Genomic DNA, 55,961 nt, shown 5'->3' on the forward strand with positions numbered 1-55,961 from the left:
GCGCCAGGCGCTCCGCGAGAAGCAGGACAACCGCGAGGCGCAGCGCGCCATGCGGCAGCGCGAGCTGCGCTGACGCCGCGCGGGGCGTCCCGCACGCGGTCCCGTGCCCGACGTCGGCCCCACCCGCTGGTGATGCCGTCGCCCTCGACGTACGGTCGAGGGCGAGACGACGACCGCGAACCAGGAGGCCCCATGGTCAAGCTCCGCCAGTACATCCCGCGCCTCGCGGCGGGGGCGTACATCCTCAACTCCGGCCTGAGCAAGCGCGGTGCCGACGAGGAGACCGCGCAGGGACTGCACGGGATGGCCGCCGGCACGTACTCGTTCCTCGGGGACGTCGAGCCGAAGCAGTTCACCAAGACCCTGTCGACCGCCGAGATCGCGCTCGGCGCGGCCCTCGTGGCGCCCTTCGTCCCGACCGGTCTCGTCGCCGTCGGGCTCGGCGTCTTCTCGGCCGGCCTCGTCGGCATGTACCTCAAGACGCCGGGCATGACGCGCGAGGACGGGGTGCGACCCACCGAGCAGGGGACCGGGCTCGCGAAGGACGTGTTCCTCCTCGGGATCGCCGGCGGGCTGCTCGTCGACTCGCTGAGCCGGAAGAAGTAGCCGCGACGCGGGTACCGGCGGCGCACGACCGCCGGTACCCGGCCGCGCGGAAATATCCGTGCGGGGCACGGCGTTGATCGCGTAGGCTGGACCTGCTGCACGAGGTCCGGGTCCGCCCGGGCGCCGCGCAGTGCTTGACAACTGCACAGGGGGTGATCGGTTTCGACGGTGGTCGTGCTTCGAGGAGAAGCGGGCCGAGGATGCAGGCTTATCTCGTAAACGATGTCTGCAAAACACAGGTGCCGATAACAAGCGCACCGACTTCGCCCTCGCCGCCTGAGCGAGCCCCGAAGTCCGTCAGCCCGAGCTAGCTCTCGACTCGGATCCTGGCGTCATCTAGAGAGCCACTGCTCGCAGTCCTCGTCACCGGGGCTGCGGGGACTTTCAGGTGACTGAGCCCGTCCGCATCTTGTCTGCGTGAGTGCGGGGGCCGAGAAAAACGACAGCAGACTGCGCCCGGAGAAGTCCTCGATCGGCGTCACCGGACCGGGGTTCGATTCCCCGCACCTCCACCCCTGCGGCGACGGCCCGCACCCCTCTCGGGGTGCGGGCCGTCGCCGTATCGGCGCTCTGTGCGGTCACCAGCCGTGGCGCTCCCAGGCTGCCGCCGCCTCGTCGCCGTCGAGCCACTCGAGGCGCAGCCGCCGCCCCCGCACCTCGAGCCGGTCGTCGTCGTCACGGGGGAGCGGGGGCGCGCCGGGGTCGTCGCTGTACAGGTCCTCGTCGTCGCCCGCGCCGTCGAGGTGGGCCCGCCACTGCACGCGCGGCTCCGGGTTGACGTGCCGGGGGAACGTCTGCGGCCCGACCGTGTCCCAGTGCGTGCACACGCGCGTCACGAGGTGACCGGCGAGCCGGGCCGTGCCCTCGTCGTCGGCCCACAGGCGCGCGACGCGACCGGTGCCCTCGGGGGTGACGGGCTCAGTCACGGGCGGACGCCCCGACGAGCGGAGCCCGTCCCGACGACGGCGCCTGCGGGTCGTCGTCCGGCCCCGTGCCGCCGTCGTCGGCCGGGGGAGCACCGCCGTCCTGCGCGCGACGGCGCACCCGGCGCAGCACCCAGCGCACGACGAGCAGGACGAGGCCGACCACGACGAGCCACGGGAGCAGCGCGCCGAGGACGACGACCAGGCCGTTGAGCGTGGTCAGCAGAGCGTTCCAGCCGTTCTGCAGCCCGCCGAGGAAGCCGCCGGGGGCGAGCTGCTCGGCCGGCACCACCTGCACGACCGTGACGTGCAGCGTCGACATCGAGACCTGGTCCGTGAGCGCGGCGCGCTGAGACTGGAGCGACTCGAGCTCCGCCTGGCGCGTCGTGAGCTCCTGCTCGGCGGCGAGCAGGTCCGCGGTCGTCGCGGCGTCGCCCATGAGCGTCCGCAGGCGCTCGACCGACGTGGTGAGCGCCGCGACGCGGGCGTCGAGGTCGCGCGCGGTGCCGGTCACGTCGACCGCCTCGATCGCGAGGTCGCGCACCTCGCCGACCTGACCGAGCGCGTCCACGGTCGCGGTCGTCTGGGCCGCCGGCACGCGCACCGTCAGCTCGGCCGTGGGCCGCGCGTCGCCCTCGGGCTCGGACTGCCGCCGGCTCTCGACCCGCCCGCCCGCGCTCTCCGCGAGCTCGGCGACCTGCTCGGCGGCAGCCGACGGGTCCTTCGCGACGACGGTCACCGAGCCGGTCGTGACGATCTCGCGGTCCGCCTCGACCACGGCGTCCTCGTCGCCGGTCGTGATCCCGGCCGGGGCGCCGGACGAGGTGTCGGTGCCGTCGACCACCGCCGCCTCGGACCCCGCGCCGGAGTCGAGGGCGGCGTCGCCGGCGCCCGGCGTCGCGGAGCAGCCGGCCAGGAGCGCGCCGCCGAGCACCAGCGCGGCGACGACGGCGAGAGGGCGAGTGGTCCGCATGCTGCGAGGGTAGGGGGCCAACCGCGCGAACCGGACAGCCGCACCCACATCGTGACCGTCTTGTGAACTGTCCGTGATCCGACCGTCGCCCGGCGCGCTGCGGACGTGCCGGTCCGCGCGCGAGGATGGGCGCGTGCTCGTGTGCTGCGGACTCGTGACCCTCGACGTCGTCCAGGTCGTCGACGCCCTGCCCGGACCCGACGAGAAGGTCGTCGCGCGGTCCCTCGCCGCGACGTTCGGCGGCCCGGCCGCGAACGCCGCGGCCACCGCCGTCGCGCTCGGCGTCCCGCCGACCCTCGTGACCGCCGTGGGCCACGGGCCCCTCGCCGCGGTCGTGCGGTCCGAGCTCGAGTCCTCCGGCGTCGCGCTCGTCGACGCGGCGGACGGCGTCGCCGGGGCGGTGCAGCCCGCGGTCTCGACGGTGCTGGTCACGCGTGCGACCGGCGAGCGCGCGGTCGTGAGCACCAACGCCTCCGGCTTCGGCGACCTCACCGATGCGCGTCTCGCGGCGCCGGGTCGCACGGCGGACCTGCTGGACGAGCTCGGCCCCGGGGACGTGCTGCTGCTCGACGGTCACCACCCGGGGCTCGCGCTCCGGGTCGCGCGCCGCGCGCGGGAGCGCGGGTGCGCCGTCGTGCTGGACGGGGGCTCCTGGAAGCGCGACGCGCCCGCGATGATCGGGCTGTGCGACGCCGTCGTCGTGTCGGCGGACTTCCGGCCGCCCGGCGTCGCGACGGGCGACGTGCTCGACGCCGTCGCCGCGCTCGGACCGCGGTTCGTCGCGCGGACCCGCGGTCCGCGGCCCGTCGAGGTGCTCGACAAGGGGGAGAGGTACGAGGTCGCGGTCCCGCGGCCGGGCCGCGTGGTCGACACCCTGGGTGCGGGCGACGTGGTCCACGGCGCGTTCGCCGCGGCGGCGGCGCGTGGGTCGTCGTGGCGCGCGGCGCTGGCGGACGCCGTGGTGGTCGCGTCCCGCTCGGTCGAGCACGCCGGAGCGCGGGGCTGGATCGCCGCGACGTCGTGACGTGCGGGTCCGTGGGACCAAGGTCCCGGGTCGCGGCCTCCTCGGCTACATTTCGGTCACGAAGCCGGGAGAGAGTTGACAGTCACTTAGTAAAGGCAGTCTACTAACAAACATGACAACGGCAGTCACCGGCACCGGCGCACCGAGGAGGCGACTGAGCACAGGGCTCAGGCCGACCTCGAAGGTGCTCCCCGAGCACGCTCGGGCCCACAACCGGTCGCTCGTGCTGCAGCACCTGTTCCACGAGGGGCCCACGTCGCGCGCCGACCTCGCGCGCGCCACGTCCCTCACCCGCGTGACCATCTCCGACCTCGTCTCCGTGCTCATCGCCGAGGGCTTGGTCGAGGAGCTCGGCGTCCGCCCGGGCCAGCGCGTGGGCAAGCCCGCGATCCTCGTCGGCATGCGCACGAGCGCGTACCAGATCGTCTCCGTCGACCTCACCGACGACGAGGTCCTGCGCGGCGCCGTCGTCACGCTCACGGGCGACTTCGTCGTCCGGCAGAGCCTCGCGGTGGACGGCCGCACCGGCACCGAGCTCGTCGACCTCCTCATGCGCTTCTGCCGCGGCCTCATCGCGTCCGCGACCCAGCCGGTCATCGGCGTGGGGATCGGGTCGCCCGGCGTCGTCGACGCCGAGGGCCGCGTCATCGAGGCGCCGAACCGCCGCTGGTACGACGTCCCGCTCGCCGCCCAGCTCACGGAGCGGCTCGGGCTCGCGGTCCACGTCGCCAACGACGCCAACATCGCCGCGCTCGGGGAGTTCACGTTCGGGGGAGCGGCCGGGGACGGCCTGCTCGTCCTCACGGTGGGCGAGGGCGTGGGCGCCGGCATCATGGTCGACGGTGCGCGCGTGCACGGGCACGCCGACGCCGCCGGCGAGCTCGGCCACGTGACCGTGGTCGAGGACGGCGAGCCGTGCGCCTGCGGGCGCCGCGGCTGCCTCGAGACTGTCCTGTCCGTGCCGGCGCTGCGCCGCGCGGTGGACGGGCTCGACACCGAGGCTTCCGACGCCGTGCTGGCGTCGGTGGGCAGGACGCTGGGCATCGCCCTGGCCCCTGTCGTCAGTGCGCTCAACCTCGCGGAGGTGCTCGTGAGCGGTCCTGCGGACCTGCTCGACGGCCCCCTGCGCGAGTCGGCGTTCGAGACCATCCGCTCCCGCACCATGCCGGTCATCGGCAGCGGGCTGCAGGTGCGGATGGCCACGCTCGACGAAGACGTCGTCCTCGCTGGGGCCGCCGTCCTCGTCCTCTCCGGACAGCTGGGGGTCTCGTGAGCCGACGACGCTCCGCCTGACCCGCTCTGCCCGACCGGGGCGCGGGCCACGACCCGCCCCTCACGACCTCCTGGGACCCCCAGTGCAGCACCCCCCAGGAACGCAGTAACACAGCAGCACCCCTGCACACGCTCGATTACGCAGGACTCCTGCCACACCTCCGGTGGGGGCATCGCCGCCACCACCAAGAATCACCGAGAGGAAGCACCCAGTGAAGAGGAACCGTCTCGTCGCCGCCTCCGTGGCGTCGACGATCACCCTGGCGCTCGCGCTGACCGCCTGCAGCACCGGCGGGAACGAGAACAACGGCTCCGGCGACGGCGAGGCCGCCTCCGGCGACATCCGCGTCTGGCTCGTGGGCTCCGACACCCCCGACGCGGCCCGCGACTACCTCAAGACGACGTTCGAGGAGGAGAACCCGGGCAGCACTCTCACGATCGAGGAGCAGTCCTGGACGGGCCTCGTCGACAAGCTGACGACCTCGCTCTCGGGCTCTGACAGCCCTGACGTCGTCGAGGTCGGCAACACGCAGTCCGCCGCGTTCACCTCCGCGGGCTACTTCCGCGAGATCACCGCCGACGAGTTCGAGTCCTACGGTGGCGACGACCTCCTGCCCGCCTTCGTCGAGGCCGGCACGTGGGAGGACAAGCACTACGCGCTGCCGTACTACGCGGGCTCCCGCGTGGTGTTCTACTCGCCCCAGGTCACGGGCGGCGCCGCGGTGCCGACCACGCTCGACGAGTACGTCGCGAGCGCCAAGGCCCTCACGACCCCGGACGTGTCCGGCCTCTACTGGCCTGGCCAGGACTGGTACAACGCTCTCCCCTTCATCTGGGAGAACGGCGGCTTCATCGCCGAGCAGGGCGAGGACGGTACCTGGGAGGCGGGCTTCTCCTCGGAGGGTGGCCTCAAGGGCATGGAGCAGGTCGCCGACCTGATGGCCAACGCCTCGCACGCCCCGAAGGACGGCCAGGAGACCGACCTCCAGGTGCCGTTCTGCGAGGGCAAGGTCGCGTACCTCTCGGCCCCGACGTGGATCCAGTGGTCCATCAAGGCTCCGGAGGACGCGGAGACGCCGGGCTGCGAGTCGACCTACGGCTCCGACCTCACCGCGCTCCCGCTGCCCGGCAAGGACGGCGGCACCGCGACGGTCTTCGGCGGTGGCTCGAACCTCGCGGTCGCGTCGAAGTCGAACAACCCCGAGCTCGCCGTCAAGGCCTACGCCATCATGATGAGCGACGAGTACCAGACGATCCTCGCCGAGAACGGCCTGATCCCGGCCAAGACCTCGCTCGCCGAGAAGGTGCCGACGGACAACCCGATCGCCCAGGCCGGTGTGGATGCCGCGATGAACACGCAGGTCACGCCGGTGTCGCCGAAGTGGGCTGACGTCGAGGCGCAGAACGTCCTCCAGACGGCCTTCACGCGCATCGCCAACGGCGACGACGTGAAGACCGTCGCCGAGGAGCTCGACGCGAAGATCGAGCAGATCCTCAACAGCTGAGCCGGCCCGGTGCCGCCCCGGGTCCGCCCGGGACGGCACCGGACGCTCGTCAGGGGTGGGGATCTCTCCGGGGTCCCCACCCTTCGCACGACGCGTCCCGCACGTCATCACTGCGCACCACCGCGCACCATCCGACGGAGTGAGGAAATGAGCTCTACCACTCTCGAGCCCCGGACAGCGCCCCCGCGCGCGTCCGTGCGGCCCCCCAAGAAGCGGCGTCCACCGGTCCTGCCGTGGTCGCTGCTGGTCCCCACGCTCATCCTGCTGGGCATCATGGTCGGCTACCCGCTGGTCCAGCTGTTCGTCATGTCCTTCCAGGAGTACGAGCGCGCCCAGCTCATGGGCGTGCCGGCCGAGTGGGTGGGCTTCGACAACTACGTACAGGTCCTCACCGACGTCGACGGGTTCTGGACGGTCCTGCTCCGCAGCTTCGTCCTGATGGTCGTCTGGGTCGCGCTGACGATGCTGTTCGGCACGCTCGTGGCGCTGCTCATGATGCGTCTCAACAAGGGCTTCCGCCTCCTCGTGTCCATCGGGCTGCTGCTCGCGTGGGCGATGCCGCCCCTCGCCGGCACCATCGTCTGGGGCTGGCTCTTCGACACCGAGTACGGCGTCGTCAACAACTTCCTCACGAAGATCACCGGGGACAACTGGATGGGCCACTCGTGGCTCCTCGACCCGATGCAGTTCTTCCTCATCCTGACGCTCATCATCGTGTGGGGCGCGATCCCGTTCGTGGCGTTCACGCTCTACGCGGGCCTGACGCAGGTGCCGGGCGAGGTCCTCGAGGCCGCGCAGCTCGACGGCGCGACGCCGTTCCAGCGGTTCCGGCTCATCATGGTCCCCTACGTGCGGAGCATCTACACGGTGCTGATCGTGCTGTCGATCATCTGGGACCTGCGCGTCTTCACGCAGGTCTACGCCCTGCAGGGCATCGGCGGCGACCGTGAGAAGACGAACACGATCGGCGTGTACATCTACCAGATGGGCATGGCCCAGGGGCACTACGGTGTCGCCGGCGCGATCGCCGTCATCTTCGTCTTCATCATGCTCGGCATCTCGTTCTACTACGTGCGCCGGACCGTCCGGGAGGAAGAACTGTGAGCACCATCTCCACCCCGACGATCCCCGTCTCCCGCGCCGCGGTCCCCGACCGCGGTGGCCGGAAGACGCGGCGCGAGGGACAGAGCAAGAAGCGCGCGGCGAACGTCGTCTACTCGATCATCGCGATCGTCGTCTTCGTCGCGTCGGCGTTCCCCGTCTACTGGATGATCAACACGTCGTTCCTGCCGACGAACCTCATCCGTGGGACGGACCTGCACTTCTTCCCGACCCCCGACGTCTTCACGCTGAACAACTACGTGAACGTGTGGACCGACGACCGTCGTGCGCCGCTGCCGCCCGCGATGGTCAACTCGATCACCGTCACGCTCATCACGCTGGTCGTCTCGATGATCCTGGGCTTCCTCGCCTCGCTCGCGATCACGCGCTTCTCGTTCAAGGGCCGCAAGTCGTTCATCGTCGCGCTCCTCGTGATCCAGATGATCCCGGGCGAGGCCATGATGATCTCGATCTTCCGGATCATCGACGGCTGGCAGATGCTCAACACGATCACCGGGCTGGCGTTCGTCTACATCTCCGCGGTGCTGCCGTTCACGATCTGGACCCTGCGAGGCTTCGTCCAAGGCGTGCCCGCGGAGCTGGAGGAAGCGGCCATGATCGACGGGTGCTCGCGACCGAAGGCGTTCTGGAAGGTGACGTTCCCGCTGCTCGCGCCCGGCCTCGTCGCCACCGGTGTCTTCGCGTTCATCCAGGCGTGGAACGAGTTCCTCATGGCGCTGATCATCATGTCCCGGCCGGAGTCCATGACGCTGCCGGTCTGGTTGCGCACGTTCCAGCAGGCGACGATGGCGACGAACTGGGGAGCGCTGATGGCCGGCTCGGTCATCGTGGCGATCCCGGTGGTCATCTTCTTCGTCATCGTCCAGGGCAGGATGACCGGTGGCCTCGTCTCGGGTGCGGTGAAGGGCTGACGTGAGCGACCTGAGCACGGCTGCCTCGCTCGACGGCGAGGCGGCCGCAGCCCTGGCCGGACGCCCCGGCCCCGGGACCGCGTCACGACGCGGTCCCGGGGGCCCGGGCAGCGCGGTGGGCCTCGACATCGGCGGCACCAAGGTGCTCGCGGCCTTCCTCGGCTCCGACGGGGTCGCGCGCGAGACCCTGCGCCTGCCGACGGTGCGCGGACCGGAGGGCGTCGTGTCCAGCGCGGCGCGCGCGGTCCGCGAGGTGGTCCGGCGCGCCTGCGGTGACCTCGCGGACGTCGACGGCGTCGGCGTCGGGGTCCCCGGGCTGGTGGACCCCGCCGACGGTTCCGTCGTGCACGCGGTGAACCTCGGCATCGAGGGCGGACGCTTCGCCCTCGCCGAGGCGCTGTCCGCGGAGCTCGGCGGCGTCCCGGTCCAGGTCGACAACGACCTCAACGTGGCCGCCCTCGGTGCCTCGCACCTGCGGGGCGCGGAGGGGGAGGACCTCGCGTTCCTCGCGCTCGGCACCGGGCTCGCGGCCGGCATCGTGCTCGGCGGCGAGCTCCGCCGGGGCGTGAGCGGCGCGGCGGGGGAGATCGGGCACATCCCGATCGACCCGCGCGGGCCCGAGTGCGCGTGCGGGCAGCGCGGGTGCGTGGAGGTCTACGCGTCGGGCTCCGCCGTGTCGGCGCGCTGGCCGTCGCGCCACGGTCGGCCGGCCCCTGCCGAGCTCTTCGAGGCCGCGGCCGCGGGCGACCCGGACGCGATCCGGATCAAGGACGAGTTCGCGTCCGCCGTCGCCTCCGCCGTGCGGATCCTCGAGCTGACGGTGGACGTGCGCCACGTGGTGCTCGGCGGCGGCGTGTCCGCGCTGGGCCAGCCGCTGCTGGACGCGGTCCGCGACGCGCTCGACGCGCAGTCGAGCACGTCCCCCTTCCTGTCCTCGTTGCGTCTGTCGGAGCGGGTCTCCCTCGCGCCGCCGGACGTCCCGGTCGCCGCCGTGGGCGCTGCTCTCGTCGGCCGTCGAAAGGTGTTGTGATGGAGGTCGTGATCGCTCCGGCGGAGCGGTTGGCGGTGCTGGCTGCGGATGCCGTGGAGGCGGTGGTGCGGTCGGGGCCGGGGGCGGTGCTGGGGTTGGCGACGGGGTCGTCGCCGTTGAAGGTGTACGACGAGCTGGTGCGGCGTCATGTGCAGGAGGGGTTGTCGTTCGCGGGGGTGCGGGCGTTCATGCTGGACGAGTACGTGGGGTTGCCGGTCGATCATCCGGAGCGGTACCGCAACGTGATCGAGACGGAGATCGCGTCGCGGGTGGACTTCGCTCCGGGTGCGGTGCAGGGTCCGGACGGCAACGCGGAGGACCTGGTGGCGGCGTGCGCGGCGTACGAGGAGTCGATCGTGGGGGCGGGGGGTGTGGACCTGCAGATCCTGGGGATCGGGACGGACGGGCACATCGCGTTCAACGAGCCGGGGTCGAGCCTGGCGTCGCGGACGCGGATCAAGACGTTGACGGCGCAGACGCGCGAGGACAACGCGCGGTTCTTCGGTGACGACGTGGAGCGGGTGCCTCGGCACTGTCTGACGCAGGGTCTGGCGACGATCATGTCGGCGCGGCACCTGGTGCTGCTGGCCACGGGCAAGGGCAAGGCGGAGGCGGTGCACCAGCTGGTGGAGGGCCCGGTGAGCGCGATGTGGCCCGCGACGATCATGCAGATGCACCCGCACGCCACGGTCCTGGTCGACGACGCGGCGGCCTCGCGCCTGCAGCTGGGCGACTACTACCGCCAGACGTACGCGTCCAAGCCCGACTGGCAGGGCCTCTGACCCGACGGGTCGACGACACCTCGCGGGAGCTCCCGCGACACCGAGCCGCCCGTCGGCGCGCGGTCCACGCCCCTGGACCGTGTGTCGGCGGGCTTCGTCGTCTCCCGTCCCCGCGGCCCGTGGTCCGCGCGGCGGGTGTCGCACGGCGCGCGGACCTGCCGCGGCGACGGCCGCCCGACGTGTGGGCGTCGCGACGTAGACTTCACTCCATGATCGAACTCCGCGCGAGCACGCCACCCGGGGGTCCCGAGGACCCGTTCCGGACTCCTGCGACCGAGCCGACGACCGGCACGTCGACCGGGGTGCTCGAGCGCGAGGAGACGCGCGAGCAGACCGAGCCCGGCGACCACGAACGCTTCGCGCACTACGTGCGCAAGGAGAAGATCATGCAGTCGGCGCTCTCCGGCAAGCCGGTGATCGCGCTGTGCGGCAAGGTCTGGGTGCCCGGCCGCGACCCGAACAAGTTCCCCGTGTGCCCCACGTGCAAGGAGATCTACGAGGGACTGCGAGACCCGCAGGACGGCGAGGGTGACTCCGGCAAGTGAGCGCGGAGCACCACACGACGTCCACCGGTCACTCCGCCCCCGACTCCCGTAGCAGGACCTCGCCGCCGGCACCCCAGAGCCCGTCCTCCGCGGCGGCGTCGCACCTCTCGCCCGCGTTCCCGCGGCGCGCCCCGTGGGGCTCGGCGTCCAAGCTGCGCGCCTGGCAGGCCGAGGCGCTCGAGCTGTACCGCACGCGCGCGCCGCGCGACTTCCTCGCCGTCGCGACGCCCGGCGCGGGCAAGACGACGTTCGCGCTGCGTGTCGCGACCGAGCTCCTGGAGCAGGGCGTGGTGCGGCGCGTGACGGTCGTCGCCCCGACCGAGCACCTCAAGCACCAGTGGGCCGACGCGGCGGCGCGCGTCGGCATCCGGATCGACCCGAACTTCCGCAACAGCCAGGGCCGGCACGGCGCGCACTACGACGGCGTCGCGCTCACGTACGCGCAGATCGCCGCGAAGCCGGCGCTGCACGCGGCGCGCACGACGGCCGACCGCACGCTCGTCATCCTCGACGAGGTGCACCACGGCGGCGACGCGCTGTCGTGGGGCGACGCGGTGCGCGAGGCGTTCGAGGACGCGACCCGGCGCCTCGCGCTCACGGGCACGCCCTTCCGCTCGGACACCGCGGCCATCCCGTTCGTCGAGTACGAGCGCGGTCCCGACGGCATCCGACGATCGCGCGCCGACTACACCTACGGGTACGGCGACGCGCTGCGCGACCACGTCGTGCGTCCGGTGCTGTTCCTGTCCTACTCGGGCAACATGCGCTGGCGCACGAAGGCCGGCGACGAGGTGAGCGCGCGTCTCGGCGAGGCGCTCACCAAGGACATGACGGGCCAGGCGTGGCGCACCGCGCTGGACCCGAACGGCGAGTGGATCCCGTCGGTCCTCGCGGCCGCGGACAAGCGGCTGACCGAGGTCCGGCGGGCGATCCCCGACGCGGGCGGCCTCGTCATCGCGACCGACCAGACGGACGCGCGCGCGTACGCGGGCCACCTCGCGCGCATCACCGGGAAGTCGCCGACGGTCGTCCTCTCGGACGACGACGGCGCGAGCAGCCGCATCGAGGAGTTCTCCGACGGCGACGCGCGCTGGATGGTCGCCGTCCGCATGGTGTCGGAGGGCGTCGACGTCCCGCGGCTCGCGGTGGGCGTGTACGCGACCTCGACCGCGACGCCGCTGTTCTTCGCGCAGGCCGTCGGACGGTTCGTGCGTGCCCGCAAGCGCGGCGAGACGGCGTCGGTGTTCCTGCCCAGCGTGCCGCACCTGCTCGAGCTCGCGAACGGGCTCGAGATCGAGCGCGACCACGCGCTGGACCGGCCGCTCACGGCGGAGGAGCAGGGGGAGGGGTTCAACCCCGAGGACGCGCTGCTCGCCGAGGCGAACCGCGAGGACAAGGCGTCGGGCGAGCTCGTCCAGGGCTCGTTCGAGGCGCTCGAGGCCCAGGCGTCGTTCGACCGCGTGCTGTTCGACGGCGGCGAGTTCGGCACGGGCGCGGACGTCGGCTCCGACGAGGAGCTCGACTTCCTCGGGCTGCCCGGTCTGCTCGACGCGGACCAGGTCACGACCCTCCTGCGTCAGCGGCAGGCCGACCAGATGAGCGCGCGCTCGCGCACCACGCAGTCCGCGGAGCGCGAGCGGGCCGAGATGGACCACCGGCGCGCCGCGGAGCTTCGCAAGGAGCTCCAGCAGCTCGTCTCGGCGTGGTCGCGACGCAGCGGGCAGCCGCACGGGTCGGTGCACACCGAGCTCCGGCGCCGTTGCGGCGGGCCCGAGGTCCCGCTCGCGACGGTCGAGCAGCTCGACGCCCGGGTCGCGACGGTGCGCGGCTGGTTCGTCGGGAAGCGGTAGCCCGCGCGCCCCGGCGGCCGGGCGCGCACGCCCGGCCGCGACCGGGTCGCGGCCCGGTCAGGGAAGTCAGGACAGCGTGTGCACGACCGTCGGGATCGCCGGGTCGCCGGCGGAGAGGCGGCGCGCGCCGCGGGGCAGCTCGGCGCGGGCCTCGCGGTGGCGGTGCGCGGCGTTCTCGACGCCGTACGACCCGACCCAGCGCGAGTCGACGGCGCCGTCGACGACGAGGGGCACCTGGAGCCGGCGCAGGTCGACGTCGTCGGGCTCCCACTCCTGCACGGCGAGGTCGGCACCCGTGACGACGACCTCCTCGACCGCGCGCCCGTCGGCGTCGTAGCGGCGGGCGGCGCACTTGCGGCCACCCGTGCTCGTCTTGGCGGTCGACGCCTTCGCGACGGGCTGGAGCACGCCGCTGGAGTCGGCGCGGGCGACGAGCTTGTAGACCATGCCGCACGTGGGGGCGCCGGAGCCGGTGACCAGGGAGGTGCCGACGCCGTAGGAGTCGACGGGCGCGGCGGCGAGCGACGCGATGGCGTACTCGTCGAGGTCGGAGGTCACGGTGATCTTCGTGTCGTGCGCGCCGAGGGAGTCGAGCTGGCGGCGCACCTCGACGGCGAGGACGCCGAGGTCGCCGGAGTCGAGGCGTACGGCTCCGAGACGGCCGCCGGCCGCCTCGACGGCGTTCTCGACGCCGCGGCGCACGTCGTAGGTGTCGACGAGCAGCGTGGTGCCGGGGCCGAGGGACGCGACCTGCGACGCGAAGGCGGACTTCTCGTCGTCGTGCAGGAGCGTGAACGCGTGCGCGGCGGTGCCGATGGTCTCGAGGCCGTACCGGCGGCCCGCCTCGAGGTTCGACGTCCCGGCGAAGCCGCCGACGACGGCGGCCCGCGCCGCGGCGACGGCCGCCTGCTCGTGCGCGCGCCGCGCGCCCATCTCGAGGCACGGGCGCTCGACGGCGGCGCTCGTCATGCGGGACGCGGCGGACGCGACGGCCGAGTCGTAGTTGAGGATCGACAGGACGAGGGTCTCGAGCAGCACCGCCTCGGCGAACGTGCCCTCGACCGTCATCACCGGCGACTGGGGGAAGAAGACCTCGCCCTCGGGGTAGCCGGTGATCGTGCCGGTGAAGCGGTAGCCGGCGAGGAACTCGAGGGTGCGGTCGTCGACGACGGACTGCGCGTGCAGCCAGTCGAGCTCGGCCGCGGAGAAGCGGAACGACGACAGCGCCTCCAGGACCCGCCCGGTCCCGGCGAGGACCCCGTACCGCCGACCCGGCGGGAGGCGGCGCGTGAAGACCTCGAAGAGGCAGTGCCGGCCCGCGGTGCCGTCGGCGAGCGCCGCCTGGAGCATCGTCAGCTCGTAGCGGTCGGTGAGGAGCGCGGTCGACGCACCGGGCTGGTACGTCGGCTGGTACGACGGCCGCTGCGTCGGCGAGGCGGAGGGGGCAGCGCTGTCGGTCGCGGGGAGGGCGACGCTGCCCGGGTCGGCGAGGCTCATGCGGAATACCGTAGGGCAGCGACCGCCGCGGTGGGCGCCGACAGGCCCGCGAATAGAGTGGTGACGTGAGACCCCACCCGATCTTCACCCGCCCCGCTGCCGCGCGGGCGTCCCTGACCGTGCCCGAGGAGGCGGTCCGCACCGAGGAGGGGACCCGGCTCGACAGCCCGTGGGTCACCCTCGTGTGGAACGACCCGGTCAACCTCATGAGCTACGTCGCGTACGTGTTCGAGTCGTACTTCGGGTACTCCACCGCGCGCGCCCACGAGCTGATGATGCAGGTGCACCAGGAGGGCCGGGCCGTCGTGTCGACGGGCGACCGCGAGCGGATGGAGGTCGACGTGCAGGCGATGCACTCGTTCGGGCTGTGGGCGACGCTCCAGAAGGACGGCGAGCAGTGAGGCCGTTCCGCGCGGAGGCGCACGGGTACGTCGCCGAGCTCGAGCCGTCGGAGCGGATCGTGCTGGCGCAGCTCGCGGGCGACGTCGCGCAGATGCTCCAGGAGGGCGTCCCCGGGCGGGCGTCGGACGCGCCGGGCCGGTCCGGGCCCGACGACGCGTGGTCGCCCCCGGGATGGACGGGCCCGACGCCCGGTGGGGGCGGGTCGGACGCGACGCCGCCCCCGGACCCGGCCGTGCGCCGTCTGCTCCCGGACGCGTCGGACGACGTCGAGGTGGCGCACGAGTTCCGGCGCTTCACGCAGGACGACCTCGCGGCGCGCAAGGTCGGTCGGCTGGTGCTGCTCGCCCGGATGCTCGTGGACTCCGAGCCGGCCGAGGCGGCGCCGTTCGTCGTCGGGCGCGAGGAGGCGCAGGACGTCGCGGGCGCCCTGACCGACGTGCGCCTCGTCCTGGCCGAGCGCCTGGACCTGCGCACCGACGAGCAGGTCGAGGGCCTGTACGACGAGCTCGACCGGGAGGGCGACGACGGCCCGGACGACGGCGAGGTGGGGGGTGCGCCGCGCCGCTTCCTCGTGAGCGTGTTCCTCCTCACGGGGCTGCTCCAGGAGTCGCTCGTCGACGGCATGCTCGCGGACCTGCGGGCGGGGCGGGGCGGTCCGCGCCCCGAGCCGCGGGGCTGAGCGTGCCGCGGACCTGTGGGCGCTGCCACAGCGGCGTGCGCGTGGTTCGAGGCGCCTCGCGCGGGGCGGCGACAGTAGGCTCGGCCGGGTGAACGACGCTCCCATCGGGATCTTCGACTCGGGCGTGGGTGGCCTGACCGTGGCACGCTCGATCCTCGACCAGCTCCCGAACGAGGCCCTCCTCTACATCGGGGACACCGCGAACAGCCCGTACGGGCCGAAGCCGCTCGCGGCGGTCCGGGCGATGGCGCTGGCGATCATGGACCAGCTCGTCGACGACGGCGTGAAGATGCTCGTCATCGCGTGCAACTCCGCGTCGTCCGCGGTGCTGCGCGACGCGCGCGAGCGGTACACGCAGCGCCACGGGCTCCCGGTCGTCGAGGTGATCCTCCCGGCGGCACGTCGGGCCGTGGCCGCGACGCGGTCGGGCCGCATCGGCGTCATCGGGACGCGGGCCACGATCACGTCGCGCTCGTACGAGGACGCGTTCGCCGTGACCCCGGGCCTGACCCTGACGACGCAGGCGTGCCCCGAGTTCGTGCCGCTGGTCGAGCAGGGCGTGACGTCGGGCCCCGAGGTGCTGGAGGTCGCGCACCGCTACCTGGACCCGGTGAAGGCCGCGGGCGTGGACACGCTCGTGCTCGGGTGCACGCACTACCCGCTGCTGACGGGCGCGATCTCGTACGTGATGGGCGACGAGGTCACGCTCGTGTCGAGCGCGGAGGAGACCGCGAAGGACGTGTACCGCACGCTCGTCGCGCACGACCTCGAGCGCTCGCGCGACGCCGGGCCGCCGCGGCACCGGTTCCTCGCGACGGGGAGCGCGGAGCCGTTCGAGCACCTCGCGCGCCGGTTCCTCGGTCCCGAGGTGCTGAGCGTGGAGGCGGCCTGATGCGTCTCGTCACGGTCGGGTGCTCGGGGTCGTTCGCCGGCCCGGCGTCGCCCGCGTCGTCGTACCTCGTCCAGGTGCCGGCCGCGGAGGCCGCGGCCGCGGGGCTCGAGGCGCGCGACTGGAACGTCGTGCTGGACCTGGGCAACGGGTCGTTGGGCGCGCTGCAGCGGTTCGTCGACCCGCTCGACGTCGACGCGGTCGGGCTGTCCCACCTGCACCCCGACCACTTCGTCGACGTGTGCGGCCTGTACGTGTACCTGCGCTACCACCCGGTCCGCGGCTCGACCCGCACGGGCGTGCCGAGCCGGCTCACCGTGCTGGGCCCGGCGGGCACGGCCGCCCGCATCGAGGCCGCGTACGGCGCGGAGCCGGGCGACGGCGTGACGGAGGAGCTCGACGTGCGCGCGTGGGAGCCGGGCGCGCCGGTCCGGGTCGGCCCGCTCGTCCTCGAGCCGTACCGCGTGTTCCACCCCGTCGAGGCGTACGGGGTGCGCGTCACCGGGCCGTCGACGCTGCGCCCGGGGGAGAGCGCCGTCCTCGCGTACACGGGGGACACGGACGCGTGCGACGGCGTGGTCGAACTCGCGCGCGACGCCGACCTGCTCCTGTCGGAGGCGGCGTTCCACGAGGGCCGCGACGACGGCGTGGAGCGGGGCATCCACCTCACGGGGCGGCGCGCGGGCGAGGTCGCGACCGCGGCCCGCGCGCGCCGGCTCGTGCTCACGCACCTGCCCGCGTGGAACGACCCCGAGCGCTCGCGCGCCGAGGCGCGCGAGACGTACACCGGCCCGGTCGACGTCGCCACGACGGGCGCGGTCTTCGACCTCTGACCGCTGAGCGCGGGGACGGGTCGCCGTCGGCCCCGTAGACGCGACCATCCACCGCGCTCAGCGGTGGGCCGGGGGTCGGTAGGGTGGCGGCATGACCATCCCCTCCTCGTCTCCGGGCACGGCCGCGCCCCTCCGCGCCGACGGCCGCACGCCCGACCAGCTCCGCCCCGTGACCATCACCCGCCACTGGCTCGACCAGGCCGAGGGCAGCGTGCTCGTCGAGTTCGGCCGCACGCGCGTGCTGTGCGCGGCGTCGTTCACCGAGGGCGTGCCGCGCTGGCGCAAGGGGTCGGGCGAGGGCTGGGTCACCGCCGAGTACGCGATGCTGCCGCGTGCGACGAACGAGCGCAGCCAGCGCGAGTCGGTCAAGGGCAAGATCGGGGGGCGCACGCACGAGATCTCGCGCCTCATCGGCCGGTCCCTGCGCGCGATCATCGACGTCTCCGCGCTCGGCGAGAACACGATCGTGCTCGACTGCGACGTCCTCCAGGCCGACGGCGGCACGCGCACCGCCGCGATCACCGGCGCCTACGTCGCGCTCGCCGACGCCGTCGCGTGGGGCCAGCGGCACGGCCACATCAAGGGCGGCAAGCCCGTGCTGACCGACTCCGTCGCGGCCGTGAGCGTCGGGATCATCGACGCCACGCCCATGCTCGACCTCCCGTACGTCGAGGACGTCCGCGCCGAGACGGACATGAACGTCGTCGTCACGGGCTCCGGGACGTTCGTCGAGGTGCAGGGCACCGCGGAGCACGCCCCGTTCGACCGCGCCGAGCTCGACGCGCTGCTCGACCTCGCGGTGGCCGGCACCGCCGACCTCACCGCGATCCAGCGCGCGGCGCTCGCGGCGGACCCTCGATGAGCGGCACGTCCGAGACGGCAGGCGTCGTCGTGCCCGACGGCGCACGCCTCGTCCTCGCGACGCACAACCCGGGCAAGATCGCCGAGCTGCGCGCGATCCTCGCGGCCGAGCTCGACGCGCACCCGGGGCTCGAGCTCGCGCCGGAGGCGATCGTCGGCGCGGGCGACGTCGGCGCGCCCGAGCCGGTCGAGGACGGCGTGACGTTCGCCGAGAACGCGCTCATCAAGGCGCGCGCCCTCGTCGCGGCCACCGGGCTGCCGGCCGTCGCGGACGACTCCGGCCTCGCCGTCGACGTGCTGGGCGGCGCGCCGGGCATCTTCTCGGCGCGCTGGGCGGGGCGGCACGGCGACGACGTCGCGAACCTCGAGCTCCTGCTCGCGCAGCTCGGCGACGTGCGTGCCGAGCACCGCGCGGCCGGTTTCGTGTGCGCGGCGGCGCTCGTCACGCCCGACGGCACCGAGGTCGTGCGGACGGGGGAGATGCGCGGGACCCTGCTCACCGCGCCGCGCGGCGCGAACGGGTTCGGCTACGACCCGATCCTCCTGCCGGACGAGCAGCCCGGTGCGGGGACGGCCCGCTCGGCGGCCGAGCTGAGCCCGGCGGAGAAGAACGCGATCAGCCACCGCGGCAAGGCGTTCCGCGCTCTGGCGCCGGACGTCGTCGCGGCGCTCTCAGCGCGGTAGGGGGCGGCCGGCGAGCTCGCGCTCGCGGCGTCGGCGGTCGCCCGGCCGCAGCACGCCGACGAGCGCGACCACGCCGCGCCAGCCGAGCATCGTCACCGCGAGGAACCCGAACGACACGAGCTGGAACGCCGGGGCCACGCCTTGGTCGGTGAGCACGCGCAGCAGGACGCCCAGCGCCCAGGTGCAGCCCCAGACCACGACGCCCGTCGGCCACAGGGCCCACGGGCGGCGCCACGCGCGCGTGACGAGCCAGCCCAGCGCGGCGCCCGCGGCGAACGGCCACGCCACGACGAGCAGCCGGGTCAGACCCTCGTCGGCGGAGTGCGTCGCGAGGCCGCCGGTCGCGAGCGCAAGGACGCACGCGACGTCGGCCAGCGCGGCGAGCACGACGAGCCCGGGGCGACGAGGACGCGGTCCGGTGGGCGCGAGGTCGGTCATGCTCCCGACGGTACCCCGCCCGCGGGACCGTCCCCGCACGGCCCGGACCGGCCCCGGCGGGTCGATCCCGGGACGCGGAGGGTCGATCCCCTGGAACATAGGGTGGTCCCCGTGCACCTCGCCGCCGACGACCTCGCCTTCGCCTACCCAGGACGCCCCGTCCTCGACGGGGTCGGGCTGCGCGTCGCCGCGGGGACGCGGCTCGGGGTCGTGGGGGAGAACGGCACGGGCAAGTCGACGCTCCTGCACGTGCTCTCCGGCGACCTCGCACCCGCCCGCGGGGAGGTGCGCCGCGCGGGCTCGCTCGCGCTCGTCGAGCAGGAGCTCGCCATCGCGCCGGGCCAGACGGTCGGCACGCTCGTCGCCGCGACGCTGAGCGGGCTGCGGGCGGTCGCCGCCGAGCTCGAGGCGGCGGCCCGGGACTTCGACCACGAGGCGGGCGACCTCGCCGAGCTCACGGAGATCCTCGCCCGCGCCGAGCACCTCGCCGTGTGGGACGCGGACCGCCGGGTCGACGTCGCGCTCTCGCGCCTCGGTGCGTGCCGCGACCGGGACCGCGAGCTCGCGACCCTGTCCGTCGGCGAGCGCTACCGCGTGCGGCTCGCGTGCCGGCTCGCCGAGCGCGCCGACCTGCTCCTCCTCGACGAGCCGACGAACCACCTCGACACCGGCGGGATCGACTTCCTCACCGGCGAGCTCGTCGCGTGGCGGGGCGGCGTGGTGATGGTCACGCACGACCGGCAGCTGCTCGACGACGTCGCGACCGAGATCCTCGACCTCGACCCGGCGATGGACGGGAAGCCGGTGCTCTACGGGCAGCCGGGGTACCTCTCCTACCGGTTCGCGAAGAACCAGGCGCTGCACCGGTGGCGGCAGCGGTTCCGGGCGGAGCAGAAGCGTGCGGAGAAGCTCGCCGCGGTGCTCGACGCGTCGTACGAAGGGCTGTCCGACGAGTGGCGCCCGCCCAAGGGCAGCCAGAAGCACCGCCGCGCGACGCGCGCCCGGATCCACGTCAAGGCCGCGGACCGGCGCCTCCAGCAGCTCGAGGCCGAGGCCGTCGAGGTGCCCGTGCCGCCGCTCCAGCTCGTGTTCCCCGAGCTCCCCGCGATGTCGCCCGGTTGGGAGCCGGGCGACCCGGTGCTCGAGCTGCGCAGCCCGCGCGTCGGGCCCGACGGCGGCGCGCGCCTCGACCTGCCCGGGACCCGGGTCGCGCTCCCTCCCTCGGGGCGTCTGCTCGTGACCGGGCCGAACGGCAGCGGCAAGTCGACGTTCCTCGCCGCGCTCGCGGGCCTGGTGCCGCTCGACCGCGGCACCCGGTCCGTCGTCGACGGCGCGCGGCTGGGCGTCGTCGCGCAGGAGGGCCCGGCGCTGCCCCCGGAGGCGGAGGACCGCACCGGGTTCGACGAGTACGCGCGCGAGGCGCTCGACCTGCTCGACGCGGGCCGCCTCGACCCCGAGCACCTCGTCCCCGTCGCGTTCCTGGGCCTGCTCACGGAGGAGGACCTGGAGCGGCCGCTGCGCGAGCTGTCCGCGGGGCAGCGCCGGCGGTTCGACCTCGCCCGCGCGCTCCTCGCGGCGCCGCACGTGCTGGTGCTCGACGAGCCGACCAACCACCTGTCGATCGACCTCGTCGACGAGCTCACCCAGGCGCTGCGCGTCACGCCCGCGGCGGTCGTCGTGGCGACGCACGACCGCCGCATGCGCGAGGACCTCGACGACTGGCCCCGGCTCGAGCTCGGCTGACCCGCAGCGCCCTCAGCGCCGCACCGGCCGGAGCGTCGTGGCCAGGGGGCGGGCGGGCCCGGCTGGTCAGCGGCCCTCGGCCGGGCTCTCCGCCGGGACGAGCACCTTGCCCAGCGCGCGACCCCACGCGCGCGCCCGGTCGAGCTCGCCGTCGTCCAGGGGTCCCTCGACGTCGCCGACGTAGAACGACGCGGACGGGACGACGAGCCGGAACCCCGCGCGGCGCATCGCCCTGGCGGCGCCGCGGGCTGCCGAGCCCGGGAGCGAGCGGACCTTCGTCGCGCGCGTGTCGAACGTCGCGGCGAGCCGCCCCTCCTCCTGTGGCGGGAGGGACTCCACCCATTCGCGCAGCCCGGTGGCCCGGTCGGAGACCGGGCCCGTCGCGCGCTGCACCGCCTCGGCGCGGGTCGCGGGGCGCGTCATGCCCAGGGCGTGCGTCGGGCCGCCGGCGACCACCAGCTGCACGTGGCGCAGGGCGTCCGGGTGGGCGGCCGGGTCGGTCACGTCGACGACCTCGACGCGCACCGTCTCGCACAGCCCCTCCGCGATGGCCTGCGCGACGCGTTCGCTGTTGCCGTACATCGACTCGTAGACCACTGCGGCGTCCATCGCGCTCACCCCTTCGTCGACCGCCCGTCCGGACCGGACGGGTCCCCTCCCTCCAGCGTCCGGCTCCGAGGGCGCGAGGCCCAGGGCCGACGGGAACGAGCGTGCGGGCCCTTGGTCCCGGGCGCACTGCCGGGGCGCGAGAGGGTCAGGGCGCGGGGCGCAGGCGGGAGTCGACGAGACGCACGACCCACGCGAGGGCGAGGAAGACGACCGCCACGACGGCGGTGTTGACGAGCGCCCGGCCGAGGCCGAGCTCGCCCACGTCGAGGAACGGGTAGGGGTACCAGCCGACGACGGCGCCCCGGACGAACGTGTACGCGATCCACGCGAGCGGGTACGCGACGGACCACCAGACCGTCGCGGCGTCGACCCGCGGGCGCGGGCCCACGAGTCCCCACGCGGCCACCGCGAGCAGCGGCGCGACGAGGTGCAGCAGGAGGTTCGAGACCTGGCCGGCGCTCGTCAGGTCCTGCAGACCGCGCAGCACGGTGTTGTAGACGATCCCGGTCACCGCGATGCACAGCAGCGCGTCGAGGCGCGCGACGCGGAAGACGGTCCCGTCGCGCGCGGGTCGCGCCGCGAGCAGGACGGAGACGACCCCGACGAGCAGGTTCGACTGGATCGTGAAGTAGGAGAACAGGCGCACGAGGCGCTCGGCCTGGCTCGGGGCCGTGCCGGGACCGTCGACGAGCGCGATCGCGACCTCCAGGACGACGCCCGTGAGCGCCGCGACGGCGACGAGCGTGTGCAGGGTGCGGGCCACGACGTGCCGGCCCGCGTCGACCCGGACGCCTGGCGCGTCGGTCACGGCAGGCGGCCGACGTACGCCATCGCCTGGCGCAGCAGCACCCCCTGGCCGCCGCGCATCTCGAGCTGGACCTCGTCGCTGCACGCCTGCTCGGGCGTGAGCCACGCGAGCTCGAGGGCGTTCTGCTGCGGCCGGCAGTCGCCCGTCACCGGCACGACGTACGCGAGCGAGACCGCGTGCTGGCGGGGGTCGTGATAGGACGTGATGCCCGGCGTCGGGAAGTACTCGGCGACCGTGAAGGGCTGCGGGGACGCGGGCACCTGCGGCAGCGCGACCGGGCCGAGGTCCTTCTCGATGTGGCGCAGCAGCGCGTCGCGGATGCGCTCGTGGAACATGACCCGCCCGGAGACGAGGGCCCGCGTCATCATGCCCTCGGGCGTCACGCGCAGCAGGAGCCCGACCGCGACCACGTCGCCCGAGTCGTCGACCCGGACGGGGACGGCGTCGACGTAGACGAGCGGGAGCTGGGCGCGCGCGACCGCGATCTCCTCGGCGCTGAGCCAGCCCGCGGGGCGCGGGTTGTCGTGGGAGAAGTCGTCGGGCGGGAAGTCGGCGGTGTCGGTCACGCGACTGTTCTACCCCGAGCGGTGCGGCGGGGCGAGTCCGCCCCGGGCGCCACTGCCCGGTCGTGCGGCCGTCACGCCGTGCCGGGCGCCTCGGCGTGCGGCTCGGAGACGCGCGCCACGATCTCGACGAGCGCCTGCTCCGCGACCGGTGCGGGCAGCACCTCCATGAGGGCCATGAGCGGGGCGAGGCGGTCGGGCAGGACCGACGCGCGCGGCCCCCGGTCGTCGTCGCCCTCGGGCCCGCCGTCGTCCGCGGCGAGCACCCCGACGAGTGCGCCCCACATCTCGTCGGCGGTGGGGGCGTCGGCCCTCGGTGCGAACTCACCGGCGAGCGCGGCGAGCACCCCGCTCACGTCGGGGCGCCCGGCGCCGCGGACGTCGTCGGCGCCCGCGCCGAGCGCGGCGACGAGGCCGTCGAGACCGGCCTCGGTGACGGGCGTGATGGTGAGGTGGGTCGTGTGCGGCAGGCGCGTGCCGTCGTCCTGCACGAGCCCCGGCTGCGGCTGGAGCACCCACCCGAGGGACCGGACGGCGTCGGCCCACAGGTGCGGGTCGACGCGCCGCTCGGGCGGCACGGACTCGTCGGTCGCCACGGCGACGAGCGGGCCGGTGGGGCGGCCGACGACGCGGAGCCCGTCGATCGCGTCCACCGCCGCGCGCAGGGCGTGCGTCGCGCGCACGCACCGCGCGGTGAGGGCCGTGTACCCCGCGGTGCCGAGTGCCTGGCTCACGGCCCATGCGGCGGCGAGCGGCGCGGCGGAGCGCGACCCGGACAGCGTGGGGTTGACGACCGGGTACCCCGGCCAGCCCGTCGTCGCGAAGAACTGCCGGCGCTGGCGGTCGCGCCCGCGCACGAGCAGGACGGACGCGCCCTTGGGCGCGTAGCCGTACTTGTGCACGTCCGCGGAGATGCTCGTCACGCCCGGTACGGAGAAGTCGAACGGCGGCACCGCCTCGCCCCCGGCCGCGGCCCAGAACGGCAGCACCCAGCCGCCGACGCACGCGTCCACGTGCACGGGCACGCCGCGCGCGGCGGCGGCCTCGGCGACCTCGGCGACCGGGTCGACGACGCCGTGCGGGTACGACGGGGCGGACACGACGACGAGCGCGACGTCGTCGGCGTCGAGCGCCGCGACGAGGTCGGCGGCGGCGGGCGTCCCCGTCGCCGGGTCGACGGGGACGAGCGTGAGGTCCACGTCGAGGTGCTGAGCGGCCTTGCGGAACGCGGCGTGCACGCTCACGGGGGCCACGACGCGGGGGCGCACGTCCGGGTGCTCGGCGCGGAACGCCTCGCGCGCGATCTTCACCGCGAGCAGGCAGCTCTCCGTCCCGCCGGACGTCACCGAGCCCACGACGGCGTCGGGCCCGTCGGCCGGGCCGTGCAGCATCGTGCGCGCGAACCCGAGGAGCTCGCCCTCCATGACGGCGACCGACGTGAACGTCGTGGGGTCGAGCCCGTTGACCGGCTGGACGGCCCGCGCGGCGGCGGCGGCGAGCTCGTCGAGCTCGGCGAGACCGGGGTCGTAGACGTAGGACAGGACGCGTCCGCCGTGCGTCGGGGCGTCGGCCGCGCGGAGCGCGGCGAGCCGGTCGAGGATCCCGTCGGTGCGCAGCGGCACCTCGTCGGCGGGCCGCGGCAGGGCGCCGGGGGCGGTCGATCCCGCGTCAGTCACGGGCTCGGTCGGTCGGGGCGTGGTCACGCGGCAGCTCCGGTGCTGTGTCGTCGATGTCCCCCCTGCGCAGACCGTATCGCACGAGCGGGACGAGGCTCAGCAGGACGAGCGCGGCGGGCACGACCGAGAAGGAGAGCGCGATCCCGTCCACCGCGGCGGCCGGCTGGGCGACCGTCTCGCCCGCCCGCGTGGACACGTACCCGGTGATCCCGAGGACGAGCGAGAGCACCGCGGCGCCGAGCGCCATGCCCGTCGTCTCGCCCGCCGTCCACACGCCGCCGAAGGCGCCGCCGCGGCCCTCGCCGTGCGTCCGCGCGTCGTGCGCGATGGCGTCGGGGAGCATCGCGAGCGGCAGCGCCTGCATGCCCGCGTACGCGACGCCGGCGAGCGCGGTGGGGACGTAGACCCACGCACCGGGTGCCCACACGAGCGGGACCATCCCGAGCGCGGCGACCGCGAAGAGCACCGTCGCGACGACGAACCCGCGCTCCTTGCCGTCGCGGCGCGCGAGCCGGGTCCACAGCGGCATGCAGAGCAGCGCGGGCGCGACGAGCGCCGCGAAGAGGTAGCTGACGGCCGCCTCGTCGCGCAGCACGTACCGCGCGACGTACGCCGCCCCGGCGAGCATGAGCCCCGTCGCGACGGCCTGGAGCACGAACGCGGCGAGCAGCGTGCGGAACGGGCGCGAGCGGCGCAGGGCGTCGACCGCCTCACGCACCGCGAGGGTCCAGGCGCGCGACGCCGAGGCCGGCGCCGTCGAGCCCGTGGCGGTGCCGGGTGAGGCGGTGGTCGCTCCGGCCGAGGCCGTGGTCGTGCCGGCCGGGGGAGCGGGCGTGCCGGCGCCGCGGGGTGCACGCGGGGCGACCCGCGCGGCGACGAGCATCCCGGCACCGATGACGGCACCCGACACGACGCCCATGACGAGGTACCCCGTCGTCGAGTCCCCGCCTCCGCGCAGCGCCGGTCCGCCCGCCCCGAACAGGAGGATCGCGAACGCGAGCGTCGCGACGCGCCACGCGAGCAGGCGGGTGCGGCCGTCGTACGTGGGGTCGAGCTCCGCGGGGAGCGCGATGTACGGCACCTGGAACAGCGAGAACGCGGTTGCGGCCAGCAGGAACGCGACGAGCACCCAGATCGCGGCGGCGGTCGGGCCCGCGGCCGCCGGGACCGCGAACGTCAGCGCGAAGAGCACGGGCAGCGTGAGGGCGCCCAGCGTCATGAAGCGACGGCGCGACCCGGTGCGGGCCAGGTCGCGGTCCGACCCGTAGCCGATGAACGGGTCGACGACGACGTCCCACACCTTGGCGCCCGTGACGATGAGCCCGGCGGCCGCCGCAGGCACCGCGAGCGCGTCGGTGAGGTACACGAGCAGGACCAGGCCGGGCAGGGTGCCGAACCCGCCGGTGCCGACGGACCCGGCGGCGTAGCCCGCGATCGTGGTGCGCGAGAGCCGGTGCGCGGTAGTGTCGTGCGTCACAGGGGCAGCGTAGAGGGTGCGCCGGCCGGACCTGCGCGGTCGTGCGCGGGGAATACTCCGGGCAGGGTGTGTGCTCTACGTAGCAGACCCCCAAGCCCCCAGGAGGAACATCCATGGCCACGCAGACGCTCACCGAGTCCACGTTCGAGCAGACGATCAAGGAGAACGACATCGTCCTGGTCGACTTCTGGGCCGACTGGTGCGGACCGTGCAAGATGTTCGCGCCCGTCTTCGAGGCGTCGTCGGAGGAGAACCCGGACGTCGTGCACGGCAAGATCGACACCGAGGCCGAGCGCGGCCTGGCGGCCGCCGCCAACATCACGTCGATCCCGACGCTCATGGCGTTCCGCGAGGGCATCCTCGTGTTCTCCCAGCCCGGCGCGCTCCCGGCCCCGGCGCTCAAGCAGGTCGTCGACGCCGTGAAGGGCCTCGACATGGAGGACGTGCGTCGTCAGATCGCCGCGGCGAGCGACGGCTCCCCGGCGCAGGACGCCTGAGCCTGCACGACACCACGACGGCCCGGCACCCTCGGAGGGTGCCGGGCCGTCGTCGTGTCATGGGCCGTCTCGCGCGCGGGCGCTGCGTGGCAGGTGTGGAGCCGGTGCCCGTACCGGCAGGGGGCAAGTGGTGCGGGCACCGGCTCTGCCACCACGGTAGACGCCGAACTGGACGGTCGTCCAGGTCGGGTGCGGGTGAATCCGGGGAGTGCTGCCGCGCCGTCACGACGGGGACTCCGGAAGGGCCGGGGAGGGTGCGCGAGGCGGGACTCGAACCCGCACGTCCGAGGACACCAGGACCTAAACCTGGCGCGGCTGCCAGTTACGCCACTCGCGCGCGGTGGTCAGTCTACGGCGCGGGCGGTGCGGCCCTGGCGGCCGGTGTGCGTCGCTCGACGCGCACCGGGCCAGGGCGGCGCCGCCCGGGTGCGCTACCTCGGGTCGATGCCGAGGTCGCGACGGAGCTTCGCGACGTGGCCCGTGGCCTTGACGTTGTACTGCGCGAGCTCGACCTTGCCCTCCGGGTCGACGACGACCGTCGAGCGGATGACGCCCACGACCGTCTTGCCGTAGAGCTTCTTCTCGCCCCACGCGCCGTACGCCTCGAGGACGGACCTGTCCTCGTCCGACACGAGCGGGAAGGTCAGGTGCTCGGCCTCGACGAACGCGGCGATCTTGTCGACCGGGTCGGGGGAGACGCCGACGACCGAGTACCCCGCGCCCTGGAGCGAGGCGAGGTTGTCGCGGAAGTCGCACGCCTCCGTCGTGCAGCCGGGCGTGCCGGCCGCGGGGTAGAAGTAGACGACGACGTGCTTGCCGCGCAGGTCGGAGAGCGTGACGGTGCTGCCGTCGGCGGCGGGCAGGGAGAAGTCGGGAGCGGTGTCGCCGACGGTGAGGCGCGTGGACATGGATCTCCTTCGGTCCGGCCAAGGTGTGGTTCGAGCGTAGGTGAGGGTGGGCGGCACCGGTAGCGTTGTCGCTGTGAGCAAGACGACGTCCGCCCCCGCCACCGCCTCGTCCCGCCCGTCGCCGTCCCGGTCGGCCGCCCGCGACCTCCCGATCCGGATGCTGCACGACCGGCTGCTCGTGGACCCGGAGGTCGACGCGAGCGAGCGGCAGAGCTCGGCGGGGCTCGTCATCCCCGCGACGGCCGTGGGCCCGAAGCGGCTCGCGTGGGCCGTCGTCGTCGCGGCCGGTGAGCACGTGCGACAGGTCGCGGTGGGGGACCGCGTGCTGTTCGACCCGGACGAGCGCGCCGAGGTCGAGCTCGGCGGCAAGGACCTCGTGCTGCTGCGCGAGCGGGACGTGCACGCCGTCTCGCAGGAGGTCGAGGAGGACGGCCCGACGGGGCTGTACCTCTAGCCGGGGCCGCTGCGCGGGCTCGCCGGGCCGTGTCGCCGACGTCACACGAGGGCGGGCGGAACGGATTTTCCCGGCGCGCCCGCGGCTGCTAGTGTTTTCTCTCGCGCGCCATTAGCTCAATTGGCAGAGCAGCTGACTCTTAATCAGCGGGTTCGGGGTTCGAGTCCCTGATGGCGCACCACCACCGATCGGGCCGTCCGCATGGCGGGCGGCCCGAGCCGTGCCGGTCGAGAGCCGGCACGGCGGGCGGGCCCGGTCTCCTCGCGGAGATCGGTGGTCCCGGCCGCTGGTAGTGTTCACTCTCGCGCGCCATTAGCTCAATTGGCAGAGCAGCTGACTCTTAATCAGCGGGTTCGGGGTTCGAGTCCCTGATGGCGCACCCTTCCTGACCAGGCCGTCCACGTCCGGGTGGGCGGCCTTCGTCGTCCGCCGCCCGGGCGACCCGCCCTCCCGCTCCCGTGCCGGTCGCCCGCCGCAACCGTCGCCGTCCGTTTCGCCGGAGTTCGCCCGCTGCCGTCCTCCCGTTCACCCCCGCCGGGAAGGGTCCGGTGCGGGCGTCGTCGCCGCTCGGCAGCGCCGCCCGTCGACCCGTTCGCCACGGAAGGGAACCACGATGGACACGTCCGTGCCCACGCACAGGACTTCGCGACGCGCCGAGAGACGCACCGACAGACGGACCGACGGTGGGGCGCGGCGCCGCGCCACGGTCGCCGGGGCGCTCGGGGCGGTGCTGGTCGCCGGCCTGCTCGCGCCCGGCGCCGCCGCCGCGACCGCCCCGGGAGCCTCCCCGACCCTCGACCGGACGGCCGCCCGGTCCACCGGGGCCGGCCCGGAGACGCGGCCGGTGCTGAGCCCGACGACCGGCACGTTCCTCGACGGCACGGTGCGCGTCGCGGCCGACCCGGTCCGCGCGGGCGACGCCGTCACGGCGCTCGCGGTCGACGGCACCGCCCTCGACGCCTCCCCGACGCCCGCGACGGCGCGCCTGCTGTTCGACGTCGGCAGCAACTCGATCGAGAAGCGGTACGGCAGCCACGTGCTCGTCAACGGCGAGCGCCTCGAGCTCGACCGGGACATGGTGTCCGAGCGCGTCGCGCTCGACGTGCCCGCGCGGTGGCTCGTGCCGGGCGAGAACCGGGTGCGGTTCGTCGTCGGTGCGGTCACGACGTCGTGCGGCACGAACTACGACGACTACGACCTCACGGACGTGTCGCTCGAGCTCCTGGGCGAGACGGCCGACGGCTCCGCCAACAGCTTCTCCTACGCGTTCGGCGACGGCTCGTGCGGCACGAACACGGCGCGCGTCCTCTCGGCGGACCTCACGTTCGACCTCGACCAGGACCCGGCCGCCACGACCGGCCTCGCCGCGGAGCTCGACACCACGACGCTCGAGAACGGCGCGCACACGCTCACCGCGACGACCGCGTCGGGCGCGACCGCGACGAGCGCGGTCACCGTGAACAACGGCGCCCCGGGGGCGCCCGTGATCCGCCCTGCGGACGGCGCGCTGCTGCACGGCCCGCAGACCGTGCTCGCCACGCCGCCCGCCGGGGGCGAGCCGCCCGTCGGCATCGAGCTGGACGGCGCCCCGCTGACCACCGTCGCGACGCTCGGCACCGGCTCGTCGCGGTTCGTCTTCACCGTGGGCTCGAACTCGATCGAGGCCCGCTACACCAACCACCTGCTCGTCAACGGGCAGCGCATCGACCTCGTGGACCGCGACTACGTGAGCGAGACGGTCCGGATCGACGTCCCGAACGCCTTCCTGTCCCCGGGTCGCAACGTCGTGCGGTTCGTCACGGGCACGTACCCGACGGCGTGCGGCGACAACCGCGACGACTTCGCCATCTCCGGGATCGCGCTCGACGTCACCGACGGCACGGCGACCGGCGTGGGCATCGCGCCGTCGTACTCGATGGGCGACGGAGACTGCGGCACGAGCACGACGAAGCCGCGCGAGGTCGACCTCGCGTTCGACGTGACGCGCGACGCCGACGCGCCCGCGACCGGCCTGCGGGCCGACGTCGACACGACGACGCTCGCCGACGGCGAGCACACGATCACGTCGGCGACCGCCGCGGGTGCGGCCGCGCGCCGGACGGTGACCACCGACAACACCGGTCCCGCGATCGTGTCCAGCACGCCGGCGGCGGGCGCGGAGCTCGCGAGCGCGACGAGCCTCGCAGTCGAGCTCGCGGACGCGTCCGGCGTCCTGTCCGGGCCCGACGTCACGCTCGACGGCGAGCCGCTCGAGCTCGGCGCGCCCGTCGGCCCGGGGCTCGCCCCGGGTGCGCACACGCTCGTCGTCACCGCGACGGACGTGCTCGGGAACGCGAGCACGCACGAGATCGCGTTCACGAGCCTCGGCGTGCCCGACGTCCCGACCGACCTCGCGCCCGCGCACGGCACGCGCGACGTCGCGGGGAGCGTCGACCTGTCCGCGCGCGTCGCGGCGCCCGGCGGCGGCGACGTCACCGCCACGTTCTCCCGCGCCGACGTCACCGCCCCCGCGCTCGTCGCGCAGGGCGAGTCGGCCGAGGTCCCGACGACGCTCCCGGTCGAGGGCGAGCAGCCCGCCGCGGCGGACGCGCTCGCCCCGGGCGACGACCTGACGCTCGACTCGCCCCGGAGCCGCGACGTCACCTACCAGCGCTTCGAGCTGCCCGCCGAGGGCTCGACCGCCGGCCAGGTCGTGCGCTGGGAGGGCGTCGTCGACCCGCAGCGGCTCGCCACGCTGCACGTGTGGGACGGGGAGCGGTGGGAGCCGCTCGCGTCCGCGCGCGGCGCGGTCGAGGGCACGACGTCGCTGAGCACCGTGCTCCGCGACGGCGCCGCCACCGACGGGACCGTGCACGTCCTCGTGACGGGCACCGACCCCTTCGCGGACGACATCGCCGCGGGCGGGTCGCGCGACGAGACCGACTTCGCGCCCCGCGAGGACTACGACTTCTCCCTGGTCCACCTGACCGACACGCAGTACCTCACCGAGGGCGCGGTCGAGCAGGAGACGGCCGAGGAGCGCGCGGTGTGGGCGCAGGCCTACACCGACCTCACGCAGTGGGTCGTGGACAACGCCGAGGAGCGCGGGATCGCGTACGTCGGCCACACGGGCGACGTGAACGAGAACTACACGCGCCTGCCCGCCGACGACGCGATGGCCGCCCAGATCCGGGGCGAGTACGCGTTCTCCTCGTCCGCGCAGCAGATCCTCGACGACGCGAACATCCCGAACGGGGTCCTCGCCGGCAACCACGACAACCTCACGGGCCAGGACAACGGGCCCGGGGCGCTGTTCAACGAGTTCTACGGCCCCGAGCGCTACGAGGCGCTTTCCGCGGGGTGGGAGAACGCGTCCTACGGCGGCCCGTGGCGCGAGGGCGACAACCAGAACCACTACGACCTGTTCAGCGCGGGCGGGCTCGACTTCGTCGCTGTCTACCTGTCGTACGGGGTGACGGACGAGGAGGCCGCGTGGGCGGACGGCGTCCTCAAGCAGTTCCCCGACCGCAACGCGGTCGTGCTCACGCACGACTACCTCGTGCCGAGCTCGAACCCCGACGGTCGGGACTCCGAGATCTCGACGCCCGACGGCCGCCTCGTGCACGCCAAGGTCGTCGAGCCCAACCCGAACGTCTTCCTCGTCCTCGCGGGGCACCGGCACGGCGTGGGCATCAACGTGCGCCAGGACGTCGGCACGCCGGGCAGCGGCGTCGTCGAGCTGCTGGCCGACTACCAGTTCTACGAGGTCACGGCCGAGGAGGCGGGCCTCACCGAGATCGGCGGCTACGCGCCCGACGAGGGCCTGCGGCTCGGCGCGAGCTTCCTGCGCCTGCTCCAGTTCGACGTCGACCGCTCCGAGATGATCGTCGACACCTACTCACCGTGGCTCGAGAACTTCGGCGCCACCGAGTACGACGACGAGCAGCGCTACGACGGCCGCGAGGACGACTTCACCGTCCCCGTCGACCTCACCTCGCGCGTCACGAGCCTGGCGACCGACGCCGTGTCGCTCTACGCGCCGGGCGAGGAGGTCGGCAGCGTCACGGTGCCGTCGGGCGAGGTCGCGACCGTCACGTGGGACGGGCTCGAGCCGGGCGCCGCGCACGCGTGGACCGTCACGGCCACCAGCGCGGGCGGCGGCACCGCCGTCTCGCCGGTGAGCACGTTCACCACCGCGCCCGCCGAGGACGGCCTCGTCGTCGAGACGACGGCGCGCACGCAGTGCCTCGGCGGCACGGCCTACGTCGCCGTCCGGGCCCGCAACGCGGACACCGTCCCGGTCGACGTCACGCTCAGCACGCCGTTCGGCGAGCGCACCGTCACGGGCGTGCGCCCTGGCGCGTCGGCGTACCAGGCGTTCTCCGTCCGGGCGGCCGACGTCGCGGCGGGCACCGCGCACGTCGCCGCGAGCGGGGACGGCCGGTCGTTCGCCGCCGACGTCGCGTACGACGCGCTGGCGTGCGGCTGACGTGCGCTGACCGGCCGGCGTCGCGCCCCTGACGCGGTGCCGACGGCACGACGGCGGCCCCCGGACCGGACGGTCCGGGGGCCGCTGCGTCGCCCGCCCGGTCGGGGAGCGGGACGGTCAGACGGCGGCCCACCCGCCGTCGCTGTGCAGGACGGCGCCCGAGACGTTGGCCGAGTCGTCCGACAGGAGCCACGTGATCGCTGCGGCCAGCTCCTCGGCGCTCGCGGCCGGCGGGACGGTCGTCGCCATGACCGGGCCGAGCCGCTCGCCCGCGTACGGCGAGCGGAAGGGCGCCTCGATGCTCGTCGCGACGGCCCCGGGGGCGACGACGTTCGCCCGCACGCCCCGGGGCGTGTAGAAGAACGCCGTGCTCTTCGTGAAGCCGACGATCGCGTGCTTCGACGTCGCGTACGCGGTGCCCGACGCCGACGCGCGCGAGCCCGCCTCCGAGCCGACGTTGACGATCGAGCCCTTCCCCGCCTCGAGCATGAGGGGCAGGACCGCACGCGTGAGGCGCATGACCGCGGTGACGTTGACGGTCATGACGAGGTCCCACGTCGCGTCGTCGAGCTCGGCGGTCGGCAGGAAGCCGTCCATGATCCCGGCGACGTTGGCGAGGGCGTCCACCCGGCCGCCCGCGGCGGCGACCACCGCGTCGACCGTGGTCTGCGCGCTCACGTCGCCCGCCACGGTGACGAGAGCGTCCGTGCCGACGTCGGCGACGAGCTTGTCGAGGCGGTCCTCCCGGACGTCGGTGGCGACGACGCGCGCGCCCTCCGCGAGCAGCCGCTCGACCGTCGCGCGGCCGATGCCGGCGCCCGCGCCGGTGACGATCGCCGTGCGGCCCTCGAACCTGCCCGGGACGTGGTTGCTGACCATGACGGCTCCTTCCGTCCGCGCCGGCACTGCCGTCGACCGGCGTCTGCTCCCATCCCAGCGCCCGCGCGCCCGCGCGCGCGAGAGCCGATCGTCCTCACCTGGGCGCCGGTGGTCCCGAGCGTGCGGGCGGGGGTAGGGTCGGCGTCGTGACGCACCCGTCCGTGACCCCCTGGTGGCCGGCCGCCTGACGGCCGGTGACCTCATCCGGCCGTGCCCCGACGACGTGGGCGGCCTCGGTGAACCCGGTGCGCGCGTCGTCGGCCCAGCGGCCGTCCCCCTGAGCTGGAGCCGAGCATGACGACACCGCAGACCCCGCCGACGGCCCTGCCCGTCCGGTCCCTCGAGCCGACGGGCGCCGAGGTGCCCTCGACCGTCCCGACGCACTGGTACAACCTCGCGGCCGACCTCCCCGAGCCCGTGCCCCCGCACCTGCACCCGGGCACGCGCGAGCCCCTCACGCCGGACGACCTCGCGCCGTTGTTCCCGCTCGCGCTCGTCCAGCAGGAGGTGACGACGGAGCGCTACGTCGAGATCCCGCAGACGATCCGCGAGATCTACGCGCTGTGGCGGCCGTCGCCGCTCGTGCGCGCGCGACGCCTCGAGCGGGCCCTGGGCACGCCGGCCCGCATCTACTACAAGTACGAGGGCGTGAGCCCGGTCGGCTCGCACAAGCCGAACACCGCCGTCGCGCAGGCGTACTACAACGCGCTCGAGGGCACCACGAGGCTGACGACCGAGACGGGCGCGGGCCAGTGGGGCGCGTCGCTGTCGTTCGCAGGCGCGCTGCTCGGGCTCGACGTCGAGGTGTGGCAGGTGCGCGCGTCGTACGACTCCAAGCCGTACCGGCGCGCGCAGATGGAGGTCTACGGCGGGATCTGCCACCCGTCGCCGTCGGACCTCACGGAGGCAGGGCGCGCGATGCTCGCCGCGGACCCGGAGACGACCGGCTCGCTCGGCATGGCGATCAGCGAGGCCGTCGAGACGGCCGCGAAGGACCCCGCGGCGCACTACGCGCTGGGCAGCGTGCTCAACCACGTCATGCTGCACCAGAGCGTCATCGGCCAGGAGGCGCTCGTCCAGCTCGACGAGGCGGGCGAGGGCGCGCCGGACGTCGTGTTCGGCTGCGCGGGCGGCGGGTCGAACCTCGCGGGCCTGACGTTCCCGTTCCTCGGCCGCAACCTGCGTGAGGGCACGACGACCCGGCTCGTCGCGTGCGAGCCGGCTGCGTGCCCCTCGCTCACGCAGGGCGAGTACCGCTACGACTTCGGGGACGTCGCGGGCCTCACGCCGCTGCTCAAGATGCACACGCTCGGCAAGGACTTCGTCCCGCCGGCGATCCACGCGGGCGGCCTGCGGTACCACGGCATGTCGCCGATGGTGTCGCACGCGGTGCACCTCGGGCTGATGGACGCCGTCGCCGTCGACCAGGACGAGGCGTTCACGGCCGGGACGCTGTTCGCGCGCAGCGAGGGCATCATCCCCGCGCCGGAGTCGACGCACGCCGTGGCGGCGGCGGTCGCGCACGCGCGCGCGGCGACGGAGCCCGAGGTGATCGTCCTCGGGCTGTCGGGCAACGGGGTGCTCGACCTGCCCGCGTACGCGGCGTACGTCTGACGGTCCGGGCGCCTCGCGCGGCACGACCCCCGCGCGAGGCGCCCGTACCCTGGTGCGGTGCCCGAACCGACCCCCGAGACCCTCGACGAGCCCGTGACCGGCGCCCCCTCCGCGACCCCGGGGACCGGCGACGCCCGACCGCGCTACCGCACCCAGCCCGTGTCGTTCGTGCGGCGCAGCGGCCGCCTCGCGCCGCGCCAGCAGCGCGCGTGGGACGCGTACCGCGACCGCTACCTGGTCGACGTGCCACGCGACGTCGCGCGGACCTCGGTGGACCCGGACCACGTGCTCGACGTCGCGGCGACCTTCGGGCGCGACGCGCGCCTGGTCGTGGAGATCGGCTCGGGCCAGGGCGAGGCCGTCGTCGCGGCCGCCGAGCGCGAGCCGGGCACGGACTTCCTCGCCGTCGAGGTCTACGCGCCCGGGCTGGCCCAGACGGTGCTGCGCGCGTCGCAGCGCGACCTGACGAACGTGCGGCTCGTCCAGGCGAACGCGGCCGAGGTCCTCGCCACCACGCTGCCCGCGGGGAGCGTCGACGAGCTGTGGGTCTTCTTCCCCGACCCGTGGCACAAGTCCCGCCACCACAAGCGCCGTCTCGTGACGCCGTCGTTCGCGGCGCTCGCCGAGCGCGTCCTGCGTGCGCCGGGGGAGGGCGACGACGGCCGCCCCGGCGGGACGCTGCGGCTCGCGACCGACTGGGCCGAGTACGCGGAGCAGATGCTCGAGGTGCTGGACGCTGCGCCGGGGCTGCGCAACGTGCACGGCCCGGGGAACGCCGCGCCGCGCTTCGAGGGCCGGGTGCTCACGGGGTTCGAGCGCAAGGGCGAGGCCGCGGGGCGCGTCATCACGGACCTGGAGTACGTGCGCGTCTGACCCGCGGCACGGCTCGCGACCGGCCGCGCGCGGTCCTTGCGGACAACAGTGATCTACGGCACATTGTGCCGGGGGTGGAAGGTCGCCCCGGGCACGCAGTGTCGCGTGCGGTCGCGTCGACAGGCGACCGTCCGCGGGGTGCGGGCTCTCTGTCTGTCCACGGAATGAGCCAACGGAGGCGTCATGACCGACGTGACGGCCGCCCCCGGACCGGGGCCCGCCGAAGAGACCGACTACCAGCGGGTGCAACGCTCGCCCGAGTTCCAGGACCTGCGCCGACGCTTCCGGAACTTCGTGTTCCCGATGACCGCGCTGTTCCTCGTGTGGTACTTCGTCTACGTGCTGCTGGCGAACTACGCGCACGACCTCATGAGCGTCCGGGTGTGGGGGAACGTCACCGTCGGGCTGCTCCTCGGGCTCGGCCAGTTCGTGTCCACGTTCGCGATCACCATGATCTACGCGCGCTGGGCCAACAAGCGCTTCGACGCCCAGGCGGACGAGCTCCGCCGCGAGATCGAGGAGGACGAGCTGTGAGCGCGCACCTCCTGGCCGCCGAGGCCACGGACGTCGGGAACCCCGTCGTCAACGTCGCGATCTTCGCCGTGTTCGTCGCCGTGACGCTCGTCATCGTGCTGCGCGCGTCCCGGCAGAACAAGTCGGCCGCGGACTACTACGCGGGCGGGCGGTCGTTCACCGGGCCGCAGAACGGGACCGCCATCGCGGGCGACTACCTGTCCGCCGCGAGCTTTCTCGGGATCTGCGGCGCCATCGCGATCAACGGCTACGACGGGTTCCTCTACTCCATCGGCTTCCTCGTCGCGTGGCTCGTCGCGCTGCTGCTCGTCGCCGAGCTCCTGCGCAACACGGGCAAGTTCACGATGGCCGACGTCCTGTCGTTCCGGCTCAAGCAGCGGCCCGTCCGCATGGCGGCGGCGCTCGCGACCCTCGCCGTCGTGTTCTTCTACCTGCTCGCCCAGATGGCCGGGGCCGGCGGCCTCGTGGCGCTGCTGCTCGGCGTCGACTCCACGGCGGGCCAGAGCGTCGTCGTCGCCGTCGTCGGCGCGCTGATGATCCTCTACGTGCTGGTCGGCGGGATGAAGGGCACCACCTGGGTCCAGATCATCAAGGCCGTGCTGCTCATCGCGGGCGCCGCCGTCATGACGGTGTGGGTCCTCGCGAAGTTCGGCTTCAACCTGTCCGACCTGCTCCAGGGCGCGATCGACAAGGCGGGCCCGGGCGGCGAGGCGCTCATCGAGCCCGGCAAGCAGTACGGCGCCACCGGCACCACGAAGCTCGACTTCCTGTCGCTCGCCCTCGCGCTCGTGCTCGGCACCGCCGGCCTGCCGCACGTCCTCATGCGCTTCTACACCGTGCCCTCGGCCAAGGAGGCCCGCCGGTCGGTCGTGTGGGCGATCTGGCTCATCGGCATCTTCTACCTGTTCACCCTCGTGCTCGGGTACGGGGCGGGCGCGCTCGTGGGGCCGGAGACGATCAGCGCCGCACCAGGGGGCGTGAACTCCGCGGCACCCCTGCTCGCGTTCGCGCTCGGCGGCGAGATCCTCCTCGGCTTCATCTCCGCCGTCGCGTTCGCGACCATCCTCGCCGTCGTCGCCGGGCTCACCATCACCGCGGCGGCGAGCTTCGCGCACGACATCTACGCCAACGTCATCAAGCGCGGCGAGGTCAAGCCCGACGGCGAGGTCAAGGTCGCGCGCATCACCGTCGTCGTCATCGGGATCCTCGCGATCCTCGGCGGCATCTTCGCGCAGGGCCAGAACGTCGCGTTCCTCGTGGCGCTCGCGTTCGCCGTCGCGGCGAGCGCGAACCTCCCGACGATCCTCTACTCGCTGTTCTGGAAGCGGTTCAACACCGCGGGCGCGCTGTGGAGCATGTACGGCGGCCTGATCTCGTGCGTCGTGCTCATCGCGTTCTCTCCCGTCGTGTCCGGGAAGGTCGACCCGGTGACGGGCGCGAGCCTGTCGATGATCAAGAACACGGACATCGACTTCGCGATCTTCCCCCTGAGCAACCCCGGGATCGTGTCGATCCCGCTCGCGTTCCTCCTCGGGATCGTCGGGACGCTCCTCAGCAGGGAGAAGCCGCACCCCGAGAAGTTCGCCGAGATGGAGGTGCGCTCGCTCACCGGGGCGGGCGCCGAGAAGGCGACGGTGCACTAGCCCGACGGCGGCCCCCGCGCCGCGTGCGGACGCCCCCGGCCCGGACCGGGGGCGTCCGCACGCGCGGCAATTCCGTCGCGCGGCGCGCGGACGACGCCGTACGGTCGCGCCGTGACCTCCGCTACCCCGGCCCCCGTCGTCCCGGGCGAGGAGACGCCGGTCCTCGTCGTCACCGGGGCGATGGCCTCGGGGAAGTTTACGGTCGCCGACGCGCTCGCCCGCACGTTCCCGCTCGCCGCGCACGTGCGCGGAGACCAGTTCCGGCGGTTCGTGGTCAGCGGCCAGGCGTCGACGGCACCGCCCCTGACCGGCGCGGCGCGGGCCCAGCTCGACCTGCGGCAGGCGCTCGCGGCGCAGGTTGCCGACACGTACGCGGCCGCGGGCGTCACGGCCGTGGTCCAGGACATCCTGCTCGGCCCCGACCTCGCGCGGTTCACGGCGCGCGTGCGCACCCGACCCTGCTACGCCGTCGTGCTGACGCCGGACGCCGCCACGCTCGCCGCGCGCGACGCCGGCCGCCACAAGCAGGCGTACGGCGCCTGGACCCCGGAGGAGTTCGCCGCCGCGGCCCGCGCGACGCCCGGCGGGCTGCACGTCGACACGACCGGGTGGACCGTCGCGCAGACCGTCCGGCACGTGCTCGACCGGCTCGACGAGGCCCGGGTCGCCTGACCCGCCGTCGCACCGCCGCGCGGCGACCGGGCCGTCGCGCGAGGATGGGCCCATGACGTCCGACGCGCAGCCCGAGACCACCCCTGACGAGACGTACGACGTGATCGTGATCGGCGGCGGGCCCGTCGGCGAGAACGCCGCCGACCGCGCGTCGCGCACCGGCCTGAGCGTGGCGCTCGTCGAGGCCGAGCTCGTGGGCGGCGAGTGCTCGTACTGGGCGTGCATGCCGTCCAAGACGCTCCTGCGCCCGGGGGCCGTGCGGGCCGAGGCGCGGGGCGTCCCGGGCGTCACCGTCGGCGACGACCTCGACGTCGCCGCCGTCCTCGCGCGGCGCGACCAGATGGTCTCGGACTGGGACGACTCCGGCCAGGTCTCGTGGGTCGAGGGCGCGGGCCTCACGCTCGTGCGCGGGCTCGGGCGGATCGTCGGCCCGCGGCTCGTGGAGGTCGTCGCCGAGGAGCCCGACGCCGACCCGGACGACCTGCCGCGCGCCCGCCGGCTCGCCGCCCGCCACGCGGTGATCGTGGCGACCGGCAGCGTGCCGGTCCTGCCGGACGTCCCCGGGCTGGCCGACGCGAACCCGTGGACGAGCCGCGAGGCGACCGCGGTCGAGGACGTGCCCGAGTCGCTGGCGATCGTCGGCGGGGGAGTGGTCGCGACGGAGATGGCGGTCGCGTTCGCCGACCTCGGGGCGCGCGTGAGCGTGCTCTCGCGGGGCGGCCTGCTCGGGCGCACCGAGCCCTGGGCCGGCGAGGCGGTCGCCGCGTCGCTGCGGGACCTGGGGGTCGACGTGCGGCTCGGCGTGTCGACGGAGGCCGTCGAGCCGCTGCCCGACGGCGGCGCGCGCCTCGTCCTCGCGGCGACCGGTCCCGCGGACGGCGGGGACGCGCCCGACCTGGCGCCCGTCACGGCCGAGCGCGTGCTCGTCGCGACGGGCCGCGTGCCGCGCACCCAGGACCTCGGGGTCGACTCCGTCGGGCTCGCGCCCGGCCGCGCGCTGGAGGTCGACGACACGATGCTCGTCCAGGGGCTCGGGTCGGAGGCCGGCACCGGGTGGCTGTACGCGGCGGGCGACGTCACCGGTCGCGTCGCGACGACCCACCAGGGCAAGTACCAGGGCCGCGTCGCGGGCGACGTCGTCGCCGCGCGCTTCGGCGACCCCGACGCCGAGGACGCCCCGACCGCGGGCGAGCGGCCGCCCGCCGTCGGCGCCGACCCCGAGCCGTGGTCGCGGTTCGCCGCGACCGCCGACGCCGTCGCCTCGCCCCAGGTCGTGTTCACGCGGCCCGAGGTGGCGGCCGTCGGGCACACCGAGTCGTCCGCGCGCGACGCGGGCCTCGACGTGCGCGTCGTGCGCTACGACCTCGCGAACATCGCGGGCTCCTCGGTGCGCTCCGCCGACTACGCGGGCAGCGCGCAGCTCGTGGTCGACGCCGCGCGCGAGGTCGTCGTCGGCGCCACGTTCGTGGGCCCCGACGCGGCGGAGATGCTGCACGCCGCGACGATCGCCGTCGTGGGGGAGGTCCCGATGCGCAGGCTGTGGCACGCCGTGCCGTCGTACCCGACGGTGAGCGAGGTGTGGCTGCGGCTGCTCGAGGAGTACGGGCTGTAGGGACCACCCGGCGCAGGCCCGGCGCCCGCGCCGCGGCCCGGTCGCCTAGGCTCGGGGGCGTGACGACCGAGACCACCGCCCCGCGCGTCGCCCTCGCGACGTGCTCCGTCCTCCCGCAGCTCGACCCCGACGACGCGCCGCTCGTGCGGGCGCTCGACGCCCGGGGCGTCGCGGCGCAGCCCGCCGTCTGGGACGACCCCGACGTGGACTGGGCCGCGTTCGACGCCGTCGTCGTGCGCTCGACCTGGGACTACTCGGCCCGGCGCGACGAGTTCGTCGCGTGGGCGAGCCGGGTCCCCCGCATCCTCAACGCGGAGCAGGTGCTGCGCTGGAACACCGACAAGGGCTACCTGCGCGAGCTCGAGGGCGCGGGCATCCCCGTCATCCCGACGCTGTGGCTCGACCCGGCGCGCAACCTCTCCTCGCGCGCGATCCACACGCGCCTGCCCGCCCAGGGCGACTTCGTCATCAAGCCCGTGGTCAGCGCGGGCGCGAAGGACACGGGCCGGTACCAGGCGGGCGAGGCGCACTCGCGCGGGCTCGCGATCCAGCACGCCAAGAACCTGCTCGTCTCCGGGCGCGAGGTCATGGTGCAGCCCTACGTGACGAGCGTCGACACCGCGGGGGAGACGGGCCTCGTCTTCGTCGACGGCGAGTTCTCGCACGCCGTGCGCAAGAACGCCCTGCTCACCGGCCCGCACCGCCCGACGCGCGGCCTCTACCAGCAGGAGGAGATGAGCCCGTTCACCGCGTCCGACGAGCAGCTCGACGTCGCGCGCCGCGCCCTCGCCGTGGCGGCCGACGCCGTCGGTGGCGGGGACCCGGCGAGCTTCCTCTACGCGCGCGTGGACGTCGTGACGGGCAACGACGACGGCGGCGTCGTCGTCATCGAGCTCGAGCTCACCGAGCCGTCGCTGTTCCTCGCGCTCGCCCCGGGCTCGCTCGACCGGTTCGCCGACGCGATCGCGGCTCGCGTCGCGCGCTGACCCGCGCCACCGGGCGGCCGAGCAGGACGACCCGCAGCGACGCGGCGATGCGTCCTCGGCGGTGCTGCTCCGGCCCCACGCACGACGACGGCGGCCCGTCCCGGAACCGGGACGGGCCGCCGTCGTGCGACGCGGGCCCGCTCAGGCGAGACCGTTCTCCGAGAGCCAGTCGGCGGCGATGTCCTCGGGCGAACGCTGGTCGACGGTGGACTCCACGTTGAGGGCGACGAGGCCCTCGGGCGTGAGTGCCTCGCTCACCGGGTTGATGACGTCCGCGATCTCGTCGGCGATGTCCGCGTTGACGAGCGGCACGACGTTCGAGGCGAGGAACAGGCCCTCCGGGTCCTCGAGCGTGACGAGCTTCTCCGTCTGGATGCGCGGGTCGGCGCTGAACACGTTCGCGATGTTCACCGTGCCGGCGACGAGGTCCTGGACGGTCGTGTCGCCCGTCGCGACGAACGACACGTCGACGCCGTACACGTCCTTGAGCCCCTGCGGGCCGTACGGGCGCTGCTCGAGTTCGGCGGGGCCGCCGAGCGTGAGCGGCACGTCGAGACCGGCGAGGTCGGACAGGCTGGTGAGGTCGTGCTCCGTCGCGAACGCCTCGGTGACGTTGTAGGAGTCCTGGTCGGTCGCGGTCGACTGGTCGAGGACCGTGAGGCCGTCGGGCAGCGCCTCCTGGAGCGCCGCGTACACGTCGTCGGGCGACGTCGCCGTGGTCTCCGGGTCGAAGAACTGCAGCAGGTTGCCCGTGTACTCCGGGAAGACCTGCACCTCGCCGCTCTCGAGCGCGGGCATGTACGCGTCGCGCTGACCGATCGAGAAGTTGCGCTCGACCGTGAAGCCCTCGGCCTCGAGCGCCTGCGCGTAGATCTCCGCGATGATCTCGTTCGAGTAGTAGGCCTGCGAGCCGACGACGATCGTGTCGGACGAGGCGCTGCCGCCGCCGTCGGCGCTCGTGGTGTCCTCGGCGAGCGGGTCGGACCCGCCGCCGCAGGCGGTGAGGGCGAGGACGGCGGTCGCCGCGGTGGCGACGAGGGCGGCGGTGCGTCGGGTGGTGCGCATGTGTCTGCCTTTCTGAGGGCCGTCCCGGAGACCGGGAGGGATCGGTTCGGCGCGTGCGGCGGGGGAGCGGCCGTCCGCGTCAGGCGGTGGTGGGTTCGGGGGCGCGGCGGCGCCGCCGGGACGGGGAGTCCTCCGCGGACCGTCCTGCCGTGACGCCGCGCGGCACGACGACCCGTTGGAGGATCGCGAACAGCGCGTCGAGCACGACGGCCAGCACGACGATGACGAGGGCCGCCCCGAGGATCTGGGAGAAGTCGCGGATCTGGATGCCCTGCACGATGTAGAAGCCGAGTCCCCAGTTGCCGACGTAGCCGGCGAGCGTCACGGTGGCGACGACCTGGAGCGTCGCGGAACGCAGCCCGCCGATGAGCAGCGGGAGCCCGAGCGGCACCTCGGCCTGGAACAGCACCTGGCGACCGGTCATACCGACGGACCGGGCGCCGTCGACCACGCGCCGCTCGACGGCCTCGATACCGGCGTACGCCCCCGCGAGGATGGGCGGGATCGCGAGGAGCACGAACGCCGTGACCGACGCGGCGACCTTGTGCGTCACCCCGAGCACGAGCACGAGCAGCAGGACGAGCCCGAACGAGGGCACGGCGCGCGCCGCGCCCGAGAGGGCGACCGCGACCTCCCGCCCGCGCCCGGTGTGGCCGATCGCCCAGCCCGCGGGGATCGCGATCGCCGCGGCGATCAGGACCGCCACGAACGTGAACGCGAGGTGGGTCCAGATCGCCTCGGGCAGCGGGAGCGCGCCCGTGAGCCGGTCGGGGGAGAAGATCCAGGCGACCGCGTCGGAGAAGACGTTCATGCGCGCACCTTCCGGGACCAGGGCATGACCGCTCGTCCGGCGAGCACGAGCAGCAGGTCGACGAGCAGGGCGATGACGACGACCGCGACGACGCCGGCAAGGATCTCGGGGACGATCTGTCGCTGGTAGCCGTTGGTGAAGAGATAGCCGAGGTTGTCGATCCCGATGAGGATGCCGACCGTCGCGAGCGAGATGGTCGAGACGGCCGTGACGCGCAGCCCGGCGAGCACGACCGGGCCGGCGAGCGGGAGGTCCACCTGCCAGAAGCGCCGCCACGGCCCGTACCCGACGGCGAGGGCCGCCTGCCGGACCGTCGGGTCGACCGACGCCAGGGCGTCGGCGACGAACCGCGTCATGATCGCCACCGCGTAGATCGTCAGCGCGACGACCAGGTTGACCTCGGACAGGAAGCTGATGCCGAGGAGCGGCGGGAGCAGCGCGAAGAGCGCGAGCGACGGGATCGTGTAGAGCAGGCCGACGAGCGTGAGCACGAGGCCCCGCGTGAGGCGGAACCGGAACGCGAGCCAGCCCAGCGGGATCGAGACGACGAACCCCAGCACGATCGGCACGACGCACTGGCGCAGGTGCTCGACGGTCAGTCGGCCGATGAGGTCGAGGTTGTCCAGGACCCAGGTCATGCGCCGTCCTCGGGGGCGTCGCCGACGAGCACGCCCTGGGTCCGTCCCGCGCCGTCGACGAGGACCGTGCCGTGGTCCGTCCGCTTCGTGCGCAGCGCACGACGGCCGCGCTCGGCACCGATGAAGCTCGCGACGAACTCGCTCGCGGGGTTCTCGAGGATCTCGCTCGGGGACCCGATCTGCGCGATCTGCGCCCCCTTCTCGAGGATCACGACCTGGTCGCCGAGCAGGAAGGCCTCGTCGACGTCGTGCGTGACGAAGACGACCGTCTTCTCCAGCTCCCGCTGCAGCCGGATGGTCTCCGTCTGGAGCTCGGCCCGCACGATCGGGTCCACCGCGCCGAACGGCTCGTCCATGAGCAGGATGTTCGGGTCCGCGGCGAGCGCGCGAGCGACGCCCACGCGCTGCTGCTGGCCCCCCGAGAGCTGGCTCGGGTAGCGGTCCGCGAGCCCCCGGTCGAGGCCGACCGTGTCGAGGAGCTCGAGGGCGCGCTCGCGCGCCTGCCTCCGGGGAGTGCCCTCCAGGCGCAGGACCGTCGTCACGTTGTCGACGACCTTGTAGTGGGGGAGCAGCCCGCCGTTCTGCAGGACGTACCCGATGCTGCGCCGCAGCTTCACCGGGTCGCGGTCGAGGACGGAGCTGCCGTCGATCTCGATCGTGCCCGACGTGGGCTCGACCATCCGGTTGATCATGCGCAGGAGCGTCGTCTTGCCGCTCCCGGACGAGCCGACGAGCACCGTCGTGCGGTGCGGCGGGATGACGAGGTCGAAGTCGGCGACCGCCGCCGTGCCGTCGGGGTACGTCTTCGTGACCGATCGGAACTCGATCATGGGGCGCTGCCTCCCGACAGTCGGTGAACGGCCTCCACCCAACCACGACCGCGGTTCGGCTCGTCAAGCGCGATGCCGCGCGTCTCCCAGACCGTACGACGAACCACCGACACGCCGCACCCGGACCGCGCGGGCGGCCTCCGCACGGGTGCGGCGGCCGCCGCGGTGCGTCCGGCGGGCCGCGCGGATTCGTCCGTGACGTGCGTCACGCCGCGTCCTATCGTGGCGGTGTGCCGCACCTCGACGCCCTCCTCGCCTTCGCGCTCGCCTCCCTCGTGCTCGTGGCGATCCCGGGCCCGAGCGTGCTCTTCGTCGTCGGCCGCTCGCTCACGCTGGGCCACCGCGGCGGCGTGCTGAGCGTGCTCGGCAACGAGCTGGGCGCGCTCACGCTCGTGGTCGCGGTGGCGCTCGGGGTCGGGACGGTCGTCGCGACGTCGGTCGCGATCTTCACGGTCGTCAAGCTCGTCGGTGCCGCGTACCTCGTGTGGCTCGGCGTCCAGGCGATCCGCCACCGGCGCGACGGGACCGTCGCCGTCGACGACGCCCCCGTCCGCGAGCCCTGGTGGCGCGTGGTGCGGCAGGGCTACGTCGTCGGGGTGACCAACCCCAAGACGATCGTGTTCTTCGTGGCCGTGCTGCCGCAGTTCACCGACTTCCACGCCGGGCGCGTGCCGGCGCAGATGATCGTGCTCGGCCTCGTCTTCACCGTGATCGCCTTCGTGTGCGACAGCGTCTGGGCGCTGGCCGCGGGCGCGGCCCGCTCGTGGTTCGCGTCCTCGCCCCGGCGCCTCGGCACGGTGCGGGCCGCGGGCGGCGGGATGATGATCGGCCTCGGCGGCGTCCTCGCCGTCGCGTCGCACCGGGCGCCCTGAGCAAGCCCCGGAGCGCGCCGCCGTGGAGCGCATCGGGCTCGGACGCGACGAGGGCCGGTCTCCGTCAGGAGACCGGCCCTCGCCGTCTGGGGTGAGTAACGGGACTTGAACCCGCGACCCCCTGGACCACAACCAGGTGCTCTACCAGCTGAGCTATACCCACCATGTGAGCCGTGCTCACGGACCGGCGCCTGGAGCACCGGCCGTCGAAAAGTGTACCCGGTCTGCGGGGTGCTCCCGGACGCCTTTCTCGCGTCAGGCCTCCGTGGCCCCTGTGACGGTCGCCACGGCGGCGTCGTCGGCGGTCGTGGCGGCGCTCTCGCCGGGCTCGTGCGGCCGCGTGCGTCCCCGGGTCACGCTCGTCGCGACGACCTGCTCCGCGATCTTGCGGGCGGTCGCCGAGTCCGGGCCCGGCGCAGGGACGAAGACGGCGGCGCGGTAGTAGCGCAGCTCGTCGATGCTCTCGAGGATGTCGGCGAGCGCGCGGTGCCCGCCGTGCTTCTCGGGCGAGGAGAAGTACGCGCGCGGGTACCAGCGGCGGGAGAGCTCCTTGACGGAGGAGACGTCGACGATCCGGTAGTGCAGGTGGCTCATGAGGGCCGGCATGTCGCGGTCGAGGAACGCCTTGTCGGTCCCGACGGAGTTCCCGGCGAGGGGCGCCTTCCCGGGCTCCGGCACCCAGGTGCGGACGTAGTCCAGGACGCGCTGCTCGGCCTCGGCCAGCGTCAGGCCCTCGTCGAGCTCGTCGAGGAGACCGGAGGTCGTGTGCATCTGGCGCACGAAGTCGCCCATCTGCTCGAGCGCCTCGGCCGGCGGGCGGACCAGGACGTCGACGCCGTCACCGAGCACGTTGAGCTCGGAGTCGGTGACGACCGCGGCGACCTCGACGAGGGCGTCGGCGCCCAGGTCGAGCCCGGTCATCTCGCAGTCGATCCAGACGATGCGTTCGTTCGCGTTCACAGGGCTCACGCCCACAGCCTAGTCGCGCACGACGAAGGCCCCGGCGGTCCGGTCCACGGAGGGTCCGGACGGCCGAGGCCTTCGACGGGTCGCGCTCTCGCCCGGCGGGGTGTGCCCCCGGCGTGACGAGCGCTCGGTGCGCGTCATGCGGTGCGGCGCGACAGGCGGGCCTGCCGGGTGTGCGCCGGGACGCGGGTCGTGGTGCGGCGCAGCTGCGACCGGCGCAGGGTCTGCTCCTGCAGCTGCTCGCGACGGCTGAGGGCCGCCACGTCGTACGTGATCAAGGGATGCATCGTGCTGCTCTCGTGACGCTGGGTTCGTGGGTCTGGCCGGACCCTCCACCGCCCGGTACGGACCGGACGGACGCCACCGCGGTGTGTGCTCATACGACCACGACGGGCGTCGGGGACGCACGGGTTTTTCGCCGGGGACCGTCCTGCTCCTCGCCGGGGTCTCGTCCGGGGGCCGTCCGCGACCGCGCCGCCCTGCGTCGTCGGCCCGCGTTCCGTAGCCTCCGGGGATGGGAGCGACGACGAGCGGGTCGAAGGAGGGCACGTCGCCGCGGGCGGTGCTCGCGAGCGTGTGGCCGGGGCTGCTCCTGGTCCTGGTCGGCGTCCTGGGCTTCGCCGGCCTGCTGGACTCGGTCCGGGAGCGGGACGACCTCTGGCGGTTCGACGAGCCGCTGCTGGCCTGGATGGTCGCGCACCGGACCCCCGGCGCGACGGGGGTGCTGACGGTCGTGACGACCGTGTTCGGCCCGTTCGTGCTGCCCCTCCTCGTGGCGGTCGGGTGCGTCGTGTGGGCACGACGCTCGGGGACCTGGTGGGAACCGGGCCTGCTGGCGGGGGCGATGGTGCTCGCGACCCTCGTCTCGAGCGTGCTCAAGGCCGTGATCGCCCGTCCGCGCCCGCCGGACGCCTCGATGGTCGTGGCCGGGGTCGAGCGGTCGTTCTCGTTCCCCTCGGGGCACACGATCGGCGCGGCGACCCTGGTGCTCGTCGGCGGCTACCTCGTGTGGCACCGCCACCGCGACGCTCGCGTGCTGACGGTCTGGGTCGTGGCGTCGGTGCTCGTCGTCGGGACCGTGGCGCTGAGCCGCCTCTACCTCGGCTACCACTTCCTCACCGACGTCCTCGCGGGCCTCGCGCTCGCCGTGGCGGTGCTCGGCGTCGTCGTCGTCGTGAGCCGGGTGCACGACCTCCGGGCGCGGGCGCGACCGGTCGAGGCGGGGCCTGAGGGCTCTTAGGAAAGAAGTCTTGCGCAAGATATCTTTCGTGAAGTAGCGTCGTCCCCATGACGACCGCCGCCGATCACCCTGGGCAGGGCGCCTCCGCAAGCACGTCCCCGCGCGGACCGGTGGTCGCGAGCGACCCCGCGAGCATCCGCGCCCTCGCGCACCCCCTGCGTCTGCGGATCCTCACGCTGCTCGACGACGAGGGCGAGGTCACGGCCACGCGCTGTGCCGAGGCGACGGGCGAGTCCGTCGCGAGCTGCTCGTTCCACCTGCGCATGCTCGCGAAGTACGGCTACGTCGAGCCCGCCGAGCGGCGGGGCAAGGAGCGCCCCTGGCGGACGGTCGGGCGCGGGCGCCAGACCCGCTTCGACCCCGACGTGCCCGAGTCGCTGCCCGCGGCGAGCGCCGTGGCCGACCTCGTGCTCGGCCAGGAGGCGGCGCGCGTGCGGGCGTGGCTCGCCGGCGCCGCGGCGGAGGACCCGCGGTGGCTGCTCGCCTCGACGCTCAGCTCGTCGTCGTTCTACGCGACGCGCGAGGAGCTCGACGCGCTCGCGCGCGAGGTCGAGGCGCTCACCGACCGGTTCGCCGGGCGCTGGGACGACCCGTCGCTGCGCCCCGAGGGGGCCCGGCCGGCGCGGCTGTTCGCCGTCGTCAACGCCGACCCGCCCGCGGACCACCGGTGACCACCCCGCCCGAGCCGGCGGCCGCGGCACCGACTGCGGACACCGCACCGACCGCACCGACCGCAACGGTCGCGCCGCGGAGCGGGGCCACGACGCCGGGAGCGGACGCGCGGGCCGCGCTCCGCGGGCGACCCTTCCGCCTGCTCTCGGTCGCGTGGGGGTTCACCAACTTCGCCGACTCGGTGCTCGCGATCATCCTCGCCGTGTGGGTCAAGGACCTCACGGGCTCGAACGGCGCAGCCGGGCTCGTGTTCGCCGCGCTGGGCCTTCCCGCGCTCGCGTCGCCGTTCCTCGGCCAGCTCGCCGACCGGGTGTCCCGCCGCCGGATGCTCGTCGCGACGTACCTCGTCGGCGCGGTCGTCCTCCTCGCCCTCCTCCTCGTCCGCGGGCCGGGGCAGGTGTGGCTCGTGCTCCTCGTCACCGTCGTGTACTCGGGGGTCGGGTTCGCGACGTCCGCGGCGCAGTCCGGGCTCGTGCGCGACATGCTGCCCGACGACGCGCTCGCCGCCGCGAACGGCCGCCTCACGACGATCGACCAGGTGTTCCGGCTGCTCATGCCCGTCGTGGGCGCGGGTGCGTACTCCCTCGCGGGCGTGTGGCCGCTCGTCCTGACCGCGTCGGGTGCGTTCGTCGTCGCGGCCGGGGTGGTCGCGCGCGTGCGGGTGCGCGAGACCCCGCCGGCCGACGAGCGCGAGCCGTACCTCGCCGAGGTGACCGCGGGCTTCCGGCACCTCGCGGGGACGGCGCCGCTCGGCGTGCTCACGGTCGCGCTCGTCGTCGCGTTCGGCGCGGTGGGGCTGCTCAACGCGGTGAGCCTCGCGATCGTCGAGGACGGCCTCGGGCTCCCGGCCGCGCTCCTCGGGCCGGTGTCGTCCGTCCAGGCCGTGACCGCGATCGTGGCCGGCCTCACCGCCGCCCGGCTCGTGGCCCGGTGGGGGGCGCAGCGCCTCGTCGCGCTGGGCCTGGTCGTGCTCGCGCTCGGCATCGTCCCGGCGACCGGCACGAGCGTGGTGGCGGTCGTCGTCGGGCTCGGCGGCGTCGGCCTCGGCGTCACGTGGGCGATCGTCGGGTTCGTCACCGAGCGCCAGCTCCGCACGCCGCCCGCGCTCCAGGGCCGGGTGGCCGCGGCGAGCACCATGCTGCTCAACGTGCCCCAGCTCCTGCTCACCGTGGTGGGGGCCGCGCTCGTCGGGGTCGTGGACTACCGGGCGCTGCTCGTCGTCACCGTGGCGGGTATCGCCGTCGCCGCGGCGCTCGCCCTGCGCGGCCGGCGCCGCCGTCCTGCCGTCGCCCGCGCCCGGTAGCGGGACCCGCCGGCGGGCGCACCACCGGCAGCGGGACGCCGACGGGTCCGCCTCAGTCGTCGAGGCCGCGGGCGCGCAGCGCGTCGCCGAGCGCGTCCGCCTGGCGCAGGGCGCCCACGACGAGCGGGACGGCGAAGGCCCGGACGTCGTGCTCCCGGCCGCGCGCGCGGCACGCGTCCCGCACGCGCTGCGCGAGCGCCGCGACCACCGGGACGGAGCGCACGGCGAGCGACAGGACGAGCGCGACCCGGCCGACGTCGACCCCCACGCGGCCGAGCGGGCGCAGGCCGCGCTCGATCGCCGCGAGTACCGCGGCCGTCCGGGTCGTGAGCAGCACGAGGCCCGCGAGCGCGACGAGCGCCACGAGGCGGGTCGTGAGGACCACCGCGGCGGCGGGACCGAGCGCGAACCACTGCACCGCGAGGAGCACCGGCACGACGAGCCGCAGCGGTCGGACCTGCTCCCACGCCGCGCGGGCCCCTACCCCCGCGAGCGCGTAGAGCGCCGCGACCACGACGACCACGACCCCCACCGCGACCGGTGACGACACGAGCAGCACCGCGCCTGACGCCGTCGCGAGGCCGACGAGCTTCGCCCCGGCCGGGAGGCGGTGCAGCACCGAGGTCCCCGGCCGGTAGCCGCCCGGCGTCATCCCGGCCCCGCGTCGACCAGGCGCCGGTAGTGCGCGACGGCCGGGCCCGGCGCGTCGTCCGCGACGACCCGCCCGCCGTCGACCACGAGCACGCGGTCCATCGCGTCCATGAGCGCGAGGTCGTGCGAGACGAGCACGACCTGCTGGGGGAGGGACGCGAGCTCGGCGGCGACGCGGCGCGTGTTGCGCAGGTCGAGGAGCGTGGTCGGCTCGTCGGCCACGACGAGGCGCGGTCCCGCCGCGAGCACGGAGGTGAGCGCGAGGAGCTGCTTCTGGCCGCCCGAGAGCAGGTGCGCGGGATGGTCCGCGTGCTCGGCGAGGCCGCGCGCGGCGAGGGCGCGCCGCACGACCGCGGCGCGCTCGTCCGCGGGGACGCCGCGCAGCGAGTACGCGACGTCCTCCGCCACGGTCGGCATGACGATCTGCGCGTCCGGGTCGGTGAACACGAACCCCACGCGCCGGCGCACCGCCGCGCCCTGGCGGCGCGTGTCGAGGCCGTCGACGAGCACGCGCCCCGCCGTGGGCACGACGAGCCCGTTGAGCAGGCGGGCCAGGGTGCTCTTGCCCGAGCCGTTCGCCCCGACCACGCCGACCCGGCGCTCGCGCAGCTCGAGGCTCACGCCGCGCAGGACGTCGCGCTCGCCGAGCCGCACGTGCACGTCCTCGAGCCGCACCACGCAGCCCGCTGCGCCGTCCTGCGGCGGGAGCTCGGGCGCGGGTGCCGCGACCTCGGCCGGGCGGTCCCGGCGTCGCCCCCGCAGGGCGCGCGCCGCCCGCGCGATCACCGCGTCACCTCCACGAGCACCGCGACGCCCTGGCCGCCGCCGACCGCCGCCGTCGCGAGCCCGAGCGTCCCGGCCCGCGCGCCCCCGCGCACGAGCCGGGAGAACAGCCGGACCACGGACACCGCGCCGCTCGCGCCCCACGGGTGGCCCAGCGCGAGCGCGCCGCCGTCGGCGCACACGCGGGCGTCGTCCGCCGGGTCGCCCAGCGGGTCGAGGCCGAGCGCGTCGGTGACCGCGAGCACCTGGGCCGCGAACGCCTCGACGACCTCGACCGCCGCGACGTCGTCGAGCCGCGCGCCGGCGCGGTCGAGCACCGTGCGCACCGCGGGCACCGGGCCCCACCCGGGCAGCGCCGGGTCGCAGCCCACGGTGGCCGACGCGACGACCCGCAGCCCCGCGAGCCCCCGGTCGCGGCGCACCGCCTCGGGGACGACCGCCACGACGGCGGCGCCGTCGCTCACCGGGCTCGACGTCGCCACCGTGACGGTCCCGCCGGGGGTGAACGCGGGGGAGAGGCGCGCGACGACGGCCGGGTCGAGGCGGCGCGCGCGCTCGTCGCGCTCCAGGCCACGGCCCGGCCGGCCGACGCGCACGGTCTCCGCGGCGAACCGCCCGGCGTCGTGCGCCGCGAGGGCGCGCGCGTGGCTGCGCACCGCGTACGCCTCCTGGCGCTCGCGGGTCACGCCGCGGCGCCGCGCGAGCTCGTCGGCGGCGGCGCCCATCCCCGGGTCCGCCCACGGCACGGGCGCGAACGCCGCGCGCGCGTACGGGACGTCGCCCCAGGGCGTGCGGTGGGCCCGCGCGGGGGAGCGCGTCGCGCTCTCGGTGCCGCCCGCGAGGACGAGCGCCGCCTCGCCCGCGCGGACCTGCTGCGCCGCGACGAGCACGGCCGCGAGGCCCGACGCGCACTGCCGGTCGACGGTGAGCCCCGGCACGCGGGCGCCCGCTCCCGCGGCGAGCGCCGCGACGCGCGCGACGTCCCCGCCGGGGCCCGTGCAGCACCCGAGCACGACGTCCGCGACGTCACCGTCGACGCCGTGCGCCCGTGCGTCGTCGAGGGTCGCGCGCAGCGCCCCGGCCGCGAGGTCCACCTCGGTGAGCGCCCGATGCCCGTGGCCCGCGGTGCCGATCCACGTGCGGCGTGCGGCGACCACCACGGGCGTCGCGTCCGTCGTGCCGCGCGTCGACGTGCTCGGGTGCCGGGTCACCGCAGCGGCTCCAGGCCCGACCGCGCGAGGTCCGTCCCGCCGAGGGCCTCGCTCACCGCGCCGCGCGCGGGCTTCCCCGACGGCGTCCGCGGCAGCGCGCGCGTGCCGTACCAGCGCCGCGGTCGCTGGGCCGGCGCGAGCGCCGCGCGGGCGACCCGCTCGAGGTGCGCGCGCAGCCCCGACCGGTCGTCGCACTCCACGACGGCCGTCACGACCGCCCCGAGGCGGCGGTGCGCCGTGCCGAGCACGACGACGTCGCGCACCCCGGGCACGGCCCGCAGCACGACCTCCACGTCCTCGGGCACGACCGTCGACCCGCCCGAGAGGATCGCGCCGTCGCCCCGGCCGCGCAGCACGAGCGGCTCCGGCCCCGGGTCGGCGAGGTCCCCGACGGTGTGCCACGCGCCGTCGCGCCGCAGCGGCCCCGTGGCGCGCGCGAGGTAGCCGCGCGACACCCACGGCGAGCGCACCCACACCTCGCCGACGCTCGCCGACGGCAGGGGACGGACCGCCAGGTCCACGCCGGGGAACGCGCGCATCCCGGACCCGTCGGGGTCGTAGGCGACGAACGAGAGCTCGACGGCGCCGTAGTACGCGAGCACGTCGACGCCGAGGCCCCGCGCCCGCTCCCGCGCCCCCCGCGCGAGCGACGCCCCGCCGACGACCGCGTGCCGCAGCCGCGAGGGCGCGCCCGCGGTGACGGCGTCGAGCACGTCGTCGAGGACCTGCGGCACGAGGTGCACGACGTCGCTCGTCGCGAGCGCCGCCGTCGTCGCGGCCGGGGTGCGGGTGAGGACGGCGCACGCCCCGACGGCGAGCGTGTGCACGGCGGCGAAGCAGTACAGCGACGACGCGAGCGGGCCGGGGACGAGGACGGCGTCGGTGGGTCGCAGCCCGAGGAGACGGGTGACCGCGTCGAACGACCCCGCCCACGACGCGCGCGTGCGCACGACCGCGCGCGGGCGGCCGGTGCTCCCGGACGAGAACCCCGCCCACGCGAGGTCGTCGGGGTCGGGGACGTGCGACGGCGCGGGCGCCGCGCCGTCGGCGGTGCCGGTCCCGCGCGGCAGCGGCACCTCGACGAACGTGCGCGGCGCGAGCGTGCGCAGCACCTCGGCGCGGTGGGCGCGCGGCCACGCGGCGTCGCACACGAGCGGTGTCGCGCCCAGGTGGTCGACGGCCAGCACCGCCGTGAGCAGGTCGAGCGGGTCCGGCAGCGACACGGCGACGAGGTCGCCCGGTCGCGTGCCCGACGCGCGCAGGTGCGTCGCACCCGCGCGCACGTCCGCGGCGAGGGCGGCGTAGGTGCGCGACCGCTCGGGCGTGCGCAGGGCGGGACGGTCGCGCACCGCCGGGTCGGCGGCGTGCGTCAGGACCTGGTGGGCGACGGGCACGCGGACACTCTCGCAGGTGTTCAGGAGACGGGGCGGCCGTCGGTCGCGGCACGGTCGCCGCGGCCGGTGCGCCCGACCGGACGGGCCGCGGGGTAGGCCCGCACGACGCCCACCGTGATCGCGGCGGCGGCGAGCGCCTTGAGCAGGTCGCCGGGCAGGAACGCGAGCGAGAGCTGCGCGGTCGTGGGCAGCGGCACGCCCGTGACGAGCGCCTGCACCGGGATGCCGACGGCGTAGACGACCGCGATCCCGCCGACGACGCACGCGACGAGCACGGGCGCGAACGTGACGCGCCGGAGCCGGTCGACGAGCAGGCCGACGACGGCCGCGCCGGCGAGGAACCCGACGAGGTAGCCCGCGGACGGCCCGACGAACGCTCCGAGCCCGCCGCGCCCGCCCGCGAGGACGGGGAGCCCGGCCGCGGCGAGCGCGAGGAACGTCGCGACGGCGAGCGAGCCGCGCCACGCGCCGAGGATCGCCCCCGCGAGCATGACGCCCAGCGTCTGGAGCGTCACGGGCACCGCGTTGCCGAACAGCGCGATCGAGCCGGGCAGGCCGAGCGCGGCCAGGAGCGCGGCGAACGTCGCGACCCGCGCGGCGTCGCCGGCGTCGAGCGCGAACCGGCCGCGGCGACGGTCGGGCACGTCCCGCGGTGCGGCGCGCAGCATCTCCGGGGCGGTGGGCGCCGTGGCGGACGGGGTGGCGGCGGGCGTCTCCGTGCGGGCGTCGGTCATCGCGGGCTCCCTGCTGTCGGTGGTCGGGCGTGTCCACTCTGGCCGGGACGGCGGTCGTCGGGCGACGGCGCTCGCGACCACCTCCGCGACCCGCCGTGCACGGATCGCACAAGGCGTTGGAGGGATCCTCCAACCGCGCCGGGGCGCGGGCGCGGGGTCGGTGTGGGAGCCGCACAACCCGGCCTGTCCGGCCGGGCGACACGACGCGTCGCACCTCTTGGCACTCGCGGGGGGAGAGTGCTAAAACAGGAGCTGTAGCCGCCCGCGGGGTGCCTGCCTCGCGGGAGCACCGACCGGTCCCGGACCGTCCGGGACCGAGCGACGAGGAGGTGAGAGGTGTGGCTGCGATGATCGACCCCTTCACGAGCACCTTCGACGCGATGGACCGTCTGGTCGGCCAGCTCGCGTCCGGCGCCCGCGCGACCGCGGCCTCGGCGGCCTCGGGCGGCATGCCGCTCGACCTGTTCCGCGCCGGGGACCACTACGTGCTGACGATGGACCTCCCGGGCGTCGACCCGGGCACGATCGACGTGTCCGTCGAGGACCGCACGCTGACCATCCGCGCCGAGCGCAGCCCGCGGACCGACCCGGACGTCCAGTGGCTCGCCCGCGAGCGGCCGTCCGGCACGTACGCGCGCCAGCTCACGGTGGGGCGCGGCCTGGCGCTCGACAAGATCACGGCGTCGTACGAGGACGGCGTGCTGACGCTGACGATCCCGGTGGCCGAGGAGGCCCGGCCCCGCCGGATCGAGGTTGCGCACCGCGCGGGCGGCGCGGCGACCCAGATCACGGCCGAGGCCGAGCCTCAGACGTCGGAGGGCTGAGCCGGGCTCACGCCTCGCCCGGGAGCGCCTTGCGGACGACGAGGCGCGTCCACGCCCCGAGGTACACGCGGTCCCCGTCGGCCAGCTCGCGTCGCTGGCCGGCGGGGATCGGGTCCGTCGGGAGCGGTTCGCCCGCGGGGCTCACGTAGGTGCCGTTCGAGGACTGCAGGTCCTCGACCCACCAGCGCTGGCCGTCCGTGCTGAGCTGGCAGTGCCGTCGCGAGACGCCGGTGTCCGCGCCGCAGTCGACCTGCGGGTGGATGCCGCGCGAGACCGAGGGGCGCCCCACGAGCACGCTGCGCTCGCGCAGCACGACGAGCCCCGGCAGGCCCGCCGACGGCATGGGGTCCTCGGGCTGCTGGGCCGCGTACCAGTCGGGGTCGATCCAGATCTCGACGACCCACTGGTCCGGCCCGGGCACGGGCGGCGTCGGGAGGTGCGCGCCCGACGGCGCGGCGGAGGACCGGGCGGCGGGCTCACCGCCGGGCTGCTCGCCCGCGGCGGTCCCGGTGGCCGGGGTCGACGCCGGAGCCTCGAGCGGTGCGGAGGCGCCCGGCGGCGGGGTGGCCGCGGACGCCGGGGACGCGGCCGGAGCCGGGAGCGGGGGCGGCGTCGCGCCCGACGCCAGGCCCGCCTGCGGTGCGGCCGGGGCAGCGGCGGGTGCGGCCGGGGTGGCCGGCGTGGGGCGCGACGGCGGGTCGAGCGAGAGCGCCGACGCAGGCTCCACCGGGTCGGGCAGGGCGCCGGTGGTGAAGTCGTAGCCGCAGTTCTCGCAGAACAGCGCACCGGCCGGAGCCGGCGAGCCGCAGTTCGGGCACTCGAGCGCCTGCGCCGGTGCGGAGGCCGCGCCCGGAGCAGGGGACGACGCGCCCGTCGCGGGCGTCGCGGGTGCCGACGCCGCGGCGATGGGCTCGCCGCACACGTCGCAGTAGTCGGTCGACTCCGAGGGGTGCCCGTTGGGGCAGACGACGGCGCTCACCGACGCACCCGCGTCGTCTTCGTCGAGGCGGTGTCGAGCGCCATCTCGTCGAGCGTCGAGGTGTTGCGCTTGAGCCGCACGGTGCCGTGCTCCTCGTCGTCGATCTCGACGACCTTGCGCAGCCGCGACGTCGCCTCCTCGTTCCC

General features: G+C 74.8%; 57 protein-coding genes, 4 tRNA genes and 1 other RNA gene (2 of these 62 only partly in view). 36 read left to right on the top strand and 26 right to left on the bottom strand.

What is annotated here, in order from left to right; translation table 11 throughout:
• The 3 genes from smpB to ssrA all read left to right on the top strand — a co-directional run.
• On the top strand, nt 1–73 hold the 3' end of the coding sequence (smpB, locus tag ACI769_RS01515) for an SsrA-binding protein SmpB (protein WP_021482407.1). It extends 398 nt beyond the left edge of the window; the window shows 73 of its 471 coding nt (coding positions 399–471); its start codon lies off the left edge, out of view; it ends in the stop codon at nt 71–73.
• 119 nt (nt 74–192) lie between these two features.
• Entirely contained in the window at nt 193–606 is a 414-nt protein-coding gene (locus ACI769_RS01520) for a hypothetical protein (RefSeq protein ID WP_021482408.1), read from the top strand.
• 148 nt (nt 607–754) lie between these two features.
• Nucleotides 755–1,121, top strand: a transfer-messenger RNA (tmRNA) gene (gene ssrA, locus ACI769_RS01525).
• Between the two features lie 63 nt (nt 1,122–1,184).
• Here ssrA and ACI769_RS01530 read toward each other — a convergent pair.
• Nucleotides 1,185–1,532 carry a hypothetical protein gene (locus ACI769_RS01530; protein WP_085388201.1) on the bottom strand — a complete coding sequence of 116 codons (348 nt, stop codon included), beginning with the start codon at nt 1,530–1,532 and terminating at the stop codon, nt 1,185–1,187.
• Entirely contained in the window at nt 1,525–2,502 is a 978-nt protein-coding gene (locus tag ACI769_RS01535; protein WP_396050968.1) for a DUF4349 domain-containing protein, read from the bottom strand. Before ACI769_RS01535 ends, ACI769_RS01530 begins: the two co-directional genes overlap by 8 nt.
• Before the next feature lie 73 nt (nt 2,503–2,575).
• Between ACI769_RS01535 and ACI769_RS01540 the strand changes: the two genes are divergently transcribed.
• From ACI769_RS01540 to ACI769_RS01580, 9 genes are all read left to right on the top strand, one after another.
• The gene (locus ACI769_RS01540; protein WP_396050970.1) at nt 2,576–3,526 is read left to right on the top strand and encodes a PfkB family carbohydrate kinase; all 951 of its coding nucleotides are present in this window, start codon (nt 2,576–2,578) and stop codon (nt 3,524–3,526) included.
• Nucleotides 3,527–3,638: 112 nt separating this feature from the next.
• Entirely contained in the window at nt 3,639–4,799 is a 1,161-nt protein-coding gene (locus ACI769_RS01545; protein WP_051027709.1) for an ROK family transcriptional regulator, read from the top strand.
• 211 nt (nt 4,800–5,010) lie between these two features.
• Nucleotides 5,011–6,303 carry an extracellular solute-binding protein gene (locus ACI769_RS01550; RefSeq protein WP_085388198.1) on the top strand — a complete coding sequence of 431 codons (1,293 nt, stop codon included), beginning with the start codon at nt 5,011–5,013 and terminating at the stop codon, nt 6,301–6,303.
• Nucleotides 6,304–6,450: 147 nt separating this feature from the next.
• Entirely contained in the window at nt 6,451–7,407 is a 957-nt protein-coding gene (locus tag ACI769_RS01555) for a carbohydrate ABC transporter permease (RefSeq protein WP_034652155.1), read from the top strand.
• Nucleotides 7,404–8,336 carry a carbohydrate ABC transporter permease gene (locus ACI769_RS01560; RefSeq protein WP_034652152.1) on the top strand — a complete coding sequence of 311 codons (933 nt, stop codon included), beginning with the start codon at nt 7,404–7,406 and terminating at the stop codon, nt 8,334–8,336. Before ACI769_RS01555 ends, ACI769_RS01560 begins: the two co-directional genes overlap by 4 nt.
• 1 nt (nt 8,337) lies before the next feature.
• Complete coding sequence (locus ACI769_RS01565) at nt 8,338–9,366, top strand: ROK family protein (protein ID WP_232322591.1); 1,029 nt, start codon at nt 8,338–8,340, stop codon at nt 9,364–9,366.
• The gene (nagB, locus tag ACI769_RS01570; RefSeq protein WP_043652579.1) at nt 9,366–10,148 is read left to right on the top strand and encodes a glucosamine-6-phosphate deaminase; all 783 of its coding nucleotides are present in this window, start codon (nt 9,366–9,368) and stop codon (nt 10,146–10,148) included. The genes ACI769_RS01565 and nagB overlap by 1 nt, the downstream gene beginning before the upstream one ends.
• A gap of 209 nt (nt 10,149–10,357) precedes the next feature.
• Nucleotides 10,358–10,693 (top strand): DUF3039 domain-containing protein, encoded by a 336-nt coding sequence (locus ACI769_RS01575; protein ID WP_021482851.1) that lies wholly within the window; start codon nt 10,358–10,360, stop codon nt 10,691–10,693.
• Nucleotides 10,690–12,543, top strand: coding sequence for a DEAD/DEAH box helicase (locus tag ACI769_RS01580; RefSeq protein WP_043652576.1), 1,854 nt, complete (start codon nt 10,690–10,692; stop codon nt 12,541–12,543). Before ACI769_RS01575 ends, ACI769_RS01580 begins: the two co-directional genes overlap by 4 nt.
• Nucleotides 12,544–12,609: 66 nt before the next feature.
• On the opposite strand, the gene ACI769_RS01585 is transcribed toward ACI769_RS01580, so the two are convergent.
• Nucleotides 12,610–14,040, bottom strand: coding sequence for a nicotinate phosphoribosyltransferase (locus ACI769_RS01585; protein ID WP_085388197.1), 1,431 nt, complete (start codon nt 14,038–14,040; stop codon nt 12,610–12,612).
• 113 nt (nt 14,041–14,153) lie between these two features.
• Here ACI769_RS01585 and clpS point away from each other — a divergent pair, with 113 nt between their 5' ends.
• The 6 genes from clpS (at nt 14,154) to rdgB (ending at nt 18,388) form a co-directional block, all read left to right on the top strand.
• Nucleotides 14,154–14,441, top strand: a complete 288-nt coding sequence (gene clpS, locus ACI769_RS01590) for an ATP-dependent Clp protease adapter ClpS (RefSeq protein ID WP_051027713.1) — start codon at nt 14,154–14,156, stop codon at nt 14,439–14,441.
• Nucleotides 14,438–15,121, top strand: a complete 684-nt coding sequence (locus ACI769_RS01595) for a DUF2017 family protein (protein WP_085388196.1) — start codon at nt 14,438–14,440, stop codon at nt 15,119–15,121. Before clpS ends, ACI769_RS01595 begins: the two co-directional genes overlap by 4 nt.
• Before the next feature lie 88 nt (nt 15,122–15,209).
• Complete coding sequence (gene murI / locus ACI769_RS01600) at nt 15,210–16,013, top strand: glutamate racemase (protein WP_031316087.1); 804 nt, start codon at nt 15,210–15,212, stop codon at nt 16,011–16,013.
• Entirely contained in the window at nt 16,013–16,843 is an 831-nt protein-coding gene (locus tag ACI769_RS01605; protein ID WP_034655785.1) for an MBL fold metallo-hydrolase, read from the top strand. The genes murI and ACI769_RS01605 overlap by 1 nt, the downstream gene beginning before the upstream one ends.
• Nucleotides 16,844–16,934: 91 nt before the next feature.
• On the top strand, nt 16,935–17,705 hold the full coding sequence (gene rph, locus ACI769_RS01610; RefSeq protein WP_085388195.1) for a ribonuclease PH: 771 nt from the start codon (nt 16,935–16,937) through the stop codon (nt 17,703–17,705).
• Nucleotides 17,702–18,388 carry an RdgB/HAM1 family non-canonical purine NTP pyrophosphatase gene (rdgB, locus tag ACI769_RS01615; RefSeq protein ID WP_051027707.1) on the top strand — a complete coding sequence of 229 codons (687 nt, stop codon included), beginning with the start codon at nt 17,702–17,704 and terminating at the stop codon, nt 18,386–18,388. The genes rph and rdgB overlap by 4 nt, the downstream gene beginning before the upstream one ends.
• Here rdgB and ACI769_RS01620 read toward each other — a convergent pair.
• Complete coding sequence (locus tag ACI769_RS01620; protein ID WP_081896078.1) at nt 18,377–18,826, bottom strand: DUF3054 domain-containing protein; 450 nt, start codon at nt 18,824–18,826, stop codon at nt 18,377–18,379. The genes rdgB and ACI769_RS01620 overlap by 12 nt on opposite strands.
• A 111-nt stretch (nt 18,827–18,937) precedes the next feature.
• Here ACI769_RS01620 and ACI769_RS01625 point away from each other — a divergent pair, with 111 nt between their 5' ends.
• On the top strand, nt 18,938–20,569 hold the full coding sequence (locus ACI769_RS01625) for an ABC-F family ATP-binding cassette domain-containing protein (RefSeq protein ID WP_194522403.1): 1,632 nt from the start codon (nt 18,938–18,940) through the stop codon (nt 20,567–20,569).
• Nucleotides 20,570–20,635: 66 nt separating this feature from the next.
• Here ACI769_RS01625 and ACI769_RS01630 read toward each other — a convergent pair whose 3' ends face one another.
• The 5 genes from ACI769_RS01630 to ACI769_RS01650 all read right to left on the bottom strand — a co-directional run bounded on the left by ACI769_RS01630 (nt 20,636) and on the right by ACI769_RS01650 (nt 25,702).
• Complete coding sequence (locus ACI769_RS01630) at nt 20,636–21,178, bottom strand: flavodoxin domain-containing protein (RefSeq protein WP_034655787.1); 543 nt, start codon at nt 21,176–21,178, stop codon at nt 20,636–20,638.
• Nucleotides 21,179–21,323: 145 nt separating this feature from the next.
• Nucleotides 21,324–21,986 carry a Pr6Pr family membrane protein gene (locus ACI769_RS01635; RefSeq protein ID WP_253705833.1) on the bottom strand — a complete coding sequence of 221 codons (663 nt, stop codon included), beginning with the start codon at nt 21,984–21,986 and terminating at the stop codon, nt 21,324–21,326.
• Nucleotides 21,983–22,552 carry an NUDIX hydrolase family protein gene (locus ACI769_RS01640; RefSeq protein WP_009863909.1) on the bottom strand — a complete coding sequence of 190 codons (570 nt, stop codon included), beginning with the start codon at nt 22,550–22,552 and terminating at the stop codon, nt 21,983–21,985. The genes ACI769_RS01635 and ACI769_RS01640 overlap by 4 nt, the downstream gene beginning before the upstream one ends.
• A 71-nt stretch (nt 22,553–22,623) precedes the next feature.
• A complete protein-coding gene (locus tag ACI769_RS01645; protein ID WP_409141080.1) occupies nt 22,624–24,252 on the bottom strand; it encodes a pyridoxal phosphate-dependent decarboxylase family protein in 1,629 nt (542 codons plus the stop codon).
• On the bottom strand, nt 24,218–25,702 hold the full coding sequence (locus ACI769_RS01650) for an MFS transporter (RefSeq protein ID WP_085388193.1): 1,485 nt from the start codon (nt 25,700–25,702) through the stop codon (nt 24,218–24,220). The genes ACI769_RS01645 and ACI769_RS01650 overlap by 35 nt, the downstream gene beginning before the upstream one ends.
• 113 nt (nt 25,703–25,815) lie before the next feature.
• Between ACI769_RS01650 and trxA the strand changes: the two genes are divergently transcribed.
• On the top strand, nt 25,816–26,199 hold the full coding sequence (gene trxA, locus ACI769_RS01655) for a thioredoxin (RefSeq protein ID WP_021482401.1): 384 nt from the start codon (nt 25,816–25,818) through the stop codon (nt 26,197–26,199).
• A gap of 255 nt (nt 26,200–26,454) precedes the next feature.
• On the opposite strand, the gene ACI769_RS01660 is transcribed toward trxA, so the two are convergent.
• Both ACI769_RS01660 and bcp read right to left on the bottom strand, forming a co-directional pair.
• A tRNA-Leu gene (locus ACI769_RS01660) sits at nt 26,455–26,536 on the bottom strand.
• A gap of 94 nt (nt 26,537–26,630) precedes the next feature.
• Nucleotides 26,631–27,107, bottom strand: a complete 477-nt coding sequence (gene bcp / locus ACI769_RS01665) for a thioredoxin-dependent thiol peroxidase (RefSeq protein WP_061268538.1) — start codon at nt 27,105–27,107, stop codon at nt 26,631–26,633.
• 73 nt (nt 27,108–27,180) lie between these two features.
• On the opposite strand from bcp, the gene ACI769_RS01670 reads away from it, so the two are divergent.
• The 4 genes from ACI769_RS01670 to ACI769_RS01685 all read left to right on the top strand — a co-directional run bounded on the left by ACI769_RS01670 (nt 27,181) and on the right by ACI769_RS01685 (nt 32,029).
• Nucleotides 27,181–27,561, top strand: a complete 381-nt coding sequence (locus tag ACI769_RS01670; protein ID WP_031316090.1) for a co-chaperone GroES — start codon at nt 27,181–27,183, stop codon at nt 27,559–27,561.
• 105 nt (nt 27,562–27,666) lie between these two features.
• A tRNA-Lys gene (locus tag ACI769_RS01675) sits at nt 27,667–27,742 on the top strand.
• Between the two features lie 125 nt (nt 27,743–27,867).
• Nucleotides 27,868–27,940: transfer RNA gene (locus tag ACI769_RS01680), tRNA-Lys, on the top strand.
• A gap of 348 nt (nt 27,941–28,288) precedes the next feature.
• Entirely contained in the window at nt 28,289–32,029 is a 3,741-nt protein-coding gene (locus tag ACI769_RS01685; RefSeq protein WP_409141081.1) for a hypothetical protein, read from the top strand.
• Nucleotides 32,030–32,146: 117 nt separating this feature from the next.
• On the opposite strand, the gene ACI769_RS01690 is transcribed toward ACI769_RS01685, so the two are convergent.
• Nucleotides 32,147–32,908 carry an SDR family NAD(P)-dependent oxidoreductase gene (locus ACI769_RS01690; protein ID WP_144680264.1) on the bottom strand — a complete coding sequence of 254 codons (762 nt, stop codon included), beginning with the start codon at nt 32,906–32,908 and terminating at the stop codon, nt 32,147–32,149.
• Nucleotides 32,909–33,202: 294 nt separating this feature from the next.
• Here ACI769_RS01690 and ACI769_RS01695 point away from each other — a divergent pair, with 294 nt between their 5' ends.
• The 7 genes from ACI769_RS01695 to ACI769_RS01725 all read left to right on the top strand — a co-directional run bounded on the left by ACI769_RS01695 (nt 33,203) and on the right by ACI769_RS01725 (nt 40,842).
• Nucleotides 33,203–34,522 carry a TrpB-like pyridoxal phosphate-dependent enzyme gene (locus tag ACI769_RS01695; RefSeq protein WP_043654086.1) on the top strand — a complete coding sequence of 440 codons (1,320 nt, stop codon included), beginning with the start codon at nt 33,203–33,205 and terminating at the stop codon, nt 34,520–34,522.
• A gap of 57 nt (nt 34,523–34,579) precedes the next feature.
• Nucleotides 34,580–35,395, top strand: a complete 816-nt coding sequence (trmB, locus tag ACI769_RS01700) for a tRNA (guanosine(46)-N7)-methyltransferase TrmB (protein WP_076406646.1) — start codon at nt 34,580–34,582, stop codon at nt 35,393–35,395.
• Nucleotides 35,396–35,578: 183 nt separating this feature from the next.
• Nucleotides 35,579–35,929: a DUF485 domain-containing protein gene (locus ACI769_RS01705; protein WP_021482757.1), complete on the top strand. Its 351-nt coding sequence runs from the start codon at nt 35,579–35,581 to the stop codon at nt 35,927–35,929.
• A complete protein-coding gene (locus tag ACI769_RS01710; protein WP_086151449.1) occupies nt 35,926–37,572 on the top strand; it encodes a cation acetate symporter in 1,647 nt (548 codons plus the stop codon). The genes ACI769_RS01705 and ACI769_RS01710 overlap by 4 nt, the downstream gene beginning before the upstream one ends.
• 111 nt (nt 37,573–37,683) lie before the next feature.
• Nucleotides 37,684–38,244, top strand: a complete 561-nt coding sequence (locus tag ACI769_RS01715) for an AAA family ATPase (protein ID WP_409141082.1) — start codon at nt 37,684–37,686, stop codon at nt 38,242–38,244.
• Nucleotides 38,245–38,296: 52 nt separating this feature from the next.
• Nucleotides 38,297–39,856 (top strand): NAD(P)/FAD-dependent oxidoreductase, encoded by a 1,560-nt coding sequence (locus ACI769_RS01720; RefSeq protein ID WP_085388188.1) that lies wholly within the window; start codon nt 38,297–38,299, stop codon nt 39,854–39,856.
• A 59-nt stretch (nt 39,857–39,915) separates the two neighbouring features.
• A complete protein-coding gene (locus ACI769_RS01725; protein ID WP_085388187.1) occupies nt 39,916–40,842 on the top strand; it encodes a RimK family alpha-L-glutamate ligase in 927 nt (308 codons plus the stop codon).
• A 141-nt stretch (nt 40,843–40,983) separates the two neighbouring features.
• On the opposite strand, the gene ACI769_RS01730 is transcribed toward ACI769_RS01725, so the two are convergent.
• The 4 genes from ACI769_RS01730 to ACI769_RS01745 form a co-directional block, all read right to left on the bottom strand.
• On the bottom strand, nt 40,984–41,907 hold the full coding sequence (locus tag ACI769_RS01730) for an ABC transporter substrate-binding protein (RefSeq protein ID WP_085388186.1): 924 nt from the start codon (nt 41,905–41,907) through the stop codon (nt 40,984–40,986).
• Nucleotides 41,908–41,986: 79 nt separating this feature from the next.
• Entirely contained in the window at nt 41,987–42,718 is a 732-nt protein-coding gene (locus ACI769_RS01735) for an ABC transporter permease (protein ID WP_391514744.1), read from the bottom strand.
• Nucleotides 42,715–43,356, bottom strand: coding sequence for an ABC transporter permease (locus ACI769_RS01740; protein ID WP_021482821.1), 642 nt, complete (start codon nt 43,354–43,356; stop codon nt 42,715–42,717). The genes ACI769_RS01735 and ACI769_RS01740 overlap by 4 nt, the downstream gene beginning before the upstream one ends.
• Complete coding sequence (locus tag ACI769_RS01745; RefSeq protein ID WP_086151437.1) at nt 43,353–44,186, bottom strand: ABC transporter ATP-binding protein; 834 nt, start codon at nt 44,184–44,186, stop codon at nt 43,353–43,355. The genes ACI769_RS01740 and ACI769_RS01745 overlap by 4 nt, the downstream gene beginning before the upstream one ends.
• A gap of 230 nt (nt 44,187–44,416) precedes the next feature.
• Between ACI769_RS01745 and ACI769_RS01750 the strand changes: the two genes are divergently transcribed.
• Nucleotides 44,417–45,058, top strand: coding sequence for a LysE family translocator (locus ACI769_RS01750; RefSeq protein WP_409141083.1), 642 nt, complete (start codon nt 44,417–44,419; stop codon nt 45,056–45,058).
• An 87-nt stretch (nt 45,059–45,145) separates the two neighbouring features.
• Here the strand turns inward: ACI769_RS01750 and ACI769_RS01755 are convergent.
• The 3 genes from ACI769_RS01755 to ACI769_RS01765 form a co-directional block, all read right to left on the bottom strand.
• Nucleotides 45,146–45,221, bottom strand: a tRNA-His gene (locus ACI769_RS01755).
• Nucleotides 45,222–45,313: 92 nt separating this feature from the next.
• Nucleotides 45,314–46,027, bottom strand: a complete 714-nt coding sequence (gene orn / locus ACI769_RS01760; protein ID WP_171467715.1) for an oligoribonuclease — start codon at nt 46,025–46,027, stop codon at nt 45,314–45,316.
• A 134-nt stretch (nt 46,028–46,161) separates the two neighbouring features.
• A complete protein-coding gene (locus ACI769_RS01765; protein ID WP_157446647.1) occupies nt 46,162–46,302 on the bottom strand; it encodes a hypothetical protein in 141 nt (46 codons plus the stop codon).
• A gap of 236 nt (nt 46,303–46,538) precedes the next feature.
• On the opposite strand from ACI769_RS01765, the gene ACI769_RS01770 reads away from it, so the two are divergent.
• From ACI769_RS01770 to ACI769_RS01780, 3 genes are read left to right on the top strand one after another with little or no spacing between them, the layout of a single operon-like run.
• Nucleotides 46,539–47,264 carry a phosphatase PAP2 family protein gene (locus ACI769_RS01770; RefSeq protein ID WP_409141084.1) on the top strand — a complete coding sequence of 242 codons (726 nt, stop codon included), beginning with the start codon at nt 46,539–46,541 and terminating at the stop codon, nt 47,262–47,264.
• A 47-nt stretch (nt 47,265–47,311) separates the two neighbouring features.
• Nucleotides 47,312–47,935 carry an ArsR/SmtB family transcription factor gene (locus ACI769_RS01775; RefSeq protein ID WP_409141085.1) on the top strand — a complete coding sequence of 208 codons (624 nt, stop codon included), beginning with the start codon at nt 47,312–47,314 and terminating at the stop codon, nt 47,933–47,935.
• Nucleotides 47,932–49,239: an MFS transporter gene (locus ACI769_RS01780; protein ID WP_409141086.1), complete on the top strand. Its 1,308-nt coding sequence runs from the start codon at nt 47,932–47,934 to the stop codon at nt 49,237–49,239. Before ACI769_RS01775 ends, ACI769_RS01780 begins: the two co-directional genes overlap by 4 nt.
• A 52-nt stretch (nt 49,240–49,291) precedes the next feature.
• Here ACI769_RS01780 and ACI769_RS01785 read toward each other — a convergent pair whose 3' ends face one another.
• The 5 genes from ACI769_RS01785 to ACI769_RS01805 form a co-directional block, all read right to left on the bottom strand.
• Nucleotides 49,292–49,858 carry a CbiQ family ECF transporter T component gene (locus ACI769_RS01785; protein WP_409141087.1) on the bottom strand — a complete coding sequence of 189 codons (567 nt, stop codon included), beginning with the start codon at nt 49,856–49,858 and terminating at the stop codon, nt 49,292–49,294.
• A gap of 29 nt (nt 49,859–49,887) precedes the next feature.
• Entirely contained in the window at nt 49,888–50,568 is a 681-nt protein-coding gene (locus ACI769_RS01790; RefSeq protein ID WP_061268581.1) for an energy-coupling factor ABC transporter ATP-binding protein, read from the bottom strand.
• 104 nt (nt 50,569–50,672) lie between these two features.
• On the bottom strand, nt 50,673–51,884 hold the full coding sequence (locus tag ACI769_RS01795) for a thiolase family protein (RefSeq protein WP_409141088.1): 1,212 nt from the start codon (nt 51,882–51,884) through the stop codon (nt 50,673–50,675).
• Nucleotides 51,881–53,278, bottom strand: a complete 1,398-nt coding sequence (locus tag ACI769_RS01800; RefSeq protein ID WP_409141089.1) for a class I adenylate-forming enzyme family protein — start codon at nt 53,276–53,278, stop codon at nt 51,881–51,883. The genes ACI769_RS01795 and ACI769_RS01800 overlap by 4 nt, the downstream gene beginning before the upstream one ends.
• Nucleotides 53,279–53,298: 20 nt before the next feature.
• On the bottom strand, nt 53,299–53,946 hold the full coding sequence (locus ACI769_RS01805; RefSeq protein WP_043660286.1) for a biotin transporter BioY: 648 nt from the start codon (nt 53,944–53,946) through the stop codon (nt 53,299–53,301).
• A gap of 404 nt (nt 53,947–54,350) precedes the next feature.
• On the opposite strand from ACI769_RS01805, the gene ACI769_RS01810 reads away from it, so the two are divergent.
• Nucleotides 54,351–54,836 (top strand): Hsp20/alpha crystallin family protein, encoded by a 486-nt coding sequence (locus ACI769_RS01810; protein ID WP_371810594.1) that lies wholly within the window; start codon nt 54,351–54,353, stop codon nt 54,834–54,836.
• A 7-nt stretch (nt 54,837–54,843) separates the two neighbouring features.
• Here the strand turns inward: ACI769_RS01810 and ACI769_RS01815 are convergent, their stop codons facing one another.
• Nucleotides 54,844–55,815 carry an FHA domain-containing protein gene (locus ACI769_RS01815; protein WP_409141090.1) on the bottom strand — a complete coding sequence of 324 codons (972 nt, stop codon included), beginning with the start codon at nt 55,813–55,815 and terminating at the stop codon, nt 54,844–54,846.
• On the bottom strand, nt 55,812–55,961 hold the end of the coding sequence (locus tag ACI769_RS01820) for a VWA domain-containing protein (protein WP_085388175.1). 1,134 nt of this gene lie beyond the right edge of the window; only the last 150 of its 1,284 coding nucleotides appear in the window; its start codon lies beyond the right edge, outside the window — the gene reads right to left on this strand; its stop codon occupies nt 55,812–55,814. The genes ACI769_RS01815 and ACI769_RS01820 overlap by 4 nt, the downstream gene beginning before the upstream one ends.

The organism is Cellulosimicrobium sp. RS (assembly GCF_046159675.1).
GTDB lineage: Bacteria > Actinomycetota > Actinomycetes > Actinomycetales > Cellulomonadaceae > Cellulosimicrobium > Cellulosimicrobium funkei.

Excerpts from the sequence above, each read along its gene's own strand:
- ACI769_RS01735 (WP_391514744.1), bottom strand. The coding sequence starts at position 42,718 with ATGAACGTCTTCTCCGACGCGGTCGCCTGGATCTTCTCCCCCGACCGG.
- ACI769_RS01620 (WP_081896078.1), bottom strand. The coding sequence starts at position 18,826 with ATGACCGACCTCGCGCCCACCGGACCGCGTCCTCGTCGCCCCGGGCTC.
- ACI769_RS01630 (WP_034655787.1), bottom strand. The coding sequence starts at position 21,178 with ATGGACGCCGCAGTGGTCTACGAGTCGATGTACGGCAACAGCGAACGC.
- ACI769_RS01705 (WP_021482757.1), top strand. The coding sequence starts at position 35,579 with ATGACCGACGTGACGGCCGCCCCCGGACCGGGGCCCGCCGAAGAGACC.
- ACI769_RS01740 (WP_021482821.1), bottom strand. The coding sequence starts at position 43,356 with ATGACCTGGGTCCTGGACAACCTCGACCTCATCGGCCGACTGACCGTC.
- ACI769_RS01520 (WP_021482408.1), top strand. The coding sequence starts at position 193 with ATGGTCAAGCTCCGCCAGTACATCCCGCGCCTCGCGGCGGGGGCGTAC.
- ACI769_RS01585 (WP_085388197.1), bottom strand. The coding sequence starts at position 14,040 with ATGAGCCTCGCCGACCCGGGCAGCGTCGCCCTCCCCGCGACCGACAGC.
- ACI769_RS01720 (WP_085388188.1), top strand. The coding sequence starts at position 38,297 with ATGACGTCCGACGCGCAGCCCGAGACCACCCCTGACGAGACGTACGAC.
- ACI769_RS01730 (WP_085388186.1), bottom strand. The coding sequence starts at position 41,907 with ATGCGCACCACCCGACGCACCGCCGCCCTCGTCGCCACCGCGGCGACC.
- ACI769_RS01805 (WP_043660286.1), bottom strand. The coding sequence starts at position 53,946 with ATGCTGCGCGCCGCACCGCGGGACGTGCCCGACCGTCGCCGCGGCCGG.
- nagB (WP_043652579.1), top strand. The coding sequence starts at position 9,366 with ATGGAGGTCGTGATCGCTCCGGCGGAGCGGTTGGCGGTGCTGGCTGCG.
- trxA (WP_021482401.1), top strand. The coding sequence starts at position 25,816 with ATGGCCACGCAGACGCTCACCGAGTCCACGTTCGAGCAGACGATCAAG.
- ACI769_RS01775 (WP_409141085.1), top strand. The coding sequence starts at position 47,312 with ATGACGACCGCCGCCGATCACCCTGGGCAGGGCGCCTCCGCAAGCACG.
- ACI769_RS01770 (WP_409141084.1), top strand. The coding sequence starts at position 46,539 with ATGGGAGCGACGACGAGCGGGTCGAAGGAGGGCACGTCGCCGCGGGCG.
- ACI769_RS01555 (WP_034652155.1), top strand. The coding sequence starts at position 6,451 with ATGAGCTCTACCACTCTCGAGCCCCGGACAGCGCCCCCGCGCGCGTCC.
- ACI769_RS01695 (WP_043654086.1), top strand. The coding sequence starts at position 33,203 with ATGACGACACCGCAGACCCCGCCGACGGCCCTGCCCGTCCGGTCCCTC.
- ACI769_RS01690 (WP_144680264.1), bottom strand. The coding sequence starts at position 32,908 with ATGGTCAGCAACCACGTCCCGGGCAGGTTCGAGGGCCGCACGGCGATC.
- ACI769_RS01605 (WP_034655785.1), top strand. The coding sequence starts at position 16,013 with ATGCGTCTCGTCACGGTCGGGTGCTCGGGGTCGTTCGCCGGCCCGGCG.
- bcp (WP_061268538.1), bottom strand. The coding sequence starts at position 27,107 with ATGTCCACGCGCCTCACCGTCGGCGACACCGCTCCCGACTTCTCCCTG.
- ACI769_RS01745 (WP_086151437.1), bottom strand. The coding sequence starts at position 44,186 with ATGATCGAGTTCCGATCGGTCACGAAGACGTACCCCGACGGCACGGCG.
- ACI769_RS01545 (WP_051027709.1), top strand. The coding sequence starts at position 3,639 with ATGACAACGGCAGTCACCGGCACCGGCGCACCGAGGAGGCGACTGAGC.
- rph (WP_085388195.1), top strand. The coding sequence starts at position 16,935 with ATGACCATCCCCTCCTCGTCTCCGGGCACGGCCGCGCCCCTCCGCGCC.
- ACI769_RS01575 (WP_021482851.1), top strand. The coding sequence starts at position 10,358 with ATGATCGAACTCCGCGCGAGCACGCCACCCGGGGGTCCCGAGGACCCG.
- rdgB (WP_051027707.1), top strand. The coding sequence starts at position 17,702 with ATGAGCGGCACGTCCGAGACGGCAGGCGTCGTCGTGCCCGACGGCGCA.
- ACI769_RS01535 (WP_396050968.1), bottom strand. The coding sequence starts at position 2,502 with ATGCGGACCACTCGCCCTCTCGCCGTCGTCGCCGCGCTGGTGCTCGGC.